Here is a 54,407-nt window from a genome sequence, read left to right on the forward strand (position 1 = left end):
GGGGCGGCGCTGGGGCGCGTGCTGGCGCGCCTCCTGCGGGAGACGGGCCTCAAGCGCGCGGTGATCTCGGGCGGCGACACCAGCGGCCACGCGAGCCGCGAGCTGGGGCTGTTTGCCTTTACCGCGCTGGCGCCCACGATCCCCGGTGCGGCGCTGCTCCGGGCACATTCGGAAGATGAGAACCTGGCCGGGCTCGAGCTGGCGCTGAAGGGCGGGCAGATGGGCTCGGACGACTATTTTGGCTGGATCAAACGCGGTGGTGGTGCCGCAGGAGGAGAATGACATGACCAAGGTTGCGCTGCTGGGCGCGGGCGGAAAGATGGGGGTGCGGCTGGCGCAGAACCTCAAGCCCACGCGTTTCGAGATCGACCATATCGAGGTGTCCGAGGCGGGCCGGAAGCGGCTGAAGGACGAGGTGGGCGTGGATGCGGTGACCGACGGCGACAACGCCATTGCCGATGCCGACGTGGTGCTGATGGCGGTGCCGGACCGGCTGATCGGCAAGATCGCGCATGGCTTCGTCGACAAGCTTAAGCCCGGTGCGGCGGTGATCGTGCTGGACGCGGCGGCGCCCTATGCGGGCGAGATGCCGGAGCGCGATGACATCACCTATTTCTGCACCCATCCGTGCCACCCGCACATCCTCGAAGTGCAGGAGACCAAGGAGGCGCAGGCCGACTACTTCGGCGGGATCGCGGCGCCGCAGGGGATTGTCTGCGCCCTGATTCAGGGGCCGGAGGAGCATTATGCGCTCTGCGAGGAGATCGCGAAGATCATCTATGCGCCGGTCGTGCGCTCGCATCGCTGCACGCTGGAAAATATCGCCGTTCTGGAGCCCGCGCTGAGCGAGACCGTGGCCGCTACGATGAGCATTGCGCTGCGCGAGGCGACCGACCGCGCGGTGAGCATGGGCGTGCCGGAGGCGGCGGCGCATGATTTCGTGCTGGGGCATTTGAAGATCGAGCTGGCGATTGCCTTTGGCATCTTCCCCGAAGGTAAATTCAGCGATGGCGCCCTGATGGCGATCGACAAGGCCAAGAGCGTGATCTTCAAGGAAGACTGGCTGGATCAGGTCTTCTCGCTGGAGGCGGTGAAAAAGTCGGTGCAGGAGATCTGCGAAGGCTGAGCGGCTTGACTCCCCGGCGGTGCGGTGGGAGGGAATGGTATACCATTTGACGCGCCGCCGGGGAGGAATTGGCCATGAGCAAGGTGATCGCCATCGGAAACTACAGCGAGGCCGACCTGGCCAAGCTGAAAGAGACCTTCGACCCGGTTTTTCTGGCCGAGACGACCGAGATCGGCAGTCTCGACGAGGCTGCGCGGGCGGGGATCACGGCCGCGGCCTTCAAGGGGCACAAGCCCTTCGGTGCCGAGGCGATGGACCTGCTGCCGAACCTCGGCGTCATCGCCAACTTCGGGGTTGGTTACGACAGTATTAACGTGGCGGCCGCCTCCGAACGGGGCATCAAGGTCACAAACACGCCCGATGTGCTCAACGATGACGTGGCCGATCTGGCTGTGGCCATGCTGCTGATGTGCGGCCGCGAGATGGAGCATGCGAGCAAGTGGGCGCGCTCGGGATCATGGGCGGAGAAGGGTGAATATCGGCTGAACCGGAAGGTCAGCGGCGGCCGCGCGGGCATCCTCGGGCTGGGCCGGATCGGGCGCGACATCGCCGAGCGGCTGGTGCCGTTCAAGATGGATCTGCACTACTGGTCGCGCTCCGAGAAGGAGACGCCGGGCTGGACCTACCACAGCACGCCGGAGGCCCTGGCGGCGGCGGTGGACTACCTGATCGTGGCCACGGTCGGCGGCAAGGCGACCGAGAAAATCGTTTCGAAAGAAGTGCTTGAGGCGCTGGGGCCGCGGGGCATCCTGGTGAACATCTCGCGCGGCTCGACGGTGGATGAAGACGCGCTGATCGACGCGCTGAAGAGCGGCGGGATCTATGGCGCGGGGCTCGACGTGTTTGTGAACGAGCCGAGGATCGACCCGCGGTTCTACGAGCTGGACAACGTGGTGATCCAGCCGCACCAAGGCTCGGGGACGGTGGAAACGCGGGCGGCGATGGGGCAGCTCCAGCGCGACAATCTCAGCGCCTTCCTGGCCGGAAACGACCTGCTGACGCCGGTCAACTAGCCCCCCGGAGGCTTTGCGGAAATGCCGTTGCGCCGCGGTGCGGCGTGACGGTTAACCACGAAAATCCGGATACACAACCGATACACAACCCATGCACATCCCATACATATGCAGAAATGCAGGATGGCAGGTGTTAACGCGGCGGGCGGCGCTCGGCCCGCCGGGGCAGGGGCGCGGCCGCCGGCTCGGTCAGGGCGCGAGGCCGGGCCAGTCCGCCAGGAACCGGCTGCGCGTGAGGGTGCCGGGCGAGCCCTCGCTGCGCTCCTGCGCCTGGGTCAGCCGGGCGAAGACCAGGGTGCGCCCGTCCTTCTCGGCCCAGCCGACGAACCAGCCGTAGCCACGGGCATAGTCGAAGCTGCGATCGGCGCGGCGCGGATAGGCGGTGCCGGTCTTGCCATGCACCAGCCAGCCGCCGGTGGCGTGGCTCTGGGTGATGGCGCGGGTCTGCGCCATGGCCGCGGCGGTCACGGGCAGCGTGCCGGAGACGAGCCCGTTCAGAAAGGCCACCTGCTCGCGGGGCGAGATGGCGAGGGAGGAGGCGATCCAGGCGCGGTCGAGCCCGTTGGAAAACCCCGGATCGCCGGAGAAGTCGGCGTTGCCATAAGAGAGGGCGCGGGCGTAGCGGGTGAGAGCCTCGGCGCCGAGGGCATGGGTGATGCGCTGCGAGTACCAGACGACGGAGTGGCGGAGCCAGTCGGCGGGGTTGGTGTCGCGCGTCCAGTTCGCGCCGCCCCAATCGGGGTCGCCCGCGCGAAAGGGCAGGACGGGGGCCTGGGGGCCGGTGAGGAAGCCCGCGTCATAGCCGATCACTGCAAGGGCGAGCTTGAAGGTGGAGGCGGGGGTGGTGCGGGTGCTGCAATCGCCCTCCTCCAGCAGCACGGCACCGCTGCCCGCCTCTGCAACGAGGGTGCAGAGGATGCGGGGCGCGGCCTCTGCGCTGGTGGCGAAGGCCAGGAGGAGGGCGGCGAGCAGCGGGCGCATGGGGGCGACAACCGCCTCAGGGGCGGTCATCCTCGATGTAGTAGCGGATGTTGTCCTCGAAGCTGTCATCGGCGGACATGCCGAGGCGCAGCGCCTTTTCGGGGCGCAGGTCGAAGCGCCAGCCCTTCACGATCTGCCGGATCACCGGATCGTCGTTCCAGGTGATGAGCTTTGCCGGCTCGGGGCCTGCCACGGCGGTCATCGCGTCGATGCACTGGCGGATGGTCCACATCCGGCCGGGCAATTGCACGGCGCGGTTGGGGCCGAAATCCTCGGCCGGGATCTCGGCGCCGATGATGAGGTTCTCCACGCATTTGCGGGGGCTGAGGTAGTAGTGCGGGAAGCTGTCATCGACCGGGCAGTTGGCCGCCACGCCGTTCAGCGGCTCGCGGAAGATCGACGACATGAAGGAGGAGGCCGCCGCGTTGGGCTTGCCGGGGCGCACCGAGATGGTGGGCAGGCGGAAGGCGCGGCCGTCGATGAAGCCCTTGCGGGAGTAGTCGGTGACCATCATCTCGCCGATCGCCTTTTGCGCGCCGTAGGAGGTTTGCGGGTTCAGCGAGGAGAAATCGGTGATCGGGTCGGGCGTGTCGCCGCCGTAGACAGCCACGGACGACGAGAACACAACGACAGGCTTGGTGCCGAGCGCGCGGGCGCGTTCGAGTACGTTGATGGTGCCGTGCATGTTGATGTTCCAGCCGAGGTCGAACTCGGCCTCGGCCTGGCCGGAGACGATGGCGGCGAGGAGGTAGATGACATCGGTATCGGCGGCGATGGTGGCCGCCATCGAGGCCGGGTCGGTGATGTCGCATTTCACGGTGTCGACCGGGAAGGGGGCCTCGATCACGGTGGGGGCAACCACATCGGCCAGGGTGATGCGGGAGATTTCCTGCCCGCGCAGGGTGCCCCTGGCGGCGAGGGAGGTGGCGAGCTTTTGCCCGACGACGCCTGCGCCGCCGATGATGAGGATATTCATTTTGGGTCTCCCTGGAAGATGGATGGGACGAGCGCGCCGGGGGCGCGGATGACTTGTGCGGCGAGCCCCATGGCGGCGCGGGCCGCCTCTGCAGGCGGCTCCTCCAGCGCCAGGCCGGCAAGGAAGCGGGCGGCGAAGCTGTCGCCCGCCGCGGTGCTGTCGATCACCTTTTCGACCGGCTCGGCGGCGATCTCGGTGATGCCCTCGGGGGTTGCGAGGGTCAGCGCGCCGCCGCCGTTCTTGACCGCGATGATGGAGGCGCCGGACTCGCGGTAGCGGGCGACGGTGTGCTCGGGCGTGGGGTCGCCGAAGAGCGCGGTTTCCTCGTCGAAGGAGGGCAGCACGATGGAGGCGGCGGAGGCGCCCATGGTGAGGCCGCGTTTCATGTCGTCTTCGTTCTCCCAGAGGCGCGGGCGCAGGTTGGTGTCGAAGCTGACGGTGGCGCGGGAGGAGCGCAGGGCGTTGCAGAGGCGCACGCGCTGGTCGGGCGGGAGGATGGCCAGGGTGATGCCGGAGAAGTGGACCATCTGGGCCGAGCCGATGGTCTCGACCAGCCAGTTGGGATCGTCGGCCAGGAGTCGGGCGGCGGAGTGGCTGCGCCAGTAGGAGAAGCTGCGCTCGCCGTCCTTGGTGGCGATCATGTAGAGGCCGACGGTGCGCTCGGGGATCTCGCGCAGGATCGGCGTGACACGCTCGCGCGACATGAAGGCGGCCATCTCGGCGGAGGTGGCATCGGAGCCGGCGGCGGAGGCATAGGCCACGTCCCACTCGGGCGGCAGGCAGCGGCGGGCGTACCAGGCGGTGTTGAAGGTGTCGCCGGCGAAGCCGCGGCGGTAGGTGTCCGGCCCGGTCTGGGCCAGTTCGACCATGCATTCGCCGATGCAGAGGAGGCGGCTCACAGGATCACCCGATGTTCGGCCTGGCCGGTGGCCTCGGGGTCCAGCAGGTAGGTGCAGCCGTCTTCGGGCGCCGGGGCGGGATCGTTCTGGATGGCGGTGGTGACATAGAGCTGGTTCAGATCCTCGCCGCCGAAGGCCGGGCAGGTGGTGTTCTTGCCGGGCACGGGGAGGCTGCGCAGCTCGGTGCCGTCGGGGGCGTGGACGGTAACCTTGGCGTGGCCGTAGTGGGCGATCCAGAGGTTGCCCTGCGCGTCGCAGACCGCGCCGTCGGGGCGGTAGCTTTCAGCCGGCATGTTGCGCCAGAGTTCGGGCTCGCCCTTCGGCCAGCCGTGCTCGTCGAGCGCGACGCGCCAGATCTTGCCCTCGGGCGTGTCGGCGATCCAGGCGGTGGTGCCGTCGGGCGAGAAGCAGGTGGCGTTGGGGATCGTCCAGTTGCCCCAGAGCTGGCGCAGCTCGCCGCGGTAGTAGCGATAGTAGGCGCCCGCCCCGCGCTCCTTGGTGCAGCTCATGGTGCCGATCCAGAAGCCGCCCTGCGGGTCTGCCCGCCCGTCGTTGGCGCGGGTGCCCGGGATGTCGGCCTCGAGCGGGGTGATCTGCTCGCGGTCGCCGGTGACGAGGTTGAAGGTGAAGAGCGCGGTGTCGGAGGCGATCAGCAGGGTGTCGCGGTCGACCCAGCCGGCGGCGGAGACGAAGTGCCGGAACTCCCAGGTGAAGGTTTGCCCGCGCCGCTGGGTGTGCATGTGGTGCTTGTTGATGTCGAACCAGAAGAGCTCGCCCCGCTCCGGGTGCCAGAGCGGGCCTTCTCCGAGGTTGCATTGGGTGTCGTCGTAGAGGGTCATAGCAGGCCTCGTTGGGCAAGGTTGCGCATCAGGGCGGAGGTGCCGAAGGTCCACTCGGGGGCCTCGGTGGAGAGGCGGACGGTGTTGGTGAGCGTGCCGAGCAGCGGCGTGGAGATGGAGACGGTATCGCCCGGGTGGTGGGTGAAGCCCTGGCCGGGGGCGTCGCGGTCCTTCACCGGGGCGAACATGGTGCCGAGGTAGAGAAAGAAGCCGTCGGGATACTGGTGATGGCGGCCGATGGTCTGGCTCACGATGGAGGCCGGGTCGCGGGAGATTTTCTCCATGCTGGAGGAGCCTTCGAGGGTGAATCCGTCTTCGCCGGTCACGCTCATGGTGAGATGGGCCCGGCGCACGTCGTCCAGGGTGAACCTGTCGTCGAAGAGCCGCAGGAAGGGGCCGAGGGCGGCGGAGGCGTTGTTGTCCTTGGCCTTGCCCAGCAGCAGGGCGGAGCGGCCCTCGACGTCGCGCAGGTTCACGTCGTTGCCGAGCGTGGCACCGACGATCCTGCCGGCAGAGGAGACGGCGAGGACGACCTCGGGCTCGGGGTTGTTCCAGCTCGACATCGGGTGCAGGCCCACGGCGGCGCCCTGGCCCACGGCGGCCATCGGCTGGCACTTGGTGAAGACCTCGGCGTCGGGGCCGATGCCGACCTCGAGATACTGGCTCCAGAGGCCCTCCTGCTGGAGCACCTGCTTGACCGCCATGGCCTTGTCGCTGCCGGGCTCGATGCCCGAGAGGCTCTCGCCGATGTGGCTCTTGACGCGGGCGCGGATCTCCTCGGCGCGGTCCGCGTCGCCCGCGGCGCGCTCTTCGATCACCCGCTCGACCATCGACTCGGCGAAGGTGACGCCGGAGGCCTTGATGGCCTGAAGGTCTGCCGGCGCCAGGAGGCGGAGCGCATCGGGGCCGGCACGCTCGGTGGAGGCGGCGGCCAGCTCGTCGACGGTGCAGAGGAAGTTGCCGGGCGCGGAGCGGGCAACGTCGGCCGGACGCTCGGTTTCGAGCAGGGCCTGCATGGTGGGGATGGCCTTGGAGGAGATGTCGATCACCCGGTTGGCCTCGAGCCTCACGATGCAGGGGCCGGTGCCCGGTTTCCAGACACGGGCGGCCAGAACGGCCTGATCGCTATTCTGCGGCAGCATGGGGCACCTCGTTGGTTGGCGGCAGAAGTTTGCCGGGGTTGAGGATGTTCTTCGGGTCGAAGGCCTGCTTGATGGCGCGCATGTAGGTGAGCGCGGCGCCGTGCTCTTCGGCCATGTACTTCTGCTTGCCCAGGCCGATGCCGTGCTCGCCCGAGACCGTGCCGCCAAGGCGCAGCGCGGTGCGGGCCAGCGCGCCGGTGAAGGCCTCGGCGCGGTGCATCTCGTCGGCGTCGGCGGGGTCGACGCTGACGCCCGCGTGGAAGTTGCCGTCGCCGACATGGCCGACGATGGTGGAGGTGAGGCCAAGCGCCACGGCGTCTTTCTGGGCCTGGAGCACGGCCTCGGCCAGCCGCGAGATCGGCACGCAAACGTCGGTGGGCCAGAGGTGCTTGCCCTTGCCGAGCGCGGCGGAGGCGTAATGCGCCTTGTGGCGCATGGTCCAGAGCGCGGTGCGCTCCTCGGCCTTTTCGGCCACCTGCCAGCCCGAGGCGCCGAAGTCCTCGGCGATCATGCCGAAGGTTCCGGCCTGTTCGACCACGCCGGCGGGGGTGCCGTGGAACTCGAGAAAGAGATGCGGAACCTCGGGCAGGCCCGCGCCGGAATGGGCGTTGAAGCCCTTCACCATCATCTCGTCGAGCAATTCGATGCGGGCCATCGGCAGGCCCGACTGGATGGTGGCGATGACGCAGTTGACGGCGTTCTCGACGCTGTCGAAGCGGCATGTGGCGGCGGACGTGGCCTCGGGGATGCCCTGAAGGCGCAGGGTCAGCTCGGTGATGATGCCGAGCGTGCCCTCGGAGCCGATCAGCAGGTGGGTGAGGTCGTAGCCGGTGGAGCTTTTGCGGGCCTGCGTGCCGGTGCGGATGATCGTGCCATCGGCCATGACCGCCTCCAGCGCGAGGATGTTCTCGCGCATGGTGCCGTAGCGCACGGCGGTGGTGCCCGAGGCGCGGGTGGCCGCCATACCGCCGATGGAGGCATCGGCGCCCGGATCGACCGGGAACATCAGGCCGGTGGCGCGCAGCTCCTCGTTGAGCCTGAGCCTCGTGATGCCGGGCTGGACGGTGCAGTTGAGGTCTTCGGCGCGGACCTCGAGCACCGTCGCCATGCGGTTCATGTCGAGGGAGAGGCCGCCGGAGGTGCAGAGGTGCTGGCCTTCGAGCGAGGAGGCGGCGCCGTAGGGGACGACGGGGCAGGCCTCCTCGTGGCAGATGCGCAGGATCCGGCTGACCTCCTCGGTGGTCTCGGGGAAGGCCACGGCATCTGGCGGGGTGTCGGGGTAATAGGTTTCGTTCTGGCCATGCTGGTCGCGCACTGCCCCGGTGGTAACGAGGCGGTCGCCGAGGAAGGCGAGGCGGGTGATGGCCTTGGCAATGGTCATTTGAGGAAGCTCGCGTAGAGGGCGAGGGCGACCACGGCCAGCAGCGAGGCGGCCATGGCGTAGTTGATCTTGCGGTGGGCGCTCTCGGGCAGGTTGAGGCGGTGCAGCGTGGCCCCGGCCCAGAGCCAGCCGAGGTGGACGGGAATCCAGACGGCGTTGAGGATCAGCACCTTGGCCACGGTCTCCAGCACGAGATTGTCGGGCAGGAAGGGGAAGCCCGCGTAGAGCGCGGTGTTCACGGCATAGGCCTTGGGATTGATGGTTTGCAGCAGCACGCCGTTCAGCATGCCGGGCGCGGTCTTGGCCTCGACGAAGGCGATCTTGCTGCCGGCGAAGGCGATCTTGGCGGCGAGGTAGCACAGGTAGGCCACCGAGGCGACGGTGAGCACGATGCGGATGGCGGGCACCGAGAGCACCACGGCGGCCAGCCCGGTGATGACGGCGAGGCCCACCAGATTGTTGCCGATGAAGAGGCCGGTGACATAGCGCAGGCCGGGCCGGAACCCGAAGCCCGAGCCGACGCCAGCGGTTGTCAGCACGCCCGGGCCGGGGGTGATGATGAGGAAGACGACGGCGGCGAAGAAGGTGAACATCAGAACTCGAGCTGCACTTTCATCGCGCGGGACTTGTCGGAGGCCGTGGTGAAGGCTTGCGCGTAGTCGGCCAGCGGGAAGCTGTGGGTGATGAGCGGGGCCACGTCGATCAGGCCCTTCTGCATGAGGGCGACCGCGATGGCGAATTCCTCGTGGAAGCGGAAGGAGCCCTTGAGCGAGAGCTCCTTGGCGGTGACCTGCATCATCGGCACCGACATGTCGCCGGAGAGGCCGAGCTGCACCAGCGTGCCGCGCGGGCGCAGGGCGGAGATGCAGGCGGCCAGCGCCTGGGGCGCGCCGGAACATTCGATGGCGGCATCGAACGTGCCTTTGTTCGCCGTGTAGGGGGCGAGCGCCTCTGGGTCTTCGGCCGTGTTCAGCGTGAGGTCGGCGCCGGAGGTGGCGGCGGCGGCCAGCGCCGGGGCGGCGATATCGGTTGCCACGATTTCGGCCGCCCCGGCGCGGCGAGCGGCGAGGATGCAGAGCTGACCGATCGGGCCGCAGCCGGTGACGAGCACGCGCTTGCCCAACAGGTCGCCGGCCTGGCGCGTGGCGTGGAGGCAGACGGCCAGCGGCTCGGCCATGGCGGCCTCGGCGGCGGAGAGGCCCACGGCCTTCACGCATTGGGAGGCCATCGCCACCAGCTCCTCGCGGAAGGCGCCCTGGATATGCGGGAAGGGCATGGCGGAGCCGTAGAAGCGCATGTTCAGGCATTGGTTGGGCAGCCCGCGCAGGCATTGGGCGCAGGCGCCGCAGGGCCGCGATGGGCTGACGGCGACGAGATCGCCCAGGGCGAGACCCACGACGCCCTCGCCGAGCGCGGTGATCGTGCCTGACACCTCGTGGCCGAGGATCATCGGCTCGCGCAGCTTGACCGTGCCGAAGCCGCCGTTGTGGTAGTAGTGCAGGTCGGAGCCGCAGATGCCGCCGCGCGACATGCGCAGGGCAACCTCGCCCGGCCCGGGGGAAATGGCTTCGCAGTCCTCGAGGCGCAGATCATGCGCCCCATGGGCAAACAGCGCCTTCATGGGCGTGGCTCCTCCCTGGGTGGGGCGGTTGCAACGCGCCCCAAATGGTATACCATTTGCATGAAGGCTCGGCCCCGGAATGTCAATGCGGGGGGTCGGCGCGTGGGAGGACTTATGACTATTTTCGATCTGACCGGGCGGCGTGCGCTCGTCACCGGCTCGTCCATGGGCATTGGCGCGGCGCTGGCCAAGGGGCTGGCGGCGGCCGGGGCCTCGGTGGTGCTGAACGCGCGCAACGCCGAGCGGCTGGAAGCCGAGGCGGAGGCGATGCGGGCCACGGGAGCGGAGGTCGATACCCTGGCCTTCGACGTGACCGATGCGGCGGCGGTACGCGCGGCGGTGGAGGGCTATGGCAAGCCGCTCGACATCCTGGTGAACAACGCGGGCATGCAGCATCGCGGGCCGCTGGAGGAGTTCGAGCCCGAGGCCTTCGACCGGCTGATGCGGACCAACGTGAACAGCGCCTTTTACGTGGGGCAGGCGGTGGCGCGTGGGATGATCGCACGCGGCAAGGGCAAGATCATCAACATCGCCTCGGTGCAGACCCTGCTCGCCCGGCCCGGCATCGCGCCCTACACCGCGAGCAAGGGGGCGATTGCCAACCTGACCAAGGGTATGGCGACCGACTGGGCGAAATACGGGCTGAACTGCAACGCGATCGCGCCGGGCTACTTTGACACGCCGCTGAACGCGGCACTGGTGGCGGATCCGGAGTTCAGCGCCTGGCTCGAGAAGCGCACGCCCGCCGGGCGCTGGGGCAAGGTGGAAGAGCTGGTGGGGGCCTGCGTGTTCCTGGCCAGTGACGCGGCCAGTTTCGTGAACGGGCACACGCTTTTCGTGGACGGCGGGATCACCGCGAGTCTGTAGGATTTCCAGGGAGGACAGAATGGCAGACAAACCGACCGTCGGGTTCATCGGCGTGGGATTCATGGGCCACGGGATGGCCAAGAACATCCTGAAGGGCGGCTACCCGCTGGTGGTGAAGGGCAACCGCAACCGCACGCCGGTGGAGAGCCTGCTGGGCATGGGGGCGACGGAAGCGGCCTCGCCCCGCGAGATGGCCGAGCAATGCGGGATCATCCACATCTGCCTCGGCAACTCCCCGCAGGTGGAGGCGGTATTTCACGGGCCGGACGGGATTCTGGCCGGGGCACGCGAGGGGCTGATCGTGGTGGAGTGCTCTACCGCCGACCCGGTGAGCACGATGAAACTGGCGGCAGAGCTCGAAGCAAAGGGCGGCCGACTTGTGGATGCGCCGCTGGGCCGCACGCCGAAGGAGGCAGAGGAGGGCACGCTGGATGCGATGGTGGGGGCGGATGACGAGAGCTTTGCTCGCGTGCTGCCGGTGATCGAGTGCTGGGCGGGCAACATCAACCACCTCGGGCCCACGGGCAACGGCCACAAGATGAAGCTGCTGATGAACTTCATCTCGATGGGCTATGCCGCGCTGTTTGCCGAGGCCACCGTGCTTGGCGCCGCCGTGGGGATTGCGCCTAGCCAGGTGCGGAAGGTGATCGGCGGCTCGCGGCTCTCGAACGGGTTCTTCGAGACCTTCATGCGGGGCTGCGTGGGGCGCGAGGCGGAGGTGCACAAGTTCACCATCCAGAACGCCAACAAGGATTTGCGCTACGTGAACTCGATGGCCGCCGATGCCGGGGTGGTCAACGTGGTGGCCAGCGCGGTGCGGCACTACTTCAACCATGTCGAGGCGATCGGGAAGGGCGGCGATTTCGTGCCTTTCGTGACCGACCACGTGGCCCGGCTGAACGGGATGGACATGGAAGCGGAGGCGAAGAAATAGGCGGCGCCGCGCCCTGCCGGCCGCGTGCCGGTTGGCGCGGGCTTGGAGTTTTCAGCCCGGGGCGGCAGGGGCGCTAACCCGATATTAAGGTTAACGCGCCATGATCGCCTCACGGTACAGGCTGGGAAGCCGATGACCGTGCAAGGAAATTCCCCACCGTCGCTGATTCTGGGCCGTCCCGGCGGTGGGGTTCCGGTGATGGGTTGACCGAACTTGCGGCGGTTTGGCGCGCGTGATGCGGTGGCGTGCGGTGGCGACTCGGGCGCCAGCGCCCAAGGTTTGCCGGTCGGACCGACGCCAGGCCTCGGTCCGAAGGCGCAGGGCCTGGTTCATTTTGTTGCTCCAAGTATCCCAGACTGCCGGTGTCGCCCGCGCACCCGTGCAGAATGGGTCGCTCCGGGTGGAGAAGGGATTTCAACGGTCCTGTAACGATCGCCCGGTGCGGAAAGCCCCACTCCCGGCGCGGAAAGGATCGGCCTGGGGCCGCAAGGACCGCCCCGCCCGCCGCACGGGCGCGCGACGGCCTGCGCCGCTGCCGCGCAATCGACCCAGCGCGGCACAATCGACCGCGCGCCGCTCGGGTCGGGGCCTAGTCGCGGCGGATCACGCCGGTCAGAGCTGCGGCGGCGAGGGCGGTGACGATCCAGCCCAGCCCCTTGGCGAACCACCGCAGCCCCCAACCGACCCGGCCCCAGGGCGAGCGCGAGGTGGAGGGGGCCCAGGCCTCCTCCTGCCCGAAGTTCACCAGCGGGATCACGAGGTCGGCGGCATAGGCCAGCGAGGAGAAGGTCTCCCAGTCCTGGCCGGCCTGTCCCGGCTGGCTCCAGAAGGCGCCCGGTGCCTCGGGGTGGGTCCGGGTGGCCTCGATCCAGGGCGCGGAGGTGAGGATCGGCGCGGCGTTGGGGGTCATGTCGCCTGCGTTCCAGGTGACCTGGTAGAAGGCGGCGAGCCCGGCGATCAGCACCACGGCCAGGGCGACCGAGCGGCCCGGGCGGTAGCCGTAGCCCACGGTGAAACGCAGAACCACGTCGGAGAGCCACATCATCAGCCAGCGCGCTCCGAGGCCCGAGGTCTCGGCGCGGAGCCGGCGGTTCTCGGCCCTGAGCAGCCGCTCCTTGACCATCAGCACGGTCTGGGCGTCGCCCCTGTGGCCCATGCGCCCCAGCACATAGGCCAGTTGCTCGTAGGGCTGGGCATTGAAGCTCAGCCCCTCGGGCCGCCGCGCCAGCCAGGCCAGCCGCTCGGTGGGGCGGGTATCGGCATGGCGGGAGAAGTCAGAGTAGCGGAAGCCGTCGAGCCGCAGGGGGTAGGCGGCCCCGGGGCCGGTGGGCTCGTCCTTGAAGCGTGCGACCTCGGCCCCCGCGAGGTTGACCACGCGGGTGATCGCGTTGTGCTGGAAATAAAGGATGCCGCCGATGCGGGCGCGGGCGAGTGACACCGCGATGTCGGCGCCATGCTCCTCCGTCGCCCCGAAGGCTGCGTGGCCCAGCGGCTCGGCGGGCAGCTCGATGGCGCAGTGGGTCACGAAGCAGTCATGGTCGATCCGGGCGGAGGAGAAGAACAGCGCGCCGCGGCAGGCGAGCGTGGTCTCGCCCTCGGCATAGGGGTAGTTGCCGAGAAACACCGAGCCTTCGACCCGCAGCGAGGGGGCGAAGACCGCATCCTGCCCGCCGCCGTCGATGGTGACGCCGCAGAGCTGGAGGTCGCCGCCGATCCGCGCGCCGGAGAGGCCGATCTCGCCCTCCACCCGGCTCTCGCCGCGCAGGTAGACCGAGCCCGAGAAGCGGGCGTTGTCGGCGGTGATCGCCCGCAGGGTGCAGCCTGAGAGGTGCAGCCCGCGCAGGGCGGCGTTGACGAGGTTCATCTCGCCGTCGATCCGGCAGGCGGAGAGGGTGATGTCGAGCGGGCAGTCGGTGCCTTGCAGATCGAGCGCGCCGGAGATGCGGGCGCCGCGCAGGCGCAGGCCCTTGGGGTTGACCGGGTGGTCGGGCAGCCCCAGCAGCAGCTCGCGCAGGAGCGCGGCGCGCAGGCTCACCGCCTCGCCCGCATCGGCCGGGGGCAGCATGCCGTCGCCCAGCGTGACCCGGTCGGGCCCGGCACAGGCCGCGAGCAGTTTTTCTTCTGCCACGGTGAGCGGGGAGAATGCGTTGAGCGCCGTCATGGGGCGACGTTGCCACCCGCCGCCGGGGGCGTAAAGCAACGATCCGCCGGGCGGCGGACGGGCGTTGCGACCCTGCGTCATGAAACATTGATGCAGGCCCGGCCCGGTGCTACCTTTGGGGCAGGCCCGGCGCCGGGGCTGCACAGGCGCGCAACCGTGGAGGACCATCTCCTGACTCACTCTTCGGAGGCCGCCGTCCAGCATACGGCAGGCAACGCGCCCCATCCGGGTGCACACAAAGGCGACACCGGCGGAAAGGCCCTGCTCGCACACATCCTCTCATCGCTCGAAGACGACAAGGCCGAGGAGATCGTGACGATCGACCTCGCCGGCAAGTCGACGATCGCCGATCACATGGTGATCTGCTCGGGCCGCTCCAGCCGCCAGGTCGGTGCCATTGCCGAAAAGCTGGTGGACCGGCTGAAGCAGGCGTTCGGCACGAGCTGCAAGATCGAGGGCAAGGATGCGGGCGACTGGGTGCTGATCGACACCGGCGACGTGATCGTTCACGTCTTCCGCCCGGAGGTTCGCGACTTCTACCAGCTCGAGAAGATGTGGCAGCCGGTCACCGCGACCGCCTGACGCCGCCTTGAAGCTGACCATTCTCGCCATCGGGCGGCTTCGCGCCGGCCCGGAGAAGCTCCTAATCGACGATTACATGGACCGCGCCGGCAAGACGGGGCGCGCGCTTGCGCTCGGCCCGGCCACGGTGGTGGAACTGGAGGACAAGCGCGGCGGAGGCAAGCCGGCGGAGGCGGAGCTCCTGCGCCGCGCGGTGCCGCCGGGTGCGGTGGTGGTGGCGATGGACGAGCGCGGCAAGGTGCTCAGCTCGCCCGGCTTCGCCGGCCAACTGGCGAAATGGCGTGATACCGGCCGCCCCGAGGTGGTGCTGATGATCGGCGGGGCCGACGGGCTGGACCCGGCCCTGGTGGCCGAGGCGGACTTTGCCCTGAGCTTCGGCAAGATGGTCTGGCCGCACATGCTGGCGCGGGTGATGCTGGCCGAGCAGCTCTACCGGGCGGTCTCGATCCTGGCGGGCACGCCCTACCACCGGGAGTAGCCCGGAACCACGGCCGGAGCTGCGCTCCCCGTTCCCCCTGACGCCACTCTGCGTTAGAACCCCCCCAGCAACCCGAAGGAGCCCCCCCCATGCCCAAGCCTGTTGTCCTTTGCATTCTCGATGGCTGGGGCCTTGGCGACGGCGGCCCCGGCGATGCCCCGGCCCTGGCGCGGACCCCCGTGATGGACCGGCTGATGGCGACATGCCCGCATGCCACGCTCACCACCTTCGGCCCCGACGTGGGGCTGCCCACGGGGCAGATGGGCAACTCGGAGGTGGGCCATACCAACATCGGGGCAGGGCGCGTCGTGGCGATGGACCTGGGCCAGATCGACCTGGCCATCGAGGACGGCAGCTTCGCCGAGAACGAGGGGTTGGGCGCCTTCATCGCCGCCCTGAAGGCATCCGGCGGCACGGCGCATCTGGCGGGGCTGGTCTCGCCGGGCGGGGTGCACAGCCACCAGAGCCACATGATCGCCGCCGCCCGCGCCATTGCCGCCGCGGGTGTGCCGGTGGCGATCCACGCGCTGACGGACGGGCGCGACGTGGCGCCGAAGTCGGCCGATGGCTACATCGCCGAGACCGAGAAGGCCCTGCCGGAGGGCGCGCGGTTCGTCACCGTTTCGGGGCGTTACTACGCGATGGACCGCGACAACCGCTGGGACAGGGTCTCGAAGGCTTACGAGGCCATCTTGCATGGCAAGGGCGAGGCGGGCGAGAGCGCAACAGGGACCGTCACCGCGGCCTATGCCGCCGACAAGACCGACGAGTTCATCCTGCCCACGGTGCTGCCCGGCTACGCGGGCATGACGGATGGCGACGGCCTCTTTTTCCTCAACTTCCGCGCCGACCGCGCCCGCGAGATCCTGCGGGCCATCGGCGAGCCGGGGTTCGCGGAGTTCGACCCGGGCACGCGGCCCCGGCTCGCCGCGCTGCTCGGGATGGTCGAATACTCCGAAGGCCACAATGCCTACATGACCACCTGTTTCCCGCCACGCGACATCCGCAACACGCTGGGGGCCTGGGTGGCCAGGCACGGGCTGACGCAGTTTCACATCGCGGAGACGGAGAAGTACCCGCACGTCACCTTCTTCCTGAACGGTGGCAAGGAGGACCCGGAGCCGGGCGAGGACCGCTACATGCCGAAGTCGCCCGATGTGGCGACCTATGACATGAAGCCCGAGATGAGCGCGCCGGAGGTGTCGGAGCGACTCGTGGCGGCGATCGAGAAGGGCTACGACTTCATCGTCGTGAACTTCGCCAATCCCGACATGGTGGGCCACACCGGCGTGATCGAGGCTGCCGTGGCCGCCTGCGAGGCGGTCGACACCGGGCTGGGCAAGGCGCTGGACGCGCTGGAGAAGGCGGGCGGAGCGATCATCGTAACCGCAGACCACGGCAATTGCGACATGATGATCGACCCCGAGACCGGCGGCCCGCACACGGCGCACACGCTGAACCCGGTGCCGGTGGTGATCTACGGCGCGCCGGAGGGGGCCCGTGTGGCCGAGGGGCGGCTGGCCGACCTTGCGCCGACCGTGCTGGAGCTGATGGGGCTGCCGCAGCCCGAGGAAATGACCGGAAAGAGCCTGTTGCGATGATCCGGGCCGCGCTTCTGGCGCTCGCTCTCGCGGCACCGGCCACGGCCCAGCAGACCGACCCTGCAAGCATTGCCGTGGAGGCGGCCTCGCTGCTGACCAAGGCGGCGGCGGCGCTGCAGGAGGCCGAGACACGGGCCGACCGGGTGGAGGCGCTGACCCGCACGGTGCGGGCCTATGAGACGGGTCTTTCGGCGCTGCGCACCGGGCTGCGCCAGGCGGCGATCCGCGAGGGCGCGCTGCGCGCCACGCTGGAGGCGCGGGAGGCGGAGGTGAGCCGCCTGCTCGGCGTGCTCTCGACGATGGAACGCTCGCCCGCGCCGTTGCTGCTGCTGCACCCCAGTGGCCCCGCAGGCACCGCGCGGGCAGCGATGATCCTCGGGGCGGTCACGCCCGGCCTGCAGGCCGAGGCCGCGGCGCTGCGGGCGCAGGTGGAGGAGATCGCGCTGTTGCAGGTGTTGCAGGAGAGCGCGGGCGAGACGCTGGAGGAGGGGTTGCGCGGGGCGCAGGAGGCGCGGCTGGCCCTGACCCAGGCGATCGACGAGCGCACCGACCTGCCGCGCCGCTACGTGGAAGACCCGACCCGGCTGCGGCAGCTGCTCGAGACCTCCGACACGCTCGCGGCCTTCGCGGGGGGGCTGGCCGAGATCGACGGCGACACCGCGCCCGAGGATGCCGCATTCGAGGCGCAGAAAGGCACGCTGGCGTTGCCCGGCCCGGCCACGGTGATCCGCCGCTACGAGGAGCCCGATGCCGCCGGGATTGCCCGGCCCGGCCTTCTGCTGGCGCTCTATCCGGGCACGCTGCTGACGGCCCCCGCAGCCGCCACGATCCGCTACACGGGGCCGCTTCTCGACTACGGAAACGTGATGATCCTTGAGCCCGCGCCCGACACTCTGTTGGTGCTTGCCGGGATGGAAACTGTCTATGGTGAAGCCGGCCAGATCGTGGCCGCGGGGGCGCCGCTCGGGCTGATGGGCGGCCAGACCCTGGGCACGGCAGCCGGAGAATTTGCCCGAGACCCCGCGCGGGAGGCTGGTGCAGAGCGCAGCGAAACGCTCTATATGGAGCTGAGACAAGGCGAGGCGCCGGTGGACCCCACCGACTGGTTCGCCGCGACAAAGGATGGATGATGGCATGAAGAAATTCGCGATGGCCGCGCTGGGCGGCACGCTGGCGGGGGTGCTGCTGAGCACCCAGATCGCCGGGCCCCTGATCGCTCAGGAAACCGACCGCAACGCCTCGATCTACGAGCAGCTCGACCTGTTCGGCGACATCTTCGAGCGGATCCGCGCCCAATACGTGGAAGAGGTCGACGAGAAGGAGCTGATCGAAGCGGCCATCAACGGCATGCTCACCTCGCTCGACCCGCATTCCTCCTACCTTTCGCCCGACGACGCCGCCGACATGCGGGTGCAGACCCGTGGCGAGTTCGGCGGGCTCGGGATCGAGGTGACGCAGGAAGAGGGCTTCGTGAAGGTCGTCTCCCCGATCGACGACACCCCTGCCGACGAGGCCGGAATCGAGGCGGGCGACTTCATCACCCATGTCGACGGCGAGTCGGTTCTGGGCCTCACGCTCGACGACGCGGTGGAGCTGATGCGCGGGCCGGTGGGCTCGGAGATCGTCATCACTGTGGTCCGCGAAGGGGTCGCCGAGCCCTTCGACGTCACCATCGTGCGCGACACCATCAAGCTCACCGCCGTGCGCACCCGCACCGAGGGCAAGTCGGTCGTGCTGCGGATCACCACCTTCAACGACCAGACCTACCCCAACCTCGAAGAGGGCCTGAAGAAGGCCGTCGAAGAGGCCGGCGGCATGGAGGCGATCAACGGCATCGTGCTTGATCTGCGCAACAACCCGGGCGGTTTGCTGACCCAGGCGATCAAGGTCTCCGACGCCTTCCTCGACAAGGGCGAGATCGTCAGCACGCGGGGCCGGCAGGCCTCTGACGGCGACCGGTTCAACGCCACGGCGGGCGACCTGGCCGAGAGCAAGCCGATCGTGGTGCTGATCAACGGCGGCTCCGCCTCGGCCTCCGAGATCGTGGCCGGCGCCCTGCAGGACCACCGCCGCGCCATCGTGGTGGGCACCAAGAGCTTTGGCAAAGGCTCGGTGCAGACGGTCATGCCGCTCAAGGGCGACGGGGCGATGCGCCTGACCACGGCGCGCTATTACACGCCGTCGGGCCGCTCGATCCAGGCGCTGGGCGTTTCGCCCGACATCATCGTGGAGCAGCCCCGGGTCGATCCGACGGCCACCGAGGAGGACGAGGACGACTCGGCCGCCCGCCGCTCGCGGTCGGAGGCCGACCTGCGTGGCGCGATCAGCAACGACAGCCTCTCCGAGGACGAGATCCGGCAGATCGAGGAAGAGCGCGCCGAGGCCGAGAAATCGGCCGAGCTGCGCGAGGAGGACTATCAGCTGGCCTATGCCATCGACCTGCTGAAAGGCCTGCACGCCCTCGAGCCGGGCGACGCCCCGGCGGAGTGAGACCTGCCAAGGGAATGACGAAAGGGCGGCCCCAGGGTCGCCCTTTTTCGTTTCGTGACCGTGCCCCACTTTCGCCACTGCCTGCGCTCAGACTCGGCGCATGTGTAACGAGTCGAACCCCGCCCGCGCCGCCCTGCTGATCGACGGGGACAACATCAGCGCCACCCATGCCGCGCAATTGCTTGCTGCGGCACCAGATGCGGCGGTCGCACGGGTCTATGCCGACCCGACGCACCAGAAAGGCTGGGCTACCCAGTCCGCTTTCGAGTTGCGAGGCGTGGAGCAAGGCAAGAACGCCGCCGACATCCTGCTAGTGATTGAAGCGATGGAACTAGCCCTCGCCGGAGGCGTCACACGCATGACCATTGCCAGCTCCGATGCCGATTTCCGGTCGCTCGCCCTCCGCTTGCGCGCTATGGGCTGCATAGTGACAGGATGTGGTACACTTGGAACCCCCGAGAGTTTTCGCAAAGCGTGCACCCGCTTTGTGTATCTGGTCGACCTGGGACCGGTCGTCCCCACGGAGGCGCCTCCTCCAGGCTCGAACGAATTCAATGCATTGCTTGGCTTGCTGATCCGAGAGGCTGGCCCGGACGGAATGCGTTTGTCCGATCTCGGAACTTACATGTTGAGGCATCACGCCGTCACCAAGAGCATGCTCCCCCAGGGTGGATGGCATCTCTACCTGGAAGCGCAAGGCGGGCTGTTCTCGATCAACAATGCCGACGGACCTGCCAGGGTCGCCACAAGCTCCTGAAGGCTCCGCTTTCCAAGTTCTGCTTCAGGACGCTCTCTGGAGAGTCGGCAGCACTCACCCAACTGGGTCCCGCCACTCTCCAACGCGCGCTATTGAATAACCGCCCTGCCTCGCTCTAACTCCCGGCATGACCAAGCCCCTGCCCGACCCCGACTCGCTTCCTTATCGCCCCTGCGTGGGTGTCATGCTGCTCAACCGCGATGGACATGTGTTCACTGGTCAGCGGATCGACAGTGCGGTGCCGGCCTGGCAGATGCCGCAGGGCGGGCTGGACAAGGGGGAGGACCATCGCACGGCGGCGCTGCGCGAGCTGGAGGAGGAGACGGGGATTTCGGCCGACAGGGTCGAGATCATCGCCGAGACCGCCGAGCCGGTGCGTTACGATCTGCCGCCGGAGCTGTTGGGAAAGGTCTGGAAGGGCAAGTATCGCGGGCAGGAACAGCACTGGGTGCTGATGCGTTTTCTGGGAGAGGACGCCGAGGTGAACCTTGCCACCGAGCACCCGGAGTTCTCGGAGTGGCGCTGGCTGCCCGGCGCCGAGCTGGTGGCAAACATCGTGCCGTTCAAGCGGTCGGTCTACGAGGCCGTTGTGGCGGAGTTTCAGGAGTATCTCGAATGAAGACCCTTGCTGCCGCCTTTGCCTTCGGGGCCGCGCTTGCCCCGGCGCTTCCGGTGGCCGCGCTCTCGTGCCTGCCGGCCGATCCGGTGCGGATCTACACGCAGGCGCGGGATGCCGAGGCGCGCTATCGCATCGTCCATGGCACGCTGACGGCGCAGCAGACCATCCGGAAGCACAAGCAGGACATGACCCGCACCACACCCCCCAAGCCGATCCGGGTGAAGGCGCGGCTGCAGGGGATGCAGCTGGGGCAGGGCGGGTTTGCCACGCCGATCGACCTGCCGGTGACGGTGGAGATGGTCTGCTACGGCCCGTGGTGCGGCAACTGGCCGGGGGCCGGGCAGATGCTGATGTCGGTAGAGGAGCAGAAGGGCGGACAGCTGGTGGTGACGGCGGACCCCTGCCTGAGCCAGATCTATGCCAAGCCGACGCGGCAGGAGCTGGACCGGGTGGTGCGTTGCCACCGGGCCGGGCGCTGCCCGACCGAGATGCGCTAGCCCGGCGCGGCTCGGCGCGCGTTCGTGCTTTTCCGCACATGCTCTCTCGGCTAGACGGGTGGGCATGGGACAGAAAGTCGATACTCGCGCCATCGGCCTCGACGTGGGGCTCTCCTTCATGCGCTGGCTGACCGGGGCGGAGAACCTGCATTACGGGCTCTGGACCGGGCTGGACTGCGCCGCCGAGAACCTTGGCGCGGCGCAGGCGGCCTATACCGAAAAGCTCTTTGGCTACCTGCCCGAGGGCAAGCTGCGAATTCTCGACATCGGCGGCGGCGCGGGGGAGACGGCGAAGAAGCTCATCGCGCTCGGCCATGAGGTGGAAATCGTGGTGCCCTCGCCCTTTCTGGCCTCGCGCTGCCGGCAGAACGCGCCCGGGGCGCGGGTGCATCAGTGCATGTTCGAGGAGTTCTCCGGCGCGGGCGGCTTTGACCTCTGCCTGTTCTCGGAGAGCTTTCAATACATCCCCTTGGAGGTGGCGCTGAAGGAGGCGCTGGCGTTGCTGAAGCCCGGCGGGCGGGTGCTGATTGCCGACTGCTTCCGGTCGGAGAACTACGAGGGGGTGAAGCGCAGCCAGACCGTGGGCGGCGGGCACCGGCTCTCGGCGTTTCGGGAGACCGTTGCGGCGGTGGGGCTGAAGGTGGAGGCCGAAGAGGACATCACCGAGGCGGTGGCGCCCTCGATCGACCTCGAGCAGGGGCTGTTCAACGTGATCGGCCACGCGGTGAGCCGGGTGGACGAGGAGTTGAAGGCCAAGCGCCGCCGGACCCGATGGGCGCTGGCCTTCGTCATCCGGCGGATGGTGAGCGAGCGGCGGCTGTTCCGGTTGAACGAGCGGCTGAACGAGAAGAAGCGCACCGCCGAGGCGTTTTGCCACTTCAATCGCTACATGATCTTCCGGATCGCCCGCTAGCCGTGGCGCGCGGGGGCCTCGCCTTGCGGCAGGGCCCCTCTTTGCGGCCGCTCACATCACCGCGAAGGCGCTCTTTTGCCCGGCGGTCTGCTGGGTCTTGAAGATCGAGCTGTTGTCGGGCGCGGGCGGCAGGGGCATGCGGACGGGCACGCTCTCGAGCCGGGGCTCGAGCACCGGGGCGCCGGTGACCACGCGGCTCTGGATATCCTCCCAGAAGCGCCGCTGCCCGAGCGAGTGGATGTAGCTCGACGCGCCGAGAATCGGCCAGGCGTCGGCCTTGGCCAGCTCGTAGAACAGGATCAGCCGGTTGCGGTCGCTCATGTTGGGGGCCGAGCCGTGCAGGAGCCGGACGTGGTGCACGGTCATCGAGCCGGCCTTGCCGGTGAGTGTGACCGCCTTGGACAGGTCGAAATCGGGATCGTCGGGCGAGACCGCGCCGGCGAAGACGCCGTTCACGTGGTGGCTCAGCACCGGCCCCCTGTGCGAGCCGGGGATCACCATCAGCGGGCCGTTGGCCTCGTCGACATCGGCCAGCATGAGGCCGAAGGCCAGCAGGTCGTCGTTGGTGTGCGGGTAGAAGGCCCAGTCCTGGTGCCATTCCACCGCCGCGCCGCCGCCCGGGGCCTTGGTGTTGAGCTTGGAGGTGTTGATGATCGTGTCGGGCCCGAGCAGGTCGCCCAGCACCTCGGTCACGCGGCTTTGGGTGAGGGCCTCCCAGTAGACCGGGTTCTGCTTGTGGGGCAGCTTGATGCGGGTCAGGCGGGGCGTTTCGGCGCTGTGGCCGCGGTCGAGGTCGTAGCGCTCGTCGCTCTCGGTCAGCTCGCGGGAGGCCTCGATCATCTCGGCGGTGACGGACTGGAGCCGGGCGAGCAGCTCGGGGTCCACCACATTCTCCACCATCAGGTAGCCGTTCTCCTCGTAGAACTCTTTCTGCTCTTTCGTCAGCATCGCGCGTTTCCTCCCGGTTGCGACTCGGTCCCATTCGGTATGGTATCGATACCATCCTTGCGTGGTACCGATACCATCGGTAAGTCGGGGGCGTCAACACCGGAGTGCAGATGCAGAAGAAATGGGTGACCATGGGCGATGTGGCCCGCGCCGCCGGGGTGGGAAAGATCACCGTGAGCCGGGCGCTTTCGACGCCCGCGAAAGTCTCGCCGGAGACGCGAGAGAAGGTGGCCGCCGCGGTGGCGGAGCTGGGCTACGTGCGCGACGATACCGCGGGCGCGCTCTCTTCACAGCGCAGCCGGGTGGTGGGGGCGGTGGTGTCGAGCCTGGACCAGGCGACCTTTGCCTCGACGATCCGGGGGCTGTCGGAAGGGCTGGCGGAGGGCGGGCTGAACCTGCTGCTGGGCACCACGCAATACGAGCCGGAGACCGAGGCGGCGCTGGTCTCGACCCTGATGGGCCGGCGTCCGGATGCGCTCATTCTCACCAGTTCCGAGCACACGCCGGAGACCCGCAGCCTGCTGACCCGTGCGGGCCTGCCGGTGCTGGAGCTCTGGGAGTTGCCGGAGCAGCCGATCTTTGCCGCCGTGGGGTTCTCCAACCGGGCGGCGGCGCGGGCAGTGACGGAGCACCTGGTGGAGACGGGGCGGAGGGCGATTGCCTTTCTCACCACGGACCGGCCGCATGACACGCGGGCCCATATGCGGGCGGAGGGCTATGGAGAGGCGCTACCCGGCCATGCGCCGCGCATCCTGCGCCTGCCGCCGCGCCCCGAGGCGACCGGGCCGGATTACGGCGCGGAAGGGTTGGCGCGGATCATGGAGGCCTGGCCCGAGACCGATGCGGTGGTCTGCGTCTCGGATGCGCTGGCGATCGGGGCCTTCTGCGAGGCCGGGCGGCGCGGCCTTGCGGTGCCCGACCGGCTGGCGATCACCGGCTTCGGGGATGTGCCCGAGGTCGGGGCCTCGGGGATCGGGCTGACCACCATCCGGATCGACGGCCATGCGATCGGGCGCGAGGCGGCGCGGCTCACGCTGGCGGCCACCTCGGGCGCCGCCCTGTTGGAGCGCCGGATCGACATGGGCTTCAGCCTCGCGCTGCGGGCCAGCAGCTAGGGCATCTTGCGCCGCCCTGCCGGGCGTGATCGGATCGGCCCATGCGCGCCGCCCTCAAAGCCATCGGTCTCGGATTGCTCCTGCTGCTCGTGCTGGCGGGTGTGGCGGCATGGGTGAAGCGCGAAGAGGTGGGCCGGCTCCTGGCGGTGAACGCGCTGTTCAAGCCGGACCGGATCGTGTGGAACTTCACCCACATGTCGGAGCTGTTCCACTCGGTCGAACTGCCGATCGGGCCGAACGAGGCGGTGCAGCCGATCCTGGAGGCGGAGCCGGTCGCCCTGCCGGAGGGCTCGGATGCGCTGATCGCCGCGCGGCGGATCACCGGGGTGGTGGTGCTCTCGGAGGGGCAGGTGACCCACGAGAGCTACCACGAGGGCACGGGCCCCGACGACCTGCGGATCTCGTGGTCGGTGTCGAAGAGCTACGTTTCGGCGCTCTTGGGGATCGTGCTGGACGCGGGCGAGATCGAGAGTCTCGACGACCCGGTGACGCGCTACGCGCCGGAGCTTGCGGGCAGCGCCTATGAAGGCGCGAGCATCCGCGATGTGCTGCTGATGTCGTCGGGCGTGGCCTTCGACGAGGACTATTTCGACTTCTGGTCCGACATCAACAGGATGGGCCGGATCATGGCGCTGGGCGGCTCGCTGGATGCCTTCACGGCGGGGCTCGACAGGCGCGCCGGTGCGCCGGGGGAGGCCTGGCGCTACGTGTCGATGGACACCCATGTGCTGGGCATGGTGATGCGCGGCGCGACCGGGCAGGACATGGCGACGCTGATGGCCGAGCGCCTGCTGGCGCCGATGGGGCTGGAGGGCCGGCCGCTGCTGCTGACCGACGCGCGGGGGCAGGGGTTTGTGCTGGGCGGGCTGAACATGATGCTGCGGGACTACGCGCTCTTCGGGCTGATGTATCTCCAGGACGGGCGGCTCGGCGAGTGGCGGATCGTGCCCTACGACTGGGTGCGCGAGAGCACCGTGCCGCAGGCGGCCACCGCGCCGGGCAAGCTGCGCTATGGTTATCACTGGTGGGTGCCCAAGACCGGCGAGGGCGAATTTCTGGCCGTGGGGATCTACGGGCAATACATTTACGTCAACCGCCCGGCGCAGGTGGTGGTGGCGGTCAGCGCCGCCGACCCCGGCTTCAGGGAAGACGCGGTGCAGGACGGGATGATCGACTGGTTCCGCCGCATCGCCATAGCCAACGTGGAGGCCCGCTGATGACGGCGCTGGAGAAATACCCATCGGTCAACGTGCTGGGCGGCAAGCTCGCGCCCTGCTCCAGCGACCCGGTGACCGGGTTCTTCCGCGACGGGCATTGCAACTCCTGCCGGGCCGACGCGGGCAGCCACACGGTTTGCGCGGTGATGACGGCGGAGTTCCTGGCCTACAGCAAATACGTGGGCAACGACCTCAGCACGCCGATGCCGCAATACGGCTTTGGCGGGCTGAAGCCGGGCGACCGCTGGTGCCTCTGCGCCAGCCGCTTCCTGCAGGCCCATGACGAGGGCTGCCCGCCCGAGGTGGTGCTGGAGGCAACCCACGAGCGGGCGCTGGAGATCGTGCCGCTGGCCATCTTGCGGGCGACGGCCGCCAGGTAAGTTTGCAGTCTTTCCAGCGGTTTGTCGGGCAGCTGCCAAGAATCTTCCGGGATCGGTGAATTAATCGGGGGGCTGGCACGTAACTCCTGTGACAGCCGATGAGGGCCGTCACCGAGATAGTTCAAACCGATAGATCCGAAGGACAGACAGCATGACCCGTATTCTCCCGCTCTCCGCCGTTCTCCTCGCCATGGCCGCGCCGGTCCTTGCCGCCGGGGGTGACAGCACGACGCCGCCGACCACCACCTCGACGACCACCAAGTGCGAAAAGGGCCAGGTGTTTGACGAAAAGACCGCCAAGTGCCTCGACGCCAAGTCGGAGGCAGTGACCGATGACGACCGCTACGAGGCCGCCCGCGAGCTGGCCTACAACGGCAAGTACGACCGCGCCCTTTTGGTGCTGGCCACGGCCGAAAACCAGAACGACCCGCGCATCCTGAACTACAAGGGCTTCACCCACCGCAAGATGGGCGACACCGAGACCGCGATGGGCTTTTACCAGGCCGCGCTGAACGTGGACCCCGACTACATCCTTGCCCGCTCCTACATGGGCCAGGGCCTTGCTGCCGCCGGTGACCTCGCCGGGGCCACCGAGCAGCTCGAGGAGATCGCCCTGCGCGGCGGCCAGGACACCTGGGCCTATGCCAGCCTGATGAATGCGATCGGCGGGGTGGCGGTGGATTATTGATCCGCGAAGCCATCTCCCGGGGGCGGGCCTCATCCCTGCCTGCCCCCATCGCAACCGTCCGGGCGCATTTTCGCACGGGCGGTTGCATCGTGACCGGGCTTTGGTTTCTATCGGGCCACGCGGGCCAGGAGGCCCGCCCCGCTCCGAGGAGGCCGCAGCGTGCAGCCCGACGCGACAGAATTTCAGGCCGAGCTGCTGGCCAGCCTTCCGCGGCTGCGGCGTTTTGCGCTCAGCCTCACCCGCCACCCCTCAGAGGCCGATGACCTTGTCCAGATGACCTGCGAACGCGCCATAACCAACGCCGAGAAGTGGAACCCCGAGCAGCCCGTGCTACCCTGGCTCTACACAATGGCGCGCAATCTCTGGACCTCGGAGCTGCGCAAGCGGCAGGTGCGGACCGGCGAGGGCACGGTGCCCGCCGAGGAGGCCGCCGAACTGGTGAGCCATGTCGGCGGAGAGGAGGCGACCCGCGCGCGCCAGGTTCTGGCCCAGGTGATGGCGCTGCCCGAGGGGCTCTCTTCGGTGCTGCTGCTGGTTTCGGTGGAAGGCCACAGCTACGCGGAGGCGGCGGCGATCCTCGATATTCCTGCGGGCACGGTGATGTCGCGGATGTCGGCGGCGCGGGCGCGGTTGCGCGCGGCATTGGCGGGGGAGGCGGCATGACGGACGATCGTTTCAACCGCATTTCCGCCTATCTCGACGGGGCGCTGAGCGAGGACGAGGCCGCCCGGCTGGAGGCCGAGGCCGCTGCCGACCCGGCGCTGGCCGCCGAGATCGAGGCCGCGGGTGCGCTCGATGCCGAGATCGGCGCGGCCTTCGATGCGCTGCTCGACGCGCCGCTGCCCGCCGCGCTGACGGCGGCGGTGTCGGCCACCACAACGCCGGGCACCCGGCTGGAGGAGGCGCGTCCCACGGTGGCCGCCGCAGCGCCGGTTGGCGAGGGGCGGGCCGCGGCGCCGGAGGTGCCGGAGGCCGAGCCGGGCGCACCGGGACAGGCCGCGCTGGGGGGCGAGGCGGCATCGGTCGGAGGCATCCCGCCCGGCGGCAACGCGCCGCGCGAGGAGATGCCGCCGCCGGACTATGCCGCGGCCAACGAGAACCGCCGGCCCTTTTTCTCCTCCTCCATCGCCGCCGCGCTGGCTTTGCTGCTGGTGGGCGCCGGAGCGGGCGCGCTGATGACCCGCGCATTGGCGCCGGGGACCGAGCTGGCCGATGGCCACGCCACGCGCGGCTGGATGGACGAGATCGCCGATTATCACCGGGTCTATGCCCGGCAGGTGGCGCATCTCGTGGAGGTGCCGGCGCGCGAGAAGGACCATATCGAGACCTGGCTCGGCAAGGAGACCGGCGTGCCGTTCCGGGTGCCCGACCTCGCGGCCTCGGGCTTCGAGTTCAGGGGCGCGCGACTGCTGGTGGCGGGTGGCAGGCCGGTGGCGCAGCTGCTCTACACCGATGGCGAGGGCCGGGTGATGGCGCTTTGCGTGCTGGCCCGCGAGGGCGAGGGCTCGGATGAGTTCACCCCGCGCAGCTTTGACGGCGTGGAGATGGTGCGCTGGCTGGCACCGGGAGCGGCCTGGGTTGCCGTGGGCGAGCCGGGGATGGACCTTGAGGCCGTGGCGCGGGAGGCCGCGCAGGAGGTGTGAACGGCGCAGCCCTCTGCGGTTCAGCGCATGAACCGTGGTTTATGGCGCTCGGCCAGGGGGTTATGGCGCCGGGCGTAAACTTGTGGTCAATCGACCTTGTCCGCGCGGCGCGGCCAGTTGGAGGCAGGCACCCGCCTGAACCACCCAACGAGAAGAAAATGACCATGACCCGCAAGCTCAAGGCGCTCGCCGCAGCCGCCACACTGGCCGCCCTCGGCGCCACCGCCGCCCTTGCCGAGATCACCCCCGAGGCGATCGTTTCGGCCTACCAGGCAGACGGCTACGACCGGATCGAGGCGAAGACCGGCCCGACCCGGATCAAGGTTGAGGCGATCAAGGGCAACGCCAAGGTCGAGGTGATCTGCGACCGTGCCACGGGGGCGACGTTGAAGCGCGAAGTCGAGCGCGTGCGCGCCCGGGACGACACCAGCCCCGGTGTGGAACTCTCGAACCGTTCGCGGGACGTTCTCGATGACGACGACGATGACGACGATCACTCCAGCGACGATGATGACGATGACGACGATGACGACGGCAGCGACGACGATGATGACGACGACGATGACGATGATGACGACGACTGAGCCGTCGAAAGCGGCCCTGTTGCGCAACCATGCCCCCTGCCCGCGCGGCGCGGGGCGCCTGACCCCTGCGGAGCGGGACGTGGCGCTTTTTGCGATGAAGGGGGTGAGCACGGCCGAGATTGCCGTGCTGCGGAACACCTCCGAAGGCACCGTGAAGGCGCGGACGGCCGCGATCTACCGCAAGGCGGGCGTGACCGGGCGGCCGCAGCTGATGAGCCACTTCATCGAGGATCTGATGGGCGGGCCGCTGGGGGCCGACAGGGCGGCAGAAGCCGACGCCCCAAGGGCGCCGGCAGCGGGCAAGTAGGCCGGGGCCTCAGCCCATCGCGCTCATGTCGACGCCGAGGTGCTTGGCGACGGTGAAGATGTCCTTGTCGCCGCGTCCGCACATGTTCATCACCAGAAGGTGGTCGGCGGGCAGCGTGGGCGCGTACTTCATGACGTGGGCGAGCGCGTGGCAGGGCTCGAGCGCGGGGATGATGCCCTCGGTCTCGCAGCAGAGCTGGAAGGCCTCAAGCGCCTCCTGGTCGGTGATCGACACGTATTTGGCGCGGCCGGTCTCGTGCAGCCAGGAGTGCTCGGGCCCGATGCCGGGGTAGTCGAGGCCCGCCGAGATGGAGGAGCCTTCGAGGATCTGGCCGTCCTCGTCTTGCAGCAGATACGTACGGTTACCGTGCAGCACGCCGGGGCGGCCGCCGGAAAGCGAGGCGCAGTGCTCCATCCGGTCGTCGACGCCTTTGCCGCCGGCCTCGACGCCGATGATCTCCACGTCCTTGTCGTCGAGGAACGGAAAGAACAGGCCCATGGCGTTGGAACCGCCGCCGATGGCGGCCACGAGGCTGTCGGGCAGGCGGCCCTCGGCCTCCTGCATCTGCTCGCGGGTCTCCTTGCCGATGATCGCCTGGAAATCGCGGACCATGGCCGGGTAGGGGTGCGGGCCGGCGACGGTGCCGATGCAGTAGAAGGTGTCGCGCACGTTGGTGACCCAGTCGCGCAGCGCGTCGTTCATCGCGTCCTTCAGGGTGCCGCGACCGGAGGTGACGGGCACCACCTCGGCGCCCAGCAGGCGCATGCGGAACACGTTGGGCGCCTGGCGCTCGACGTCATGGGCGCCCATGTAGACCACGCATTGGAGGCCGAACTTGGCGCAGACGGTGGCCGTGGCCACGCCGTGCTGGCCCGCGCCGGTCTCGGCGATGATGCGGGTCTTGCCCATGCGGCGGGCGAGGATGATCTGGCCCAGAACGTTGTTGATTTTATGCGCGCCGGTGTGGTTGAGCTCGTCGCGCTTGAAGTAGACCTTGGCGCCGCCGAGGCGCTCGGAGAGCCGCTCGGCGTGGTAGAGCGGCGAGGGGCGGCCGACGTAGTGCTTCCAGAGAAACTCCATCTCGGCCCAGAACTCGGGGTCGGTCTTGGCGTGTTCGTAACGCTCCTCGAGCTCGAGGATCAGCGGCATCAGCGTTTCGGATACGAAGCGCCCGCCGAAGTCGCCGAAACGGCCCTTTTCGTCGGGGCCGGTCATGAAGCTGTTGAGGATCTCGTTCATCGCGCGGACTCCTTGGTGCTGCCGCGTTCTACTGGCGCGGGCGGCGGGCGGCAAGCCGATCAGGCGAGCAGGGTGTGCTCGACCAGGATGCCGGTGCCCAGTGCGATGAGGGCGACGCCTCCGGCAACCTCGGCCCAGCGGCCGAAGCGGCGACCGAGGCTGGCCCCGGCGAGGGTGCCGAGGGTGGCCATGGCGAGCGTGGTCATGCCGATGCAAAGCGCGACGACGAGGATCGGCGCGCCGAGCACGGCCAGTGAGATGCCCACGGCGAAGGCGTCGATGGAGGAGCCGAGGGCGGTTATGACGAGGCCGCCGGTGGTGGCCGGACGCGTGGACTTCGCCAGCGCATGCAGCACCATGCGGGCACCGACGAGCGTGAGGAGCACGAAGGCGATCCAGTGGTCGATGGCGGTGACGAAGCCCGCCGCCGCCAGCCCCGCGGCCCAGCCGAGCAGCGGGGTGAGCGCCTCGACGGCGCCGAAGACCGCTCCGGTGGAGAGCGCAGCGGCAAGGCCGGGCCGTGCGGATTGCGCCCCGCGCCCGAGCGCCGCCACGAAGGCGTCGATCGAGAGCGCGAGCGCGAGTGTGGCGATGGCGAGAGGGGTCATGGCGCGTCCTTCCTGTGCCGGTCAGGTAGGGGTGCCTTGAAGAAAAGTCAACGATTTCAATTAGATGTAATTGAGACGCAGTTGCATTCTCATAATGCGTTCAGCAGCTCGGCGGTGGGCCAGCCGTCGGCGGGCAGCCCGAGGCGGGCCTGTTCGGCGCGGACGGCGGAGCGGGTTTTTGCGCCGAGGATGCCGTCGATCTCGCCCACGTCGAAGCCGCGGGTGGCGAGTTTCTGTTGCAGCGCCTTCATCTGGCCGTCGGAGAGCGCGGGGTCGGGGTTGCCCGCGTTGAACACCGGCGCCCCCATGAGGCGGGTGGCGAAATAGGCGGCGGTGGTGACGTAGACGAAGCTCTGGTTCCACTCGAAGTAGACGCGGTAGTTGGGGTAGGCGAGGAAGGCCGGGCCCTTGCGGCCCTGCGGCAACAGCAGCGAGGCGGGCAGGTCGGGCAGGGTACCCTCGCGAGGTTGCACCCCAAGCGCGGCCCAGTCGGCGGCGGGCTTCTCGGTCTCCAACCCGGTCTGCGACCAGTCGAGCGTGTCGGGCAGGGTGACTTCCTGGAGCCAAGGCTCGCCCGCGCGCCAGCCGAGCGATTGCAGCATCTTGCCGCCCGACATGAGCGCATCGGCGGCGGAGGTCTTGAGGCTCACATGGCCGTCGCCATCGCCATCCACCCCGTTCTCGAGGATGTCCTCGGGCAGCATCTGGACCATGCCGATCTCGCCGGCCCAGGCGCCGGTGGTGCGGGCGGGGTCGATGTCGCCGGTCTCGTAGAGCTTCATCGCGGCAAAGATCTGGGGCCGGAAGAGGCCGGGGCGGCGGCAGTCGTGGGCGAGGGTGACGAGGGCGTTCACGGTGTTGAAATCGCCCTGAACCGCGCCGTAATCGGTTTCGAAGGCCCAGAAGGCGAGCAGCACGCCGCGAGACACGCCGTAGCGGCTCTCGATCTCGGTGAAGATGGCGTCGTACTTGCGGGCGTTGGCGCGGCCCTTGTCGATGCGGGACTGACTGATGAGGCGGCGGGAAAAATCGACGAAGGGCATCTGGAAGACGCCCTGCGAACGGTCGGCCTTGAGCACGTTCGGGTCTTGCCGGACGCCGGAGAGGAAGCTCCGGGCGGTGTCTGCGCTGATGCCGTGGGCGGGGGCCTCGGCGGCAAGCGCGGCCTTGAATGCGGCGAAATCGCCGCCGCAGGGCGCGTTCTGCGCGGCGAGCGGCGCAGCGGCGAGGAGGCAGGCGGTGAGCAGGGTGGGGCGCATGACGGACTCCGGGGCTGGAATTGGGGGGCGGTCCTTGGGTGCGGGCGTTGGGTGCGGGCGGTGAAGCCAGACAGTAGCGCAGGGCCGCGCGGGCGCAACCGGCCCTACGAAAACGTCAAGTGGTTAACGCCAGCGGACCTCCGGCCCTCGGTCAAAGAGCTGATTTGTCGTGCATCTTATCGACACGGCACAGGCTCCACGGAAAACCCGTTAACCATTGTGGCGAATGTGTTAATGTCGGATCAGGCCTTCTGGTCCATCATGACCCCTGGGGGCGCGGCGTTCGGGAAGGCCGGACAGCGAGGCACGAAGTGAAGGTTCTGATCGTGGAAGGCGACGAGGCGCTCGGGGCGGCCTGGGCGCGGCATCTGGAGCGGGAAGGCTGCCGGGTGACCGTGGTTGCCGGCCAGCAGGGCGCAATCGACGTGCTGCGACACCGCGCGGTGCAGGTCATCGTGATGAACCTGGTTCTGAGGGAGGGCAGCGCGCTCGCGGTGGCCGATTTTGCCTCTTACAAGCACCCCGAGACCAAGGTGATCTTCGTCACCGATACCGGCTTCTTCTCGGATGGTTCGATCTTCGCGATCGCGCCCAATGCCTGCGCCTATCTGCCGATGCAGACCCCGCCCGACGACCTTGCGGCCATGGTTGCCTATCACGGCGGCGGGCTGCAGGCGGAGGCCGGGCCGGGCCTGGAGGCCGTGCGGCACTGAGGGCCTGCGGGCCGATCCCGGTGACAGACAACGATTTGTCGGCGGCAAGGCTTGCCGGGGCCGCGCGAATGGCACAGGCTGAGGCGAATCCCCGGGGCCAGAAATGAAGACCATCGTGCCGTTGAAGACACCCAAACCCGCCGCCGCGCCGCGCGCTGCAGATCTCCGTCATGGTGGACAGGTCCTTGTGGACCAACTCGCGATCCGCGGGGTCGAACGGGTGTTCTCGGTGCCGGGAGAGAGCTTCTTGCCGGTGCTCGACGGGCTGGTGGGCTCCGGGATCCGCAACATCGTCTGCCGCCAGGAAGGCGGCGCGGCGATGATGGCCGAGGCCGACGGCAAGATGACCGGCGAGCCGGGCGTGCTCTTCGTGACCCGCGGGCCGGGGGCTTCGAATGCCTCCGCCGGGCTGCACGTGGCCAGGCACGACAGCACGCCGATGGTGGTGTTCGTGGGGCAGGTGCCGCGCGGGCAGCGCGACCGCGATGCCTTTCAGGAGGTCGACATGAAGGCCTTCCTGGCGCCCGTCGCCAAGTGGACGGCAGAGGTGGACGACGCCGCACGCCTGCCGGAATACATCGACCGGGCCTTCCGCCTCGCGGTGTCGGGGCGGCCCGGGCCGGTGGTGCTGTCGCTCCCCGAGGACATGCTGCACGACGAGGTGGACGTGCCGGACCGGCCGGATGACGCCTTTTATACTTCGCCCGAAGGTTCCACCTTTGCCGAGCTGGTCATTCACCAGATCGAGCGGTCGCACCGGCCGCTGATCATCGCCGGCGGTCCGGGCTGGAGCGCGGAGGCCTCGGCCAACCTCGCCCGCTTCGCAGAGGCGCTCGACCTGCCAGTGGCCGTGCCGTTCCGACGGCAGGACTACATGGACAACCGGCACCCCAATTACATCGGGGATCTCGGGGTCGGCATGAACCCGGCGCTGGGCGACGCGGTGCGCCAGGCCGACCTGATCGTGGCGCTGGGCACCCGGCTGGGAGACATCACCACGGGCAGCTACAAGCTGTTGAGCGTGGCGCATCCGGGCAAGCGGATCATCCAGGTTCACCCCGATCCCGACGAGATCGGCAAGGTCTACCCGGTGCAGCTGCCCTTCGTGGCCGAGGCCCCGGTGGTGCTGGCCAAGCTCGCCCGCGCGGTGAAGCCGCGCAGCGACAAGCGGCAGTGGACGGCGGATTACCGCGCCGCCTACGAGAAGTGGACCCGGCCCAAGGAGACCCCCGGCGCGCTGAAGCTGGAGCAGGTGATCGCCTGGCTGTCGGAGAACCTGCCGGACGATGCGATCCTGACCAATGGTGCGGGCAACTACGCGGCCTGGTTGCACAGATACTACCAGTTCAAGCGCTTCGGCACCCAGCTTGCCCCGACCTCCGGATCCATGGGCTACGGGCTGCCCGCCGCGATTGCCGCCAAGCTGCGGCATCCGGAGCGGGTGGTGGTGGCGCTGGCGGGGGACGGCTGCTTTCAGATGACCTGCAACGAGCTCTCGACCGCCGTTCAGCACGGCGCGGCGCCGATCGTGCTGGTGGTGAACAACGGGCGTTACGGCACCATCCGGATGCACCAGGAAAAGACCTTTCCCGGTCGGGTCTCCGGCACCGACCTCGCCAACCCCGATTTCCCGGCCCTGGCCCGCGCCTACGGCGGCTTTGGCGAGCGGGTGGAGCGGACCGAGGATTTTGCCGGCGCCTTCGTGCGCGCCCAGGCCAGCGGCCGACTCGCGGTGCTGGAGCTGGTCGTGGACCCCGAGGCGCTCTCGGCCGGGATGACCCTGAGCGAGACCCGCGAGGTGGGCCTGAAGCGCTGACCGCGCCGCACTGCGGGCCTGCACGTTGGCCTGCACGGTGGCCTGCGACGCTGCGCCCGGCCCTCAGTTGTCCTGCCGGACGATATCCACGATCAGCACGTCGGAGAGGGTCGCGCCCATGACCTTGCGGCCGACCTCCTCGAGCGCCTCGGCGAGATGCCGCATCTTGGTGCCGGTGGTGAAGTTGCCCGAGAAGCCGCCCGAATTGGCGTGTGCGAAGAGCACCTGCAGGAAGCTGTCGCGCAGCTTGGGCTCGCGGGCATAGACGGTTTCGCGCTGACCGGCCTCGACCTCGAGGCTGAGGCTCAGCACCACCATCGAGGCAACCCGGCCCTCCTCGACGATGGGCACGATGAACTGGTTGTTCAGCTTCACGTATTCCCTCGTCGGATCGGCCTCCTCGCCGGTGGTGTCGGGCTGCTTCGCGGGTTCCTCGGGATGGCTCTCCGTCACCTCGCTGCCCTCGCCGCAGGGGCTCGTCACCACCTCCTCTGGGGCAGGGCGCAGCATCATGCCCGCGCCCGCGCCCGCGCCGATGCCCAGGACGGCGAGGATGACGATGAGCAGGATCGACTTCATGGCGCGGCTCTCCTCTCAGAACGGCAGGATGATGTCGGCGACCTGCTGGCCGTAGCGCGGCTGCTGGACATCGGAGATCTGGCCGCGGCCGCCGTAGCTGATGCGGGCGCCTGCGATCTTGTCGTAGGTGATCTCGTTCTGGCGGGTGATATCCTCGGGGCGGACGTAGCCGGTGACCAGAAGCTCGCGCAGCTCGAAGTTGACCCGCACCTCCTGACTGCCCTGGATCCGCAGGATGCCGTTCGACATCTCTTCCACGATGGTCGCGGCGATGCGGAGCTCGAGCTGCTCGTTGCGGCTGACCGAGCCATTGCCGGAGAAGGTGGAGGAGGAGTTGGTGGAGACGGCATCGGCCATCGACGCGCCCTCGGGCAGCCGCTCGTCGAGCCGCTGCGGGATGCCGAAGAGCGAGGGCACACCCATGCTCTCCGATCCGTTGCGGGACCGGCCGGTGGCGTTGGAGATGCTGGCGCTGTCGTCGATCTCGATCACCACGGTGAGGATGTCGCCCCGGCGCATGGCCCGGCGGTCGCCCAGCAGGGACTTGCGGTTGCGGCTCCAGAGCGAGGCCTGCTCGGCGCCGCGCTTGTCGTCCAGCACGTCGGGCAGGGGCACGGTGGCCATGGCGCGGTATTCGTAGCTCTTTTCGGTGGGCTCGAAGGCGGGCGCCTTGCCCACGTTCTCGAGCCGGGCACAGCCGGTGAGCGCGAGGAGGGCGGCGAGGAGAGGGGCGAGACGGGGCATCAGAAATCCTCCAGGTCGTGCAGCAGACGGGCACTCGGGCCCACGATGACCCGCCCCGCCGCGTCGACCTGGCCGGTGACGGTGCTGCGGGAAGCGAGATTCATGACTTTCACAATGTCGCCCGCGCCGGCCCGGCCGAGCGCCCGCGCCTCGGTGGCGATCAGAAGGCCGCTGCGGCGGTAGACGAGGGTGACGAGCTGGTTGCGCTCGATCAGCGCGGGCGGGCCGAGATCGGCGGCGCGGATCGGGCGGCCCGGGTAGAGCGCGACCCGGGCCTCGAGCCCGAGCGCCTCGTCGGGGTGCGCGACGGCGCCCGTGGCGGAGCCCTCGCGCAGGGCCATGTCGGGCGCCTCCAGCACGGAGCCGGCCGGAATGGTGCGGGTGGCCACCACCATCTCGGCCCGCAAGGGCGCGGCGGCGAGGAGAAGGACTGCGAGGCTGCGGAACATCAGCGGATCTGGGTGGTGGCGCCGAGCATCTGGTCGGCGGCGGTGATGACCTTGGCGTTCAGCTCGTAGCCGCGCTGGGCGGTGATCAGGTCGGTGATTTCCTTCACGGCGTCCACCGAGCTGTCTTCGAGGTAGCCTTGCCGCAGGGTGCCGAGCCCCTGCTCGCCCGGCGTGGCAACGGCGGGCGGGCCGGAGGCCTCCGTCTCCAGAAAGAGGTTGGAGCCCATCGCCTCGAGCCCCTTGGCATTGGAGAAATCCGCGAGCGTGAACTGGCCCAGGAGCTGCGGCGCCACCTGGTCATTGAAATAGGCGTAGACCTCGCCATCGGCGTTGATCGAGATCGCGCGGGCATCGTCGGGGATGGTGATGTCGGGCACCACGCCGTAGCCGTCGGCGGTGACGATCAGCCCGTCGGCCGACCGCTTCAGCGCGCCGTCGCGGGTGTAGGCCGAAATGCCCGAAGGCAGGGTGACCTCGAAATAGCCGTTGCCCTCGATGGCGATATCCAGGTCGCCGCCGGTGGAGGCCAGCGAGCCCTGCTGCGGGTTCATGCTGACCGAGGACGGCCGCACCCCGAGGCCGATCTGCACGCCGGTGGGCAGGATCGTGCCGTCATTGGCGTTGATCGTGCCGGGCCGCGTGAGCTGGCGGTAGTGCAGGTCTGCAAAGTCGGCGCGGCGGGCGTTGTAGCCGGTGGTCGACATGTTGGCGAGGTTGTTGGAGATGACATCGACGCGCATCTGCTGCGCGCTCATGCCGGTGGCTGCGATCTTCAGGGCCTGCATGGGCTTGCCTCCTTATCGGGTGAGGGTGCGGATGACCGAGTCCTTGCGGTCGGACTCCTTGTCGAGAAACTTCTGGCCGAGCTCGTAGGCGCGCTGGACCTCGATCATCCGGGCGATCTCGAGCACCGGATCGACGTTGCTCTCCTCGATGAAGCCCTGGAGCACGCGGGCGTTCTCGGCGGGCAGCACCGCGCCGTTGGGGTTGAAGAGCGTGCCGCCCTCGCGGGTCATCGCGGTGTAATCCTCGGGCTCGACCATGCCGAGTTGGGTGAGCGGCACGCCATCGGCCGAAAGCGTGCCATCGGCGGAGAGGCTGATGGTGCGGGCGCCGGGCGGCGCGAAGACCGGCGCGCCGCCGGCATCGAGCAGAAAGTGGCCATCGCCGTTCATCAGCTCGCCCGCGGGGCCGGGCGTGTAGCTGCCGGCGCGGGTGAGCCGCAGGCCATCGGGCGTTTCGACCTGGAAGAACCCCTCGCCCTCGATGGCGAAGTCGAAGGTGCCGCCGGTCTGGCTCAGGGTGCCCTGGCTCAGGTCGGTGTTGCGCACGCGGGCGGTGCCCATCGACACCGAGCCCGAGGGCCCGTCGGCAGCGCGGACCCACTCGGAGAAGATCACCCCCTCTCGGCGGAAGCCGGTGGTGGAGAGGTTGGCCAGGTTGTTGGCCACCGCGCGCATCTCGTTCATCAGGCCGGACTGGCGGGAGAGGGTGACGTATCCGGTGCTCATGGGTTCAACCTCCGGCGATCAGCGGGATCAGGGTGGACTGGAAGAAGCTGACGAGGCTGTCGGTCATGAAGCCCATGGTCAGCCAGAAGACGGCGAGAATGGCGGCGAGCTTGGGCACGAAGGTGAGGGTCATCTCCTGCACCGAGGTGAGCGCCTGGACGAGGCCGATGGCCACGCCCGCGACGAGTGCCACGGTGAGGATGGGGGCGGAGATGATCACCGCCGTCCAGAGCCCCTCGCGGAGCGTGTCGTAAAAGCCCGCCGCCTCCATGGGTCACACAGGCATCCTCAGGATTTCCTGATAGGCTTCGACGACCTTGTCGCGCACCGTGACGGCGGTTTCGACCGCCAGCTCGGTTTCGGCCAACGCCTGAACCAGAGCGTGAGGATCGGCTTTGCCGACCATCGCGTCCTGTGCCACCCGCTCTGCATTCGACAGCATGGTGGCGAAGTCCTGGGCCACGCGGGCGAAGCCTTCGCCGCCCGACTCGGTGCCCTCTTTCGGGGCGGTGGCCGGCCTGGCCCCTTCGTAGAGCCGGGCCACCTGGGACAGTTTGACATCCATTCTGGATCTCCTCTAACCTGCTATTTTCGCAGTATTTCCAAAAGGCTCCGGGTCATCTGCCGGGCCTGGTCGAACATCTTGAGGTTGGCCTCGTAACTGCGCTGGGCCTCCCGCGCGTCGGCGATCTCGATGACGAGATCGACGTTGGAGCCGAGGTAGAAGCCGTCCTCCCCGGCCATCGGGTGCGCGGGGTCGAAGATCTCGGGCAGGTCGCTCTCGTCGAGCCGGACCGGCGCGGCCTCGACCGCGCCTGTCATCCGGCCGCCGGTCATCACCTCGCGGAAGGGGGTGAGCTTGCGGTGGTAGCCGGGGGTATCGACGTTGGCGATGTTCTCCGACACGTGGCGCAGGCGGGCGCTTTGCGCGGCCATGCCGGAGGCGGAGACAGAAAAGCTCTGGAACAGGTCGCTCATGCCGCCCCCTTACCTGCGCCCGAGGGTGGTGCGGAGAATCCCAAGCGTGGTGCGATAGACCGAGAGCGCCATCTCGTGTCGGGTCTGGATCTCGGCGGATTTCACCATCTGGCTTTCGATCGACACGGTGTTGCCGTTCGGGTCGCCATCGACGCCGCGCTCGATGACGGGGCGCAGGGCGGGCGGAGGCGCGGTGTCTGCCATGTGCGCGCTGCGGGTGGTGCGCAGGGCCAGGCCGGGCTGTGCGCGATAGCTCTCGCCGAAACTGGCGATGTCGCGCGCCTTGTAGCCGGCGGTATCGGCCTGGGCGAGGTTTTGCGCCACAACGGACTGGCGGGCGGCGGAATGCGCGGCCAGGCCACGCGCCATTGAAAGGATCTCGAGCTGATCGAACATCGGGGTTTCTCCCACGGGCTTCAACTCGGGCTTAACCCTGATTCCTTTAGAAACGGTTTCAGGCGCCCGGATTGCGGCGCGGAATGTGCAAACTGTGGAGAACCCCATGACGGATGCGACGATTGCACGGCTCACCGCAGAGATCGCGGCGCTGGCCCCCTCGGCCTCGATCGGGCGGATCAGCGCGGTGGGGCGCGGCGCGGTGGAACTGACCGGGCTCTCGGAGATCGCCGCGCTGGGTGACCAGGTGTGGCTCGGCACGCGGGGCGGGCGGCTCAGGGGCGAGATCGTGCATATCGACCGGGAGCGCGCGATGGCCCTGCCCGACGGCCCGGCGGACGGCATCCGGCTCGGCGACAAGGTGACGCTTCAGGGTGGCGACGGGCTCTTCCCCGACCTGAGCTGGCAGGGGCGGATCATCGACCCCTATGGCAACCCGCTTGATGGCCGCCCCTTGGCGCGGGGCCCCGCGTTGCGCCCCCTGCGGGCGCCCGCGCCGCCCGCGACCCAGCGCAAGCGGCTGGGCGCACGGCTCGGCACGGGCCTGGCGGTGTTCGACACGCTCCTGCCCATCGTCCGCGGCCAGCGGCTTGGGCTCTTCGCCGGATCGGGGGTGGGCAAGTCGTCGCTTCTCGGCGCGCTGGGGCGGGGCTTGCAGGCCGACCGCTGCGTGATTGCGCTAGTGGGCGAGCGGGGACGCGAGTTGCGGCACTTCATGGAGGATGTGCTGGGGGCGGAGGGCATGGCGCGCTCGGTCATCGTTGCGGCGACCTCGGACCAGTCGGCGATTGCCCGCAGGCGGTGCCTCTGGACGGCGATGACCGTGGCCGAGCACCTGCGCGACGAAGGGCATCACGTGCTGTTCCTGGCCGACTCGGTGACGCGCTTCGCCGAGGCGCACCGGGAGGTTGCACTGGCGGCGGGCGAGCCCGCGAGCCTGCGGGGCTACCCGCCCTCGACCGCGCACATGGTCATGGCGCTGGCCGAGCGGGCCGGGCCCGGGGTGGAGGGCCCCGATTGTGAAGAATCCGGCGACATCACCGCGATCTTCTCGGTGCTGGTTGCGGGCTCGGACATGGAGGAGCCGGTGGCCGACATCCTGCGCGGCGTGCTCGACGGCCACGTGGTGCTGGCCCGCGAGATCGCCGAGCGCGGGCGCTTTCCGGCGGTGGACCTGCTGCGCTCCACCTCGCGGTCGCTGCCCGAGGCGGCGAGCGCGGAAGAGAACGCATTGATCGCCAAGGCCCGGCGCAGGCTCGGAGCCTATGACCGGGCGGAACTGATGATTCAGTCGGGGCTCTACACCGCGGGCTCCGACCCGGAGATCGACGCGGCGATCCGGGTTCATGGCCCGCTGGACGGGTTTCTCGCCGAGGCGAGCGAGGCACCGGAGGCGGCGTTCAGGCGGCTGCGGACGGTGCTTGGACCGGGGCAGAAATAGAAAGGGGGCCATGATGGCCCCCTTTTGTGTTGCGCTGTCAGGCGCAGATCACTCGGCGCGCAGCTCCTGGAACTTGGCGGCAGCCACCGGGTTGATCACGCCGCGGGCGGTCTGGGCTTCGGAGGCCTGGGCCACGCCGTTGTTCTGCTCGGCGTTCAGCTCGCGGAATTTTTCGGCGGCGACGTCGTTGACCACGCCATTGGTGCTGTTGTCGGCACCGAAGTAGACGCGGGCTTCGCCGGCGGAGTCGCCTTCATGGGCCTTCAGGGTGGCCAGCTGCTCCTGGGTGTAGGCACCGGGCTCGACACCCAGCGAACGGGCGAGGCTGGCGCTGTCTGCGAAGGCCGGAGCTGCGACGGCGAGGATGGCGGCGGCGAGGATGGTGGTTTTCATGGTCGTGTCTTTCTTTGGTCTGGTGCCCTCTCGGGGCGGGTGGCGCGATGTCTTGCATCGTGATGACCCCGATGTATGGTTTGTTTAGTAGGAATCAAACATACAGAACGAATTATTTTACCTGAACAGTGCAAGTGTCTGTTTTCACGACAAACTCTTTCTTGCGCGCTGGGGGGTGGTGCTCTGAGAGGACGCACACAATGGCGGAACTGCTGGACTTTAAGTGCGTTTAGTACTATCTGAACTCACAGAGTTTGACCGAAGAACAGTGACCAAGACGCGTATGACCTGAAGCTGCCCAAGAGGCGAAGACCATGACACGACCCATCGAAGAGATCCGCGACGAGTTCATCGAGAAGATCGGACTGCTGATGCAATCCGACGGGCTTCCGCGCACGGCCGGGCGGGTCATGGGGCTGCTCGTGTGGAAGGGCGACGCGATCGCCTTCTGTGATCTTGCGACCGAGCTCCAGGTCAGCCGGGGCAGCATCAGCACCGCGACGCGTATCCTAATCGACCGCCACATGATCCGCCGTGTCACCAAGCCCGGGGATCGGCAGGACTATTTTCAGCTTGCGGAGAAATCCTACGAGAGCATGGTCAAGGACCTCAGCATGAAGTTCCGCCGGCGTAGCGAGGAGCTTTGCGCCACGCTGAATGGCGTGCCGGAAAGCGAGCCGGAGATCCGCGAGCGGGTCAGGGCCTATTCGATAATGCTCGACTCGCTGTCGAAGAAGATCGCGGAACTGGCCGACGAGATGGTCTGAGCGCGGGCCGGCCGGCCGGGGTTGCGCGGGCCGGAACATCTGAGGGGCTGGATCGTTCTGTTGGCAACGCCACCGGAACGAAAGGCAGCCCGACATGGCCGAAAAGAAAGCTCCCCCGCCCACCACGACCGATGCCGGTATCCCCGTTCAGAGCGACGAGCACTCGCTCACGGTCGGGCGCGACGGGCCAATCGTGCTGAACGACCATTACCTGCTCGAGCAGATGGCCAACTTCAACCGTGAGCGCATCCCCGAGCGCCAGCCCCACGCCAAGGGCGGCGGCGCTTTCGGGCATTTCGAGGTCACGGCGGACGTGTCGAAATACACAAGGGCCAAGGTGTTTCAGCCCGGCACCAAGACCGAGATCGTGGCACGCTTCTCCACAGTTGCGGGCGAGCGCGGCAGCCCCGACACCTGGCGCGACCCGCGCGGCTTTGCGGTGAAGTTCTACACCGAGGAAGGCAACTTCGACATGGTGGGCAACAACACGCCCATCTTTTTCATCCGCGACCCGATGAAGTTTCAGCACTTCATCCGCAGCCAGAAGCGTCGGGCCGACAACGACCTGCGCGACCATGACATGCAGTGGGATTTCTGGACGCTCAGCCCCGAAAGCGCACACCAGGTGACCTACCTGATGGGCGACCGCGGCATTCCGCGGACCTGGCGCGAGATGAACGGCTACTCGTCGCACACCTACTCGCTGATCAATGCCGAGGGTGAGAAATTCTGGGTGAAGTTCCACTTTCACACCGACCAGGGGGACGGCAATGCGCATCTGACGCAGGAGGAGGCCGACCGGCTGGCGGGCACCGACGGTGATTATCATCGGGCCGATCTCTTCAACCACATCCGAGATGGCGACCATCCGAGCTGGACGCTGAAGTGGCAGATCATGCCCTGGGACGACGCCAGGACCTACCGGATCAACCCCTTCGACCTCACCAAGGTCTGGCCGCATGCCGATTACCCGCTGATCGAGGTGGGCCGGATGGTGCTGGACCGCAACCCGACCGACTTTCACACCCAGATCGAACAGGCGGCCTTCGAGCCCAACAACATGGTGCCGGGCATCGGCCTGTCGCCCGACAAGATGCTGCTGGCGCGGGGCTTTTCCTACTCCGATGCGCATCGGGCACGGCTCGGGGTGAACTACAAGGAGATCCCGGTGAACCGGCCGCAATCGCCGGTGCACAGCTACTCCAAAGATGGCGCGGGGCGGACCATGCCGGTGAGCGACCCGGTCTACGCGCCCAATTCCTACGGCGGGCCGGCGGCGCAGCCCCAGGCGCATGAGGCCGGGCTGTGGCACGCCGATGGCGAGATGGTGCGCGAGGCCTACACCCTGCGCGAGGACGATGACGACTGGAGCCAGGCCGGCACGCTGGTGCGCGAGGTGATGGACGACGCGATGCGCGAGCGGCTGGTGAGCAACGTGGTCGGCCACCTCGGCGACGGGGTCAGCGAGAAGGTGCTGCTCCGGGCGTTCGACTACTGGCGCAACATCGACGGCGACGTGGGCGAGCGAATCGAGAAGGGCGTGCGCGACAAGATCGGCGGCACGTCGAAGGCCGAGGGGCTGGCCTCGGCAGAGAGCATCGGCGGGTGAATTGGCCGGGGCGCGCCGCCTAGGTGGCGCGCTCTCTCGCAGTCAATGGATCTTGTGGCTGTCGCCGCCGGGTGACTTCCAGCGTTCGGCGGCGGGAATGCCGAGGAAGGCGAGCGCCTCCGATACATCGTCGAAGGTGGCCACCTGGAGCATCTCTTCTTCGCCGACCATGCGGATCACGCTGAGAACGGCGTCGCGGATGGGGCCATCCGGCACGACCACTGCCTTGCGGGTCGGCAACCGCTTGCGGGCGGTGAAACCCTTGGTCAGCTGCGCGAAGTTGCCAAGCTCGGTGACGGTGACGGCAAAATCGGTGACATCGCGGAAGTCATCGAACTCCTTGAACCCTTCCCGGTACTCGGGATCGGCCTCCATCCGGTCATACATGTCGAGAATGCAGCGTGCCGTTACGCGGCCGACGTAGATCTTGACGACCAGAGCGCGCCTCGGGACGATCTTGTAATCACATGGCATCCTGGAACCCCCAACGGCAACTCAACCCACAGCAGAAGGGGCCACTCTAGCAGCTGAAGCGCCAAGCGCCAAATGCCGCCAACGTCAAGCCACCAGCGCCTCGGCCTTCTTGAGGTCGACCGACACCAGCTGGCTGACGCCCTGCTCCTGCATGGTCACGCCGAAGAGCCTGTCCATCCGGCTCATCGTCACCGCGTGGTGGGTGATGATGAGAAAGCGCGTGTCGGTCTGGCGGGTCATCTCGTCGAGCAGGTCGCAGAAACGGGTGACGTTGGCGTCATCCAGCGGCGCGTCGACCTCGTCGAGCACGCAGATCGGCGCCGGGTTGGCGAGGAAGACGGCGAAGATGAGCGCCAGGGCGGTCAAGGTCTGCTCGCCGCCGGAGAGCAGCGAGAGCGTGGAGAGCTTCTTGCCCGGCGGCATGCACATGATCTCGAGACCGGCCTCGAGCGGATCGTCGGACTCGACCAGCTGCAGCGAGGCCTCGCCGCCACCGAAGAGGTGCCGGAACAGCAGGGTGAAGTTGGAATTGACCTGCTCGAAGGCGGTGAGCAGACGCTCCCGGCCCTCCTTGTTCAGCCCGGCGATGCCGTTGCGCAGGGCGCGGATGGCCTCCTCGAGATCGGCCTTTTCCTTGACCAGCTCGTCATGCTCGGTCTGCACCTCCTTGGCGTCTTCCTCGGCGCGGAGGTTCACCGCGCCCAGTGCGTCGCGCTGACGGCGGAGGCGGGACAGGTCGTTTTCGAGCGCCTCGACGCCGGCGATCTTGTCGGGGTCGGTGTCGAGCGTTTCCAGCAAGTCGGCGGGGGCACATTCGAGCTCCTCGTGGATGCGCTCCTGGGCCAGCTGGCGGGCGGCCTGGGCGGCCTCCATGCGGGCCTGCGCGGCGGCGCGGCCCTCGCGCAGGGAGCTGGCGATCTTGCCGGCCTCGCGCTCCTCGGCCTGGGCCTCGCGCCAGGCGGACTCGCCTTCGGCCAGCGCGTCGGCGGCGGCCTTGCGGCGCTCCTCGGCCTTTTCGAGCGAGGCCATCAGCTTGGCTTCGCGCGCCTCGATATCCTCGGGCGCGGCCTCGGCCTGCTCCAGCTCGGCCTCGGTCGCGGCGCGGCGCTCGGCAAGCTCGCGCGAGCGGGTCTCGGCATTGGCCAGCCGTTCGCGCCAGTTGCCGACCTCGCGGGCGATCTCCTGCAACCGGCGTACGCGAGCCTCGCCCATGCGGCGGATCTCGTCCTGCACGGCGCGGCGGGAGAGCATATCTTGCCGGGTGCGCTCGACCAGGCTGCGGGCGGCCTCGACGTTGCCGCGGGCCTCCTCGAGATCACCGAGCTGGGCCAGCGCGGCCTCGGCCTCGGCCAGACGGGCGCGGGCGGCACCGGCCTCGTCCTCGTGGCGCTTGACCGCCATATCGGCGGCCTCGGCGCGGGTGGCGGCCATGGCGGCATCGCTCTCGGCACGGCTCTGGGCGCGGGAGGCATCCGCCACGGCGGTATCGGCCTCGCGGCGGGCCTGGCGGGCGGCGCGGTCGGCCTCGGTGACGCGGGCGAGCTCCTCGGAGAGGGTCTTGTGGGCCTGGCGGGCGCCGCTGGCGCGGGCCTCGGCCTCGTTCAGGTCGAGCTTGAGCTCCTCGAGCCGGTTCAGTTGCTCGAGCCGGAGCGCGGCGGCGGAGGGGGCATCCTCGGCGGCGGCGCGGAACCCATCCCAGCGCCAGAGATCGCCCTCGCGGGAGACCAGCCGCTGACCGGGCTTCAACTCGGCCTGGCGGGCGGCGCCCTCGTCGGCATCGGCCACCAGGCCGACCTCGGCCATGCGCCGGCGCAGCACATCGGGGACATGCATGTAATCGGCCAGCGGCTGGAGGCCGCCGGGCAGGCCCTGGGGCGCGGGGTAATCGGGCATGGCGGCCCAGCCCGATGGCGCATCGGCCTCGACGGCAGGGGCCCGGAGGTCATCTGCCAGCGCGGCGCCGAGCGCCTTTTCGTAGCCTTTGTCGACCGACAGGAGGTCGAGCACCTGGCCGCTCTCGCCGCCTTCGCGGTCGACCAGGCGGGCGAGCGCGTGCATTTCGGCCGACAGGGTCTTGGTTTCGCCCTCGGCGGCAGAGGCGGCGGCCCGGGCCTCGGCCTCGCGCCCGGCGATTTCGGCGCGGGCGGCATCGGCGGCTTCCAGCGCCTTCTCGGCCTCCTCGGCGCGGGCGGTGGCGGCGGTGCTGGCGGCCTGGGCCAGGCGCATCGCCTCCTCGGCCGCGGCCTTGCGACCGCGGGCCTCCTCGGCCTGACCGCGTGCCTTGGCGGCCTCGGCCTCGTTGCGGTCGGCGGCGCTGCGGGCGTCGGCCTGCATCCGCTGGGCCGACTGGTGGCGCGCGGAGAGACGGGCGACATCCTCGGTCTTCTCGGCCAGGTCTTCCTCGATCTCCGACAACACGGAGGCGGCCTTGCGGGCGGCCTCGGTGGCCTCTTCGAGCTTTTCTTCGTGGCCCTCGCCGGCCTTCCTGAGCTCGGCCTCCTCCCAGCCCAGCCGCTCCACGGTTTCGCCCGCGTCGCGGTTCAGCCCCTCCTCGCGCTCCATGTCGCGGGTCAGCTGGGTCAGGCGGCTCTTCAACGTGTCGATGGCGGCTTCGGCCCGGGCCGCCTCTTCGCGCAGGCCGCCGCGCTCGACCGAGAGCCGTTGCAGCACGGCGGCGGCAATGGCCTCTTCCTCCCGCAGGGCGGGCAGGGCGGCGTCGGTCTCGGCGAGGCGCTTTTCGGCGGTCAGCACGGCGCGCTCGGCGGCGGCGGCGGCGGCGACGGTTTCGCGATGGGCATGGCCCGCGGCGACCACGGCCTCGTCGGCCTCCTTCCAGCGGCGGTAGAGCAGCAAGCCCTCGACCTGCCGCAGCTCGGCGCCGATCTCGCGGTAGCGCGCGGCCTGCCGGGCTTGCCGGGCAAGCTGGCCCAGCTGGGCGGCGAGCTGTTCGATCACGTCATCGACGCGGGCCAGGTTCTGCTCGGCGCCGTTCAGCTTGAGCTCGGCCTCGTGGCGGCGCTGGTAGAGGCCCGAGATGCCGGCGGCCTCTTCGAGGATCCGCCGCCGGTTCTGCGGCTTGGCGTTGATCAGCTCGGAGATCTGCCCCTGCCGCACCAGCGCCGGGCTGTGCGAGCCGGTGGAGGCATCTGCGAAGAGCATCTGCACGTCGCGCGCCCGCACGTCCTTGGTGTTGGCCTTGTAGGCCGAACCGGCATCGCGGGTGATGCGGCGGACGATCTCGAGCACATCCTGATCATTGAACCCCGAGGGCGCCAGTCGCTCGGCATTGTCGATGTGCAGCGACACCTCGGCGAAGTTGCGGGCCGGGCGCGAGGCGGCGCCGGCGAAGATGACATCTTCCATCCCGCCGCCGCGCATGGCGGTGGGGCGGTTCTCGCCCATCACCCAGCGCAGCGCCTCGAGCAGGTTTGACTTGCCGCAGCCGTTGGGGCCGACGACGCCGGTCAGGCCATCGGCGATGACCAGATCGGTCGGATCGACGAAGCTCTTGAAGCCGTTCAATCTCAGCCGTGTGAAACGCACGCTGCCTGTTGCCCCTGTGTTGCGCCCCGGTCTGTCCCCATGCCCCGGCGGGGCGATTCCCCGAGGCTGACCCATGTTTGGGGGGTGGGGCCGCTCTGTCAATCAGCATGTGGGCTGGGTCTTGGCCTTATCCACAAGATATGGATCGGTTGACGGCGCGTGATCGCCGGGGAGGATGGCGGAATGAGCCTGATAGTCACCCGTGGCGACCCGCGCCACCCCGATGCCACCGACCTGCTGGAACAGAGCCAGGCGCTGATGCGGCGGCTGTTTCCGCCGGAAGACAACTTCTTTCTCGATATCGACGCGCTTTGCGGCGGCGACATCCGGTTTTTCGTGGCCGAGGAGGAGGGGCGCATTCTTGGGGTGGGGGCCCTGGCGCTGCGCGAGGGCTACGGCGAGGTGAAGTCGATGTTCACCCACGAAGCGGCGCGGGGCCGCGGGATTGCGGCGATGCTCCTGTCCGAGATCGAGCGCGAGGCGCGGCGGGAGGGCTACACCCTGCTGCGGCTGGAGACCGGAAACACGCTCGAGGCGGCCCACCGGGTCTATGCCAAGGCAGGCTTTGTCCTGCGCGGGGCCTTTGGCGACTACCCGGAGGCCCCCTCTTCGCTCTTCATGGAAAAACGGCTCTCATAGTTTCTTCAGCAGCGCCTGGCTGGCCTGCATCTGCCCGAAGGACCGCACGAGCGCCTTGCGGGCCTTGGCCGAGGCAGCGCGGGCGCGGGCGAGGTCGCGGTTGAGCACGGCCTTGCGGGCCTCGCACCAGCGCAGCCAGACGTTGGTGGCGCGTGCATGGGAGGGGCTGAAGTGGAGCGGATCGGAGGCATCGGCCATCGCCTGGCGGCGGGCGGTGTCGATCTCCTCGATGGCGGCGGCGAGGCGGGCTTCTGCGGCGAGGCGCTGCCGCAGGGTGCCCTGACCGGCCATGAAGCGGGCCTCCATCAACCCGGCGAGCTGCCGCATCTGATGCGTCTTCACGCTCACGACGGGCGCCTGCGGGCATAGCTCGAACGGGCCTTGCGGCGCATCGCCTCGGAAAAGCGGATCGCGGCGGCGACCGGCGCGTAGTGATCGGGGCGGATCTCCTCGCCGATCTCGACGGTGGCGTGGAGCGCGCGCGCGGTCGGCGGATCGCGATGGATCGGCACACCGGCCTCCTGCGCGGCGGCCCGGATGCGGGCGGCCACCGCGTCGACTCCCTTGGCCACGCAGACCGGCGCACCGGGGCTGGCGCGGTTCCACTTCAGCGCGACGGCATAGTGCTGCGGGTTGACGATGATGACATCGGCCTTGGGCACCTCGCCCATCATCTGCGCCGAGGCGATCTCGATCGCCCGCTGGCGGCGGGCCTGGCGCAGGTAGGGGTCGCCCTCGCTGTCCTTGTGCTCGTCCTTCAGCTCCTGGTGGCTCATCCGGTTCTTGCGCAGGTGCTCGGCCCGCTGCCACATCAGGTCGACCGCCGCGATTGCGGCCATGATGGCGGTCACGATGAGCAGGAAATCGAGGCAGAGCTGGCCCAGAAGGGCGCCCACCTGTGCCGGCTCCAGCGCAGTGGCCGAGAGGATATGGGGCAGGCGGCGGTCGAGGTAGGCAAAGAGCACGACCGAGATGATGGCGAGCTTGACGAAGCTCTTGAAGAACTCGAAGAGCCCGCCCCGCCCGAACTTGTTTTTTGCGTTCGACAGCAGCGAGATGCGGCTGAGCTTGAACTGCAGCTTCTCGGGCGCGAAGGTCACGGCCCGCTGCGCCACCAGCGAGGCCAGGCAAGCGACGGCTGGGACCAGGAACCAGGGCGCGACGGCCCCGGCCACCTTGATCATCAGCCCGCCGGAGAGGGTGGCGAAGCCCGGGCCTGTCATCAGCGGGGCCAGCCTGTCGGCCTGGGCGAGGAGCTGGCTGCCGATGGCGCCCAGGCTGCCGAGGCTGGCGGTGCCGGCGGTGAGCGCGGCCAGCAGCAACCCGCCGTAGGCGGTGGCGGTGGTCACATCGGTCGAGCGCGGGACCTCGCCTTTCTTGCGGGCGTCGTCGAGCCGCTTTTGCGTGGCTTCGTGCTGCTTGTCGGAGTCGTCGTCCTGCCCGGCCATGCCTCAACCTCCGAAGGGCAGGGCGAGGTAGGCCTGCAGCGCGTCGCGCCAGAGGGCGAGCAGCCAGGGCGTGGCGAAGAACAGCAGGATCAGCCCGCCCGCGGTGATGGCGGGCGCACCGACGAAGGCCACCATGAGCTGGGGCATGGCGCGGTTTATGACGCCGAGCGCGATGTTGTAGATCAGCGCGGCGATGATGAAGGGCGAGGCCAGCGAGAAGGCCAGTCCGAAGGCGGCCGAGATGCGCGCCACGCCCCAGTCCATCGCCTCGGCCGCGCCGATCACCGCGCCGACGGGCAGCACGTCGTAGCTTGCGACGAAGGCCAGGGCGACCTGCAGATGGAGGCCCGAGAGCGCGGCGAGGGCGAGGCCGGAGACCACCAGCAGGTGGCCGATCGCCGGCTGCGGGTCGACATCGGGCGAGGCGCCGAAGATCTGGGCCAGCGAGGTGGATTGCGCCGCCATCGAACCCGCGATCTGCAGGACGTAGACAAACAGCCTGAGCCCGAAGCCGAAGGCCAGGCCGATGGCGGTTTCGCTGAGCAGGGTCAGCGACAGGGCGATCTCGGTGAGGCTCGCGGCGGGCGGCACCGCGACCATCGGCGCGACAATCGCGGTAAAGGCGATGGCGGCGCCGAGGCGGATGCGCGCGGGCACCCCCTGTTCGCCGAAGGCCGGCAGCATCGCCATGGCCGCGCCCACGCGCAGGAAGACGGTGAAGCCGGCCAGAAGGGCGGCCTGGCTGAGGCCGAGCAGCTCGGCGAGGCTCTCCATCACGCGAGCCCGGTCATGCGGCGATGACGCCGAGCAGGGCCGGACGGGCATCCATCCCGATCTCCTCGAAGGAGAGCACCGGCGCGCCGATGCCCTTGGCGGTGAGCACGGTCTTGAGAAAGCGGCGGCGGCGCGAGGTGGTGACCAGCGCCGGCGACACGCCGCTCTCGGCCGCGCGCGCGAGTTTTTCGGATACGCCGTTGGCCAGCTTCGAGAAGGAGTCCGGCGGCAGGGCGATATCCTCGGTGCCATTGCCGCCGTCGACCTGGTGGGCCAGGAACCTTTCCTCCCACTCCGGCGCGAGCTGCAGGAGGGGCAGGGTGCCATCTTCGCGCCGAAGCTCGGAGACAAGCTGGAAGCCGAGGCGTTGACGCACATGCTCGCAGATCGCCTCGGGCGCGGAATAGGTCCCGCGGGCCTCCGAGATCGCCTCGAGGATGAGCGGCAGGTTGCGGACCGAGACCTGCTCGTCGAGCAGCAGCCGCAGGACCGCGAGCAGCAGCTCGATGGGCACCTTGTCGGGCACCAGCTCGTCGATCAGCCGCCGGTTGGCCTCGGCGCGGACCGGGTCGGAGAGGTTGGACAGTTCCTCGAGCAGGCGGCGCAGGGCCTTCAGGGTGAGCAGCCGGGCGAAGTTGCGCTTGAGCACCTCGAGCAGGTGGGTGGCCAGCACCTCGGCGGGCGTCACCACGGTGGAGCCCTGGAGCGCGGCCTCCTCGCGCGCGGTCTCCGGGATCCAGCGGGCCGGCGCGCCGTAGACCGGCTCCCTGCAGTCCTCGCCGGGTGGCAGCAGCTCGGGCAGGTCGCCCACCAGCGCCAGCACCCGCTCGGGGTGCAGCACGTTGGTGGCCTGCACGACGCCGTGGATGCGGATGGCGTAGGAGTCCGACTTCAGGGCGGCGTTGTCGGTCAGCCGGATCTCGGGCAGGATCAGCCCGTAGGAAGCCGCGACATGGGCGCGCATGTTCTCGATCCGGGCGTCCAGCCCGGTGGCCGGGTCCAGCACCATGGCCACCAGGTCAGGCGCGAATTCGACGTGGATATCGTCGAGATCGAGCATGTCGCCGATCGACTTGCGGCTGGGCTTGGCGGCCTCGGGGGCAGGCTGGGCGGCGGCGAGGGCCTCGGCCTTCAGCACCTTCTGCCGCCGCCATGCGAAGAGCGCGAGCGTGCCGGCCCCGGCGAAGAAGGGCAGCATCGGCAGGCCGGGCACCAGCCCGAAGAGCGCCATCAGCAAGGCCACCGTGGCGATGGCGGCCGGGTGGCGGCCGAGCTGGCCGACGAGGGCAAGGTCGGTTGCCCCCTTCTCGCCGCCTCGGGCCAGAAGCAGGGCAGAGGCGATGGAGATGATGACCGCCGGAATCTGGGTGACCAGCCCGTCGCCCACGGTGAGGATCGCGTAGGTCTCGAAGGCCTGGCCCAGCGGCAGCCCGTGCACGGCCGCCCCCATGATGAGGCCCATGACGAGGTTCAGCAGGGTGATGAGCAGCCCCGCCACGGCATCGCCCTTCACGAATTTCGAGGCACCGTCGAGCGAGCCGAAAAAGGTGGTTTCGGCCTGCTCGCGCTCGCGCCGGGCGCGCGCCTCGGCATGGTCGATGGCGCCCGCCGACATGTCGCTGTCGATGGCGAGCTGCTTGCCCGGCATGCCGTCGAGCGCGAATCGGGCGCCGACCTCGGCCATGCGTGCAGCGCCCTTGGTGATGACCATGAAGTTCACGATCATCAGCACGCCGAAGACCACCAGCCCGAGAAACACCGAGCCGCCCATGACGAACATGGCGAAGCCCTCGATCACCGTGCCCGCGGCCCGGGTGCCGGTGTGGCCCTCGCCGATGATCAGCTTGGTCGAGCTGACGTTGAGCGAAAGCCGCAGCATGAGGGAGGCGAGAAGGATGGTGGGAAAGGACGAAAAATCGAGCGGGCGTTCGATGAAGAGCGTGACGGTGAAGATCAGGATCGCGAGCGCGAAGGATCCGGCAAGGCCGGCATCGAGCACCCAGGACGGCATCGGCAGGATCATCATGGTGATGATGCCCATCAGCGCGAGCGCCAGAAGGATCGTGGGCCGGAACAGGTCGACCTTGCCGAGCATCATGGATCAGAGACCGTCCGCCGGGGTGAAGAGGCTTGCACCGGGGCTGCCGGAGCCGGTGGGCACCAGCGACCCGAGCACCCGGGTTTCGCCGCTGTCCTGCAGGAGCGGATAGGTGTTGAGCCGGGGGCGGTCGTCCTCGGGGCCAGTGGCGGCCGCGTGACCCGCGACCTCGAAGTCTCCTTGGCGAGCAGCGTCGCGGTGGCGGTAGAAGGTGGCGAGCCAGGGCTCGGACTCCGCCTCCCCGAGACCTTGCAGGGCTGCCGCCGCATAGCCCCAGCCACCGGTCTCCGCGTGCAGCCCCAGGAGCAGGGCCGCGGCGAACTCGGCGTTGATCCGCGGCGTGAGCATGTCTTCCAGCGAGGCGAACCGGGTCCCGTACCTGGCGTAATCGACCTGGAAGCAGCCGAGGCCGAGGGCCGGCTCGCCCCGCTTGATCTGCTGGTAGGCATAGGCGCGGGCATCGTCGGCGGTTTCGAACCAGACCCGCTCGCCCCCGGCGCCGATGGTCCAGGGCCAGGGCACGAGACCCTCCTCGCTCTTGCGGCCGCTGACCGTGAGCATGATCGCCCGGAGCACCGAGAGCGGAACACCCGTCGAGGCCGAGGCCTCGCGTGCCGCCGCCTCGCAGAGCTCGGGTCGGGAGGGTTGGGCAAGGGCCGGCAAGGAGAGAAGGGCCAGCGCGAGGGCGGCGAGCAGAACGAAGAGCCGCCGCATCGACCGGCTGGCGAAGGGGCGGACGTGCGGGGGGGTGGACAGCCCGCGCGGTGCAACGCTCGGGCCGCCTTCCGGCGGAGTAAGGAGGGTCATGTGAGATCGCAGTTCTGGCTGATCAAGATTAGGATCAGGCTAGGGCAACGCGGTTACCACGAGGTTTACAGCCTCAGGCTCCTGGCGAAGTTTCCGCGCGGTCCAACGCAGGGGTGACGGCCCCCGTGGCGGTGGATTTCTCTTCGAGCAGGGTTTCGATGGCGCCGCGGCGCTGGCGGATCTGCTCAAGAAGCTCCTGCGCGCCCGAGAGACTGGGGCGGCCGGGCGCGATGGGCGCCGTCTCGGGGCGCGTGGCCTCGGTGAAGCCGGCCTCGCTCTCGCTCCCCGATTCGCGGATCGCCTCGGCATCGCCGCTGGCCCAGGCGGCCCGGCGCGCGGCCTCCTCGTCGCCCGCCACGCGGCTGAGCGTATGGGCGCGGGCGTGTTCGCCCAGCCGGGCCAGCAGCTCGCCCCGCAGCGCATCGCTCTCGGCGCCCTGGAGCCCGGCAAGCGAGGCCAGCGCCCGCTCATTCCGGCCGAGTGCCATGAGGGCGCGCACGCGCATGAGGCGATACTCGGGCTCCCGCGGCAGGCTCTCGGACTGCGCAAGGGCCTGATCGGGAAACCCCAGGGACAGCAGGCGCGACGCGAGGGCGAAGGCGGCGGGCGCGCTCACCTCGGCCCCGAGACCGGCCCGCGCCGGGTCGAACATGCTGCGCAGGAAGACCGCGTCGGAGGCATTGCGCGCAAGCAGCAGGGCGGTCTCGGACAGTGCGGCCTGGCGCGGATCGGAAGTGACCTCGGAGGCGATGGTCGCGGCCTCATCGAGCTTGGCGAAGGCCTCGGCAAAGGCGCCGTCCCGCGCGAGCGCCGGGGCGAGCCCGACCATGAGGGTGCGGGCCAGCGCGGTGCCGCGATGCTCGAAGATCAGGGCTTCGGCGTGGGCAATGCGGTCGGGCGGCAGGGGGCGTTGCGCGGCGTTGGCGAGGCGGATCAGCTCGACGAGCGCCTCGGGCGCCTCGGCCCGGTTGGTCTCGGCCACGCCCTCGAGAATCGCCTCGGCGGCGCGCGTGCTCTCGCCGGACGGGCTGCCGTGGCCGCCCGCTGCCACGTCGCCGCGCTCGGCGAGGGCGGCCTGAAGCATCTGGAACCCGGTGCCATGCGCCCCGTCGGCGCGCGAGAGGGCATCGCGGAGGGTGGCCGCCAGTTCCTCGTGGCCGCGCGAAAGCAGGCGCTGGGCAAGGCGCGGCACCAGAAGCTGGCGCAGGTGAAGCGGCAGGTCCGACGCGGTGGCGGCGATGTCGCGCTCGGTCTGCGGGGCAATGGCGGCGGGGACCGGCCCGACCAGCAGCGCCCAGAAGCTGGCCTGCCCGGGGCACCCCATCTGGCCGGTCAACCCCTGCCCGGCAAGACCGGGCATGTC

General features: G+C 69.0%; 58 protein-coding genes and 1 pseudogene (2 of these 59 cut by a window edge). 28 read left to right on the forward strand and 31 right to left on the reverse strand.

The annotated features are described in order from the left end of the window. From BUR94_RS19250 to BUR94_RS19260, 3 genes are all read left to right on the forward strand, one after another. A protein-coding gene (locus BUR94_RS19250; protein WP_074258053.1) for a four-carbon acid sugar kinase family protein crosses the window boundary here: on the forward strand, window positions 1-282 show its 3' portion. 1,032 nt of this gene lie to the left of the window's left edge; 282 of the gene's 1,314 nt are visible here — the last part of the coding sequence; its start codon lies beyond the left edge, outside the window; its stop codon occupies window positions 280-282. A gap of 1 nt (window position 283) precedes the next feature. Then, a complete protein-coding gene (locus tag BUR94_RS19255; RefSeq protein WP_074258054.1) occupies window positions 284-1,126 on the forward strand; it encodes a phosphogluconate dehydrogenase C-terminal domain-containing protein in 843 nt (280 codons plus the stop codon). Window positions 1,127-1,194: 68 nt separating this feature from the next. Further along, window positions 1,195-2,139 carry a 2-hydroxyacid dehydrogenase gene (locus BUR94_RS19260; RefSeq protein ID WP_245794649.1) on the forward strand — a complete coding sequence of 315 codons (945 nt, stop codon included), beginning with the start codon at window positions 1,195-1,197 and terminating at the stop codon, window positions 2,137-2,139. A 189-nt stretch (window positions 2,140-2,328) separates the two neighbouring features. Here the strand turns inward: BUR94_RS19260 and blaOXA are convergent, their stop codons facing one another. From blaOXA to BUR94_RS19300, 8 genes are read right to left on the reverse strand one after another with little or no spacing between them, the layout of a single operon-like run. Continuing rightward, complete coding sequence (gene blaOXA, locus BUR94_RS19265) at window positions 2,329-3,120, reverse strand: class D beta-lactamase (RefSeq protein WP_074258254.1); 792 nt, start codon at window positions 3,118-3,120, stop codon at window positions 2,329-2,331. Between the two features lie 16 nt (window positions 3,121-3,136). Continuing rightward, window positions 3,137-4,096 carry a D-erythronate dehydrogenase gene (gene denD / locus BUR94_RS19270; RefSeq protein ID WP_074258056.1) on the reverse strand — a complete coding sequence of 320 codons (960 nt, stop codon included), beginning with the start codon at window positions 4,094-4,096 and terminating at the stop codon, window positions 3,137-3,139. After that, the gene (locus BUR94_RS19275; RefSeq protein WP_074258057.1) at window positions 4,093-4,995 is read right to left on the reverse strand and encodes a sugar kinase; all 903 of its coding nucleotides are present in this window, start codon (window positions 4,993-4,995) and stop codon (window positions 4,093-4,095) included. Before BUR94_RS19275 ends, denD begins: the two co-directional genes overlap by 4 nt. Next, window positions 4,992-5,834, reverse strand: a complete 843-nt coding sequence (locus tag BUR94_RS19280; RefSeq protein ID WP_074258058.1) for an SMP-30/gluconolactonase/LRE family protein — start codon at window positions 5,832-5,834, stop codon at window positions 4,992-4,994. The genes BUR94_RS19275 and BUR94_RS19280 overlap by 4 nt, the downstream gene beginning before the upstream one ends. Continuing rightward, window positions 5,831-6,976: a fumarylacetoacetate hydrolase family protein gene (locus BUR94_RS19285; protein ID WP_074258059.1), complete on the reverse strand. Its 1,146-nt coding sequence runs from the start codon at window positions 6,974-6,976 to the stop codon at window positions 5,831-5,833. The genes BUR94_RS19280 and BUR94_RS19285 overlap by 4 nt, the downstream gene beginning before the upstream one ends. Continuing rightward, on the reverse strand, window positions 6,960-8,357 hold the full coding sequence (locus tag BUR94_RS19290; protein ID WP_074258060.1) for an FAD-binding oxidoreductase: 1,398 nt from the start codon (window positions 8,355-8,357) through the stop codon (window positions 6,960-6,962). Before BUR94_RS19290 ends, BUR94_RS19285 begins: the two co-directional genes overlap by 17 nt. Further along, on the reverse strand, window positions 8,354-8,950 hold the full coding sequence (locus BUR94_RS19295) for a LysE family translocator (RefSeq protein ID WP_074258061.1): 597 nt from the start codon (window positions 8,948-8,950) through the stop codon (window positions 8,354-8,356). Before BUR94_RS19295 ends, BUR94_RS19290 begins: the two co-directional genes overlap by 4 nt. Further along, complete coding sequence (locus BUR94_RS19300; protein WP_074258062.1) at window positions 8,950-9,978, reverse strand: L-idonate 5-dehydrogenase; 1,029 nt, start codon at window positions 9,976-9,978, stop codon at window positions 8,950-8,952. The genes BUR94_RS19295 and BUR94_RS19300 overlap by 1 nt, the downstream gene beginning before the upstream one ends. A gap of 114 nt (window positions 9,979-10,092) precedes the next feature. Here BUR94_RS19300 and BUR94_RS19305 point away from each other — a divergent pair, with 114 nt between their 5' ends. Next, on the forward strand, window positions 10,093-10,845 hold the full coding sequence (locus BUR94_RS19305; protein ID WP_074258063.1) for an SDR family oxidoreductase: 753 nt from the start codon (window positions 10,093-10,095) through the stop codon (window positions 10,843-10,845). A gap of 19 nt (window positions 10,846-10,864) precedes the next feature. Next, complete coding sequence (locus tag BUR94_RS19310; protein WP_074258064.1) at window positions 10,865-11,779, forward strand: NAD(P)-dependent oxidoreductase; 915 nt, start codon at window positions 10,865-10,867, stop codon at window positions 11,777-11,779. A 589-nt stretch (window positions 11,780-12,368) separates the two neighbouring features. Here BUR94_RS19310 and BUR94_RS19315 read toward each other — a convergent pair. Then, window positions 12,369-13,940, reverse strand: a complete 1,572-nt coding sequence (locus BUR94_RS19315) for a hypothetical protein (RefSeq protein WP_074258065.1) — start codon at window positions 13,938-13,940, stop codon at window positions 12,369-12,371. 261 nt (window positions 13,941-14,201) lie between these two features. Between BUR94_RS19315 and rsfS the strand changes: the two genes are divergently transcribed. The 9 genes from rsfS (at window position 14,202) to BUR94_RS19360 (ending at window position 21,877) form a co-directional block, all read left to right on the forward strand. Next, a complete protein-coding gene (gene rsfS / locus BUR94_RS19320; RefSeq protein WP_245794664.1) occupies window positions 14,202-14,522 on the forward strand; it encodes a ribosome silencing factor in 321 nt (106 codons plus the stop codon). Between the two features lie 7 nt (window positions 14,523-14,529). Next, the gene (gene rlmH / locus BUR94_RS19325) at window positions 14,530-15,000 is read left to right on the forward strand and encodes a 23S rRNA (pseudouridine(1915)-N(3))-methyltransferase RlmH (protein ID WP_074258066.1); all 471 of its coding nucleotides are present in this window, start codon (window positions 14,530-14,532) and stop codon (window positions 14,998-15,000) included. A gap of 89 nt (window positions 15,001-15,089) precedes the next feature. Continuing rightward, a complete protein-coding gene (gene gpmI, locus BUR94_RS19330) occupies window positions 15,090-16,601 on the forward strand; it encodes a 2,3-bisphosphoglycerate-independent phosphoglycerate mutase (protein ID WP_074258067.1) in 1,512 nt (503 codons plus the stop codon). Continuing rightward, window positions 16,598-17,731, forward strand: coding sequence for a murein hydrolase activator EnvC family protein (locus BUR94_RS19335; RefSeq protein ID WP_074258068.1), 1,134 nt, complete (start codon window positions 16,598-16,600; stop codon window positions 17,729-17,731). The genes gpmI and BUR94_RS19335 overlap by 4 nt, the downstream gene beginning before the upstream one ends. A 4-nt stretch (window positions 17,732-17,735) precedes the next feature. After that, on the forward strand, window positions 17,736-19,091 hold the full coding sequence (locus BUR94_RS19340) for a S41 family peptidase (RefSeq protein ID WP_074258069.1): 1,356 nt from the start codon (window positions 17,736-17,738) through the stop codon (window positions 19,089-19,091). Between the two features lie 100 nt (window positions 19,092-19,191). Continuing rightward, window positions 19,192-19,848 carry an NYN domain-containing protein gene (locus BUR94_RS19345; protein WP_074258070.1) on the forward strand — a complete coding sequence of 219 codons (657 nt, stop codon included), beginning with the start codon at window positions 19,192-19,194 and terminating at the stop codon, window positions 19,846-19,848. 127 nt (window positions 19,849-19,975) lie between these two features. After that, window positions 19,976-20,467: an RNA pyrophosphohydrolase gene (locus tag BUR94_RS19350; protein WP_074258071.1), complete on the forward strand. Its 492-nt coding sequence runs from the start codon at window positions 19,976-19,978 to the stop codon at window positions 20,465-20,467. Continuing rightward, window positions 20,464-20,964 carry a hypothetical protein gene (locus BUR94_RS19355; protein ID WP_074258072.1) on the forward strand — a complete coding sequence of 167 codons (501 nt, stop codon included), beginning with the start codon at window positions 20,464-20,466 and terminating at the stop codon, window positions 20,962-20,964. The genes BUR94_RS19350 and BUR94_RS19355 overlap by 4 nt, the downstream gene beginning before the upstream one ends. Window positions 20,965-21,028: 64 nt before the next feature. Next, complete coding sequence (locus BUR94_RS19360; RefSeq protein WP_074258073.1) at window positions 21,029-21,877, forward strand: class I SAM-dependent methyltransferase; 849 nt, start codon at window positions 21,029-21,031, stop codon at window positions 21,875-21,877. A gap of 51 nt (window positions 21,878-21,928) precedes the next feature. On the opposite strand, the gene BUR94_RS19365 is transcribed toward BUR94_RS19360, so the two are convergent. After that, a complete protein-coding gene (locus tag BUR94_RS19365) occupies window positions 21,929-22,825 on the reverse strand; it encodes a phytanoyl-CoA dioxygenase family protein (protein WP_074258074.1) in 897 nt (298 codons plus the stop codon). Window positions 22,826-22,935: 110 nt separating this feature from the next. Between BUR94_RS19365 and BUR94_RS19370 the strand changes: the two genes are divergently transcribed. The 8 genes and pseudogenes from BUR94_RS19370 to BUR94_RS20975 all read left to right on the forward strand — a co-directional run. Then, the gene (locus BUR94_RS19370) at window positions 22,936-23,940 is read left to right on the forward strand and encodes a LacI family DNA-binding transcriptional regulator (protein WP_084193211.1); all 1,005 of its coding nucleotides are present in this window, start codon (window positions 22,936-22,938) and stop codon (window positions 23,938-23,940) included. A gap of 41 nt (window positions 23,941-23,981) precedes the next feature. After that, entirely contained in the window at window positions 23,982-25,157 is a 1,176-nt protein-coding gene (locus BUR94_RS19375) for a serine hydrolase domain-containing protein (protein ID WP_074258075.1), read from the forward strand. Then, window positions 25,157-25,537: a DUF2237 family protein gene (locus BUR94_RS19380; protein ID WP_074258076.1), complete on the forward strand. Its 381-nt coding sequence runs from the start codon at window positions 25,157-25,159 to the stop codon at window positions 25,535-25,537. Before BUR94_RS19375 ends, BUR94_RS19380 begins: the two co-directional genes overlap by 1 nt. A gap of 151 nt (window positions 25,538-25,688) precedes the next feature. After that, complete coding sequence (locus BUR94_RS19385; protein WP_074258077.1) at window positions 25,689-26,225, forward strand: tetratricopeptide repeat protein; 537 nt, start codon at window positions 25,689-25,691, stop codon at window positions 26,223-26,225. Window positions 26,226-26,384: 159 nt separating this feature from the next. Continuing rightward, the gene (locus BUR94_RS19390; protein ID WP_074258078.1) at window positions 26,385-26,888 is read left to right on the forward strand and encodes an RNA polymerase sigma factor; all 504 of its coding nucleotides are present in this window, start codon (window positions 26,385-26,387) and stop codon (window positions 26,886-26,888) included. Further along, complete coding sequence (locus BUR94_RS19395) at window positions 26,885-27,868, forward strand: zf-HC2 domain-containing protein (protein ID WP_074258079.1); 984 nt, start codon at window positions 26,885-26,887, stop codon at window positions 27,866-27,868. The genes BUR94_RS19390 and BUR94_RS19395 overlap by 4 nt, the downstream gene beginning before the upstream one ends. A 164-nt stretch (window positions 27,869-28,032) precedes the next feature. Then, a complete protein-coding gene (locus tag BUR94_RS19400; protein WP_084193244.1) occupies window positions 28,033-28,452 on the forward strand; it encodes a hypothetical protein in 420 nt (139 codons plus the stop codon). 58 nt (window positions 28,453-28,510) lie between these two features. Next, a pseudogene (locus tag BUR94_RS20975) lies at window positions 28,511-28,759 on the forward strand (helix-turn-helix domain-containing protein); the annotation flags it as partial. Window positions 28,760-28,768: 9 nt separating this feature from the next. Here BUR94_RS20975 and trpB read toward each other — a convergent pair. From trpB to BUR94_RS19420, 3 genes are all read right to left on the reverse strand, one after another. Next, window positions 28,769-29,998: a tryptophan synthase subunit beta gene (trpB, locus tag BUR94_RS19410; RefSeq protein ID WP_074258081.1), complete on the reverse strand. Its 1,230-nt coding sequence runs from the start codon at window positions 29,996-29,998 to the stop codon at window positions 28,769-28,771. 59 nt (window positions 29,999-30,057) lie between these two features. Beyond that, window positions 30,058-30,606 (reverse strand): manganese efflux pump MntP, encoded by a 549-nt coding sequence (locus BUR94_RS19415; protein WP_074258082.1) that lies wholly within the window; start codon window positions 30,604-30,606, stop codon window positions 30,058-30,060. 89 nt (window positions 30,607-30,695) lie between these two features. After that, entirely contained in the window at window positions 30,696-31,865 is a 1,170-nt protein-coding gene (locus BUR94_RS19420; protein WP_074258083.1) for a lytic murein transglycosylase, read from the reverse strand. Between the two features lie 311 nt (window positions 31,866-32,176). Between BUR94_RS19420 and BUR94_RS19425 the strand changes: the two genes are divergently transcribed. Beyond that, entirely contained in the window at window positions 32,177-32,578 is a 402-nt protein-coding gene (locus tag BUR94_RS19425; protein ID WP_074258084.1) for a response regulator transcription factor, read from the forward strand. A gap of 103 nt (window positions 32,579-32,681) precedes the next feature. Further along, window positions 32,682-34,394 carry a thiamine pyrophosphate-binding protein gene (locus tag BUR94_RS19430; protein WP_084193215.1) on the forward strand — a complete coding sequence of 571 codons (1,713 nt, stop codon included), beginning with the start codon at window positions 32,682-32,684 and terminating at the stop codon, window positions 34,392-34,394. 63 nt (window positions 34,395-34,457) lie between these two features. Here the strand turns inward: BUR94_RS19430 and BUR94_RS19435 are convergent, their stop codons facing one another. Genes BUR94_RS19435 through BUR94_RS19475 form a run of 9 tightly spaced genes read right to left on the reverse strand, consistent with a single transcriptional unit; the run spans window position 34,458 to window position 39,051 of the window. Next, window positions 34,458-34,973 (reverse strand): flagellar basal body-associated FliL family protein, encoded by a 516-nt coding sequence (locus BUR94_RS19435; RefSeq protein ID WP_074258085.1) that lies wholly within the window; start codon window positions 34,971-34,973, stop codon window positions 34,458-34,460. Between the two features lie 15 nt (window positions 34,974-34,988). Next, window positions 34,989-35,717 (reverse strand): flagellar basal body L-ring protein FlgH, encoded by a 729-nt coding sequence (gene flgH / locus BUR94_RS19440; protein WP_074258086.1) that lies wholly within the window; start codon window positions 35,715-35,717, stop codon window positions 34,989-34,991. Beyond that, entirely contained in the window at window positions 35,717-36,166 is a 450-nt protein-coding gene (gene flgA, locus BUR94_RS19445) for a flagellar basal body P-ring formation chaperone FlgA (protein ID WP_074258087.1), read from the reverse strand. The genes flgH and flgA overlap by 1 nt, the downstream gene beginning before the upstream one ends. Continuing rightward, window positions 36,166-36,951 carry a flagellar basal-body rod protein FlgG gene (flgG, locus tag BUR94_RS19450; protein ID WP_074258088.1) on the reverse strand — a complete coding sequence of 262 codons (786 nt, stop codon included), beginning with the start codon at window positions 36,949-36,951 and terminating at the stop codon, window positions 36,166-36,168. The genes flgA and flgG overlap by 1 nt, the downstream gene beginning before the upstream one ends. Before the next feature lie 12 nt (window positions 36,952-36,963). Next, the gene (locus BUR94_RS19455; protein WP_074258089.1) at window positions 36,964-37,677 is read right to left on the reverse strand and encodes a flagellar hook-basal body complex protein; all 714 of its coding nucleotides are present in this window, start codon (window positions 37,675-37,677) and stop codon (window positions 36,964-36,966) included. 4 nt (window positions 37,678-37,681) lie between these two features. Then, the gene (locus BUR94_RS19460) at window positions 37,682-37,948 is read right to left on the reverse strand and encodes a flagellar biosynthetic protein FliQ (protein ID WP_074258090.1); all 267 of its coding nucleotides are present in this window, start codon (window positions 37,946-37,948) and stop codon (window positions 37,682-37,684) included. A 3-nt stretch (window positions 37,949-37,951) separates the two neighbouring features. Continuing rightward, window positions 37,952-38,242 carry a flagellar hook-basal body complex protein FliE gene (gene fliE, locus BUR94_RS19465; RefSeq protein WP_074258091.1) on the reverse strand — a complete coding sequence of 97 codons (291 nt, stop codon included), beginning with the start codon at window positions 38,240-38,242 and terminating at the stop codon, window positions 37,952-37,954. A 20-nt stretch (window positions 38,243-38,262) separates the two neighbouring features. Beyond that, window positions 38,263-38,655, reverse strand: a complete 393-nt coding sequence (gene flgC / locus BUR94_RS19470) for a flagellar basal body rod protein FlgC (RefSeq protein WP_074258092.1) — start codon at window positions 38,653-38,655, stop codon at window positions 38,263-38,265. Between the two features lie 9 nt (window positions 38,656-38,664). Further along, window positions 38,665-39,051: a FlgB family protein gene (locus tag BUR94_RS19475; RefSeq protein WP_074258093.1), complete on the reverse strand. Its 387-nt coding sequence runs from the start codon at window positions 39,049-39,051 to the stop codon at window positions 38,665-38,667. Window positions 39,052-39,157: 106 nt separating this feature from the next. Here BUR94_RS19475 and BUR94_RS19480 point away from each other — a divergent pair, with 106 nt between their 5' ends. Further along, the gene (locus BUR94_RS19480) at window positions 39,158-40,492 is read left to right on the forward strand and encodes a FliI/YscN family ATPase (protein ID WP_074258094.1); all 1,335 of its coding nucleotides are present in this window, start codon (window positions 39,158-39,160) and stop codon (window positions 40,490-40,492) included. A gap of 48 nt (window positions 40,493-40,540) precedes the next feature. On the opposite strand, the gene BUR94_RS19485 is transcribed toward BUR94_RS19480, so the two are convergent. After that, window positions 40,541-40,885: a hypothetical protein gene (locus BUR94_RS19485; protein ID WP_074258095.1), complete on the reverse strand. Its 345-nt coding sequence runs from the start codon at window positions 40,883-40,885 to the stop codon at window positions 40,541-40,543. A gap of 314 nt (window positions 40,886-41,199) precedes the next feature. Here BUR94_RS19485 and BUR94_RS19490 point away from each other — a divergent pair, with 314 nt between their 5' ends. Together BUR94_RS19490 and BUR94_RS19495 are read left to right on the forward strand one after the other, a co-directional pair. Then, window positions 41,200-41,652 carry a GbsR/MarR family transcriptional regulator gene (locus tag BUR94_RS19490; protein WP_074258096.1) on the forward strand — a complete coding sequence of 151 codons (453 nt, stop codon included), beginning with the start codon at window positions 41,200-41,202 and terminating at the stop codon, window positions 41,650-41,652. Between the two features lie 94 nt (window positions 41,653-41,746). Then, the gene (locus BUR94_RS19495) at window positions 41,747-43,261 is read left to right on the forward strand and encodes a catalase (protein ID WP_074258097.1); all 1,515 of its coding nucleotides are present in this window, start codon (window positions 41,747-41,749) and stop codon (window positions 43,259-43,261) included. A gap of 42 nt (window positions 43,262-43,303) precedes the next feature. Here BUR94_RS19495 and BUR94_RS19500 read toward each other — a convergent pair whose 3' ends face one another. Together BUR94_RS19500 and smc are read right to left on the reverse strand one after the other, a co-directional pair. Then, window positions 43,304-43,735, reverse strand: a complete 432-nt coding sequence (locus BUR94_RS19500; RefSeq protein ID WP_074258098.1) for a hypothetical protein — start codon at window positions 43,733-43,735, stop codon at window positions 43,304-43,306. Window positions 43,736-43,819: 84 nt separating this feature from the next. After that, window positions 43,820-47,278, reverse strand: a complete 3,459-nt coding sequence (smc, locus tag BUR94_RS19505; RefSeq protein WP_175570506.1) for a chromosome segregation protein SMC — start codon at window positions 47,276-47,278, stop codon at window positions 43,820-43,822. 183 nt (window positions 47,279-47,461) lie between these two features. Here smc and BUR94_RS19510 point away from each other — a divergent pair, with 183 nt between their 5' ends. Further along, window positions 47,462-47,917 carry a GNAT family N-acetyltransferase gene (locus BUR94_RS19510; protein ID WP_074258100.1) on the forward strand — a complete coding sequence of 152 codons (456 nt, stop codon included), beginning with the start codon at window positions 47,462-47,464 and terminating at the stop codon, window positions 47,915-47,917. On the opposite strand, the gene BUR94_RS19515 is transcribed toward BUR94_RS19510, so the two are convergent. From BUR94_RS19515 to BUR94_RS19540, 6 genes are all read right to left on the reverse strand, one after another. Further along, window positions 47,912-48,265: a hypothetical protein gene (locus tag BUR94_RS19515; RefSeq protein WP_139301364.1), complete on the reverse strand. Its 354-nt coding sequence runs from the start codon at window positions 48,263-48,265 to the stop codon at window positions 47,912-47,914. The genes BUR94_RS19510 and BUR94_RS19515 overlap by 6 nt on opposite strands. Continuing rightward, window positions 48,262-49,365 (reverse strand): EscU/YscU/HrcU family type III secretion system export apparatus switch protein, encoded by a 1,104-nt coding sequence (locus tag BUR94_RS19520; protein ID WP_074258102.1) that lies wholly within the window; start codon window positions 49,363-49,365, stop codon window positions 48,262-48,264. Before BUR94_RS19520 ends, BUR94_RS19515 begins: the two co-directional genes overlap by 4 nt. 3 nt (window positions 49,366-49,368) lie before the next feature. After that, window positions 49,369-50,139, reverse strand: a complete 771-nt coding sequence (locus BUR94_RS19525) for a flagellar biosynthetic protein FliR (RefSeq protein WP_074258258.1) — start codon at window positions 50,137-50,139, stop codon at window positions 49,369-49,371. A 13-nt stretch (window positions 50,140-50,152) separates the two neighbouring features. Beyond that, complete coding sequence (flhA, locus tag BUR94_RS19530; RefSeq protein WP_074258103.1) at window positions 50,153-52,237, reverse strand: flagellar biosynthesis protein FlhA; 2,085 nt, start codon at window positions 52,235-52,237, stop codon at window positions 50,153-50,155. A 3-nt stretch (window positions 52,238-52,240) separates the two neighbouring features. Beyond that, on the reverse strand, window positions 52,241-53,044 hold the full coding sequence (locus BUR94_RS19535; protein ID WP_139301365.1) for a lytic transglycosylase domain-containing protein: 804 nt from the start codon (window positions 53,042-53,044) through the stop codon (window positions 52,241-52,243). A 73-nt stretch (window positions 53,045-53,117) separates the two neighbouring features. Continuing rightward, a protein-coding gene (locus tag BUR94_RS19540) for a hypothetical protein (RefSeq protein WP_074258105.1) crosses the window boundary here: on the reverse strand, window positions 53,118-54,407 show its 3' portion. Its footprint extends 1,113 nt past the window's final position; 1,290 of the gene's 2,403 nt are visible here — the last part of the coding sequence; its start codon lies beyond the right edge, outside the window; it ends in the stop codon at window positions 53,118-53,120.

This window comes from Vannielia litorea (genome assembly GCF_900142295.1).
Lineage (GTDB): Bacteria > Pseudomonadota > Alphaproteobacteria > Rhodobacterales > Rhodobacteraceae > Vannielia > Vannielia litorea.

Coding starts and splice junctions, on each gene's coding strand:
- BUR94_RS19255 (WP_074258054.1), top strand. CDS start 284: ATGACCAAGGTTGCGCTGCTGGGCGCGGGCGGAAAGATGGGGGTGCGG.
- blaOXA (WP_074258254.1), bottom strand. CDS start 3,120: ATGCGCCCGCTGCTCGCCGCCCTCCTCCTGGCCTTCGCCACCAGCGCA.
- denD (WP_074258056.1), bottom strand. CDS start 4,096: ATGAATATCCTCATCATCGGCGGCGCAGGCGTCGTCGGGCAAAAGCTC.
- BUR94_RS19280 (WP_074258058.1), bottom strand. CDS start 5,834: ATGACCCTCTACGACGACACCCAATGCAACCTCGGAGAAGGCCCGCTC.
- BUR94_RS19285 (WP_074258059.1), bottom strand. CDS start 6,976: ATGCTGCCGCAGAATAGCGATCAGGCCGTTCTGGCCGCCCGTGTCTGG.
- BUR94_RS19290 (WP_074258060.1), bottom strand. CDS start 8,357: ATGACCATTGCCAAGGCCATCACCCGCCTCGCCTTCCTCGGCGACCGC.
- BUR94_RS19295 (WP_074258061.1), bottom strand. CDS start 8,950: ATGTTCACCTTCTTCGCCGCCGTCGTCTTCCTCATCATCACCCCCGGC.
- BUR94_RS19300 (WP_074258062.1), bottom strand. CDS start 9,978: ATGAAGGCGCTGTTTGCCCATGGGGCGCATGATCTGCGCCTCGAGGAC.
- BUR94_RS19305 (WP_074258063.1), top strand. CDS start 10,093: ATGACTATTTTCGATCTGACCGGGCGGCGTGCGCTCGTCACCGGCTCG.
- BUR94_RS19310 (WP_074258064.1), top strand. CDS start 10,865: ATGGCAGACAAACCGACCGTCGGGTTCATCGGCGTGGGATTCATGGGC.
- BUR94_RS19315 (WP_074258065.1), bottom strand. CDS start 13,940: ATGACGGCGCTCAACGCATTCTCCCCGCTCACCGTGGCAGAAGAAAAA.
- gpmI (WP_074258067.1), top strand. CDS start 15,090: ATGCCCAAGCCTGTTGTCCTTTGCATTCTCGATGGCTGGGGCCTTGGC.
- BUR94_RS19335 (WP_074258068.1), top strand. CDS start 16,598: ATGATCCGGGCCGCGCTTCTGGCGCTCGCTCTCGCGGCACCGGCCACG.
- BUR94_RS19340 (WP_074258069.1), top strand. CDS start 17,736: ATGAAGAAATTCGCGATGGCCGCGCTGGGCGGCACGCTGGCGGGGGTG.
- BUR94_RS19345 (WP_074258070.1), top strand. CDS start 19,192: ATGTGTAACGAGTCGAACCCCGCCCGCGCCGCCCTGCTGATCGACGGG.
- BUR94_RS19350 (WP_074258071.1), top strand. CDS start 19,976: ATGACCAAGCCCCTGCCCGACCCCGACTCGCTTCCTTATCGCCCCTGC.
- BUR94_RS19355 (WP_074258072.1), top strand. CDS start 20,464: ATGAAGACCCTTGCTGCCGCCTTTGCCTTCGGGGCCGCGCTTGCCCCG.
- BUR94_RS19360 (WP_074258073.1), top strand. CDS start 21,029: ATGGGACAGAAAGTCGATACTCGCGCCATCGGCCTCGACGTGGGGCTC.
- BUR94_RS19365 (WP_074258074.1), bottom strand. CDS start 22,825: ATGCTGACGAAAGAGCAGAAAGAGTTCTACGAGGAGAACGGCTACCTG.
- BUR94_RS19370 (WP_084193211.1), top strand. CDS start 22,936: ATGCAGAAGAAATGGGTGACCATGGGCGATGTGGCCCGCGCCGCCGGG.
- BUR94_RS19375 (WP_074258075.1), top strand. CDS start 23,982: ATGCGCGCCGCCCTCAAAGCCATCGGTCTCGGATTGCTCCTGCTGCTC.
- BUR94_RS19380 (WP_074258076.1), top strand. CDS start 25,157: ATGACGGCGCTGGAGAAATACCCATCGGTCAACGTGCTGGGCGGCAAG.
- BUR94_RS19385 (WP_074258077.1), top strand. CDS start 25,689: ATGACCCGTATTCTCCCGCTCTCCGCCGTTCTCCTCGCCATGGCCGCG.
- BUR94_RS19395 (WP_074258079.1), top strand. CDS start 26,885: ATGACGGACGATCGTTTCAACCGCATTTCCGCCTATCTCGACGGGGCG.
- BUR94_RS19400 (WP_084193244.1), top strand. CDS start 28,033: ATGACCCGCAAGCTCAAGGCGCTCGCCGCAGCCGCCACACTGGCCGCC.
- trpB (WP_074258081.1), bottom strand. CDS start 29,998: ATGAACGAGATCCTCAACAGCTTCATGACCGGCCCCGACGAAAAGGGC.
- BUR94_RS19415 (WP_074258082.1), bottom strand. CDS start 30,606: ATGACCCCTCTCGCCATCGCCACACTCGCGCTCGCGCTCTCGATCGAC.
- BUR94_RS19420 (WP_074258083.1), bottom strand. CDS start 31,865: ATGCGCCCCACCCTGCTCACCGCCTGCCTCCTCGCCGCTGCGCCGCTC.
- BUR94_RS19430 (WP_084193215.1), top strand. CDS start 32,682: ATGAAGACCATCGTGCCGTTGAAGACACCCAAACCCGCCGCCGCGCCG.
- BUR94_RS19435 (WP_074258085.1), bottom strand. CDS start 34,973: ATGAAGTCGATCCTGCTCATCGTCATCCTCGCCGTCCTGGGCATCGGC.
- flgH (WP_074258086.1), bottom strand. CDS start 35,717: ATGCCCCGTCTCGCCCCTCTCCTCGCCGCCCTCCTCGCGCTCACCGGC.
- flgA (WP_074258087.1), bottom strand. CDS start 36,166: ATGTTCCGCAGCCTCGCAGTCCTTCTCCTCGCCGCCGCGCCCTTGCGG.
- flgG (WP_074258088.1), bottom strand. CDS start 36,951: ATGCAGGCCCTGAAGATCGCAGCCACCGGCATGAGCGCGCAGCAGATG.
- BUR94_RS19455 (WP_074258089.1), bottom strand. CDS start 37,677: ATGAGCACCGGATACGTCACCCTCTCCCGCCAGTCCGGCCTGATGAAC.
- BUR94_RS19460 (WP_074258090.1), bottom strand. CDS start 37,948: ATGGAGGCGGCGGGCTTTTACGACACGCTCCGCGAGGGGCTCTGGACG.
- fliE (WP_074258091.1), bottom strand. CDS start 38,242: ATGGATGTCAAACTGTCCCAGGTGGCCCGGCTCTACGAAGGGGCCAGG.
- flgC (WP_074258092.1), bottom strand. CDS start 38,655: ATGAGCGACCTGTTCCAGAGCTTTTCTGTCTCCGCCTCCGGCATGGCC.
- BUR94_RS19475 (WP_074258093.1), bottom strand. CDS start 39,051: ATGTTCGATCAGCTCGAGATCCTTTCAATGGCGCGTGGCCTGGCCGCG.
- BUR94_RS19480 (WP_074258094.1), top strand. CDS start 39,158: ATGACGGATGCGACGATTGCACGGCTCACCGCAGAGATCGCGGCGCTG.
- BUR94_RS19485 (WP_074258095.1), bottom strand. CDS start 40,885: ATGAAAACCACCATCCTCGCCGCCGCCATCCTCGCCGTCGCAGCTCCG.
- BUR94_RS19490 (WP_074258096.1), top strand. CDS start 41,200: ATGACACGACCCATCGAAGAGATCCGCGACGAGTTCATCGAGAAGATC.
- BUR94_RS19495 (WP_074258097.1), top strand. CDS start 41,747: ATGGCCGAAAAGAAAGCTCCCCCGCCCACCACGACCGATGCCGGTATC.
- BUR94_RS19500 (WP_074258098.1), bottom strand. CDS start 43,735: ATGCCATGTGATTACAAGATCGTCCCGAGGCGCGCTCTGGTCGTCAAG.
- BUR94_RS19510 (WP_074258100.1), top strand. CDS start 47,462: ATGAGCCTGATAGTCACCCGTGGCGACCCGCGCCACCCCGATGCCACC.
- BUR94_RS19520 (WP_074258102.1), bottom strand. CDS start 49,365: ATGGCCGGGCAGGACGACGACTCCGACAAGCAGCACGAAGCCACGCAA.
- BUR94_RS19525 (WP_074258258.1), bottom strand. CDS start 50,139: ATGGAGAGCCTCGCCGAGCTGCTCGGCCTCAGCCAGGCCGCCCTTCTG.
- flhA (WP_074258103.1), bottom strand. CDS start 52,237: ATGATGCTCGGCAAGGTCGACCTGTTCCGGCCCACGATCCTTCTGGCG.
- BUR94_RS19535 (WP_139301365.1), bottom strand. CDS start 53,044: ATGACCCTCCTTACTCCGCCGGAAGGCGGCCCGAGCGTTGCACCGCGC.